This window comes from Curtobacterium sp. Csp2, from assembly GCF_013347165.1.
Window position 1 is genome coordinate 684697 of sequence record NZ_CP054593.1, and the last position, 55774, is coordinate 740470.

General features: G+C 70.0%; 57 protein-coding genes, 1 rRNA gene and 1 other annotated feature (2 of these 59 running past the window's edge). Of the genes, 36 read left to right on the forward strand and 22 right to left on the reverse strand.

Annotation, left to right across the window (positions count from 1 at the left end; all coding sequences use genetic code 11):
• Positions 1 to 141, forward strand: a sequence feature (16S ribosomal RNA rRNA prediction is too short) (it extends 148 nt beyond the left edge of the window).
• Between the two features lie 106 nt (positions 142 to 247).
• From rrf to HUN59_RS03450, 10 genes are all read left to right on the forward strand, one after another.
• Positions 248 to 364, forward strand: a 5S ribosomal RNA gene (rrf, locus tag HUN59_RS03400).
• 229 nt (positions 365 to 593) lie between these two features.
• Positions 594 to 2510, forward strand: a complete 1917-nt coding sequence (locus HUN59_RS19600; protein WP_254629978.1) for a primosomal protein — start codon at positions 594 to 596, stop codon at positions 2508 to 2510.
• A 28-nt stretch (positions 2511 to 2538) separates the two neighbouring features.
• Entirely contained in the window at positions 2539 to 3516 is a 978-nt protein-coding gene (locus HUN59_RS03415) for an HAD-IIA family hydrolase (protein ID WP_174777497.1), read from the forward strand.
• A 10-nt stretch (positions 3517 to 3526) separates the two neighbouring features.
• On the forward strand, positions 3527 to 3847 hold the full coding sequence (locus HUN59_RS03420) for a hypothetical protein (protein ID WP_174777498.1): 321 nt from the start codon (positions 3527 to 3529) through the stop codon (positions 3845 to 3847).
• Positions 3798 to 4670 (forward strand): TlyA family RNA methyltransferase, encoded by an 873-nt coding sequence (locus HUN59_RS03425; protein WP_174777499.1) that lies wholly within the window; start codon positions 3798 to 3800, stop codon positions 4668 to 4670. The genes HUN59_RS03420 and HUN59_RS03425 overlap by 50 nt, the downstream gene beginning before the upstream one ends.
• Positions 4667 to 5584, forward strand: a complete 918-nt coding sequence (locus tag HUN59_RS03430) for an NAD kinase (RefSeq protein WP_174777500.1) — start codon at positions 4667 to 4669, stop codon at positions 5582 to 5584. Before HUN59_RS03425 ends, HUN59_RS03430 begins: the two co-directional genes overlap by 4 nt.
• The gene (gene recN / locus HUN59_RS03435; protein ID WP_174777501.1) at positions 5581 to 7275 is read left to right on the forward strand and encodes a DNA repair protein RecN; all 1695 of its coding nucleotides are present in this window, start codon (positions 5581 to 5583) and stop codon (positions 7273 to 7275) included. Before HUN59_RS03430 ends, recN begins: the two co-directional genes overlap by 4 nt.
• 172 nt (positions 7276 to 7447) lie before the next feature.
• Positions 7448 to 9118, forward strand: a complete 1671-nt coding sequence (locus HUN59_RS03440; protein ID WP_144805099.1) for a CTP synthase — start codon at positions 7448 to 7450, stop codon at positions 9116 to 9118.
• A gap of 152 nt (positions 9119 to 9270) precedes the next feature.
• A complete protein-coding gene (locus HUN59_RS03445; RefSeq protein WP_152999590.1) occupies positions 9271 to 9861 on the forward strand; it encodes an NUDIX domain-containing protein in 591 nt (196 codons plus the stop codon).
• Between the two features lie 18 nt (positions 9862 to 9879).
• Positions 9880 to 10884: a site-specific tyrosine recombinase XerD gene (locus tag HUN59_RS03450; RefSeq protein ID WP_174777502.1), complete on the forward strand. Its 1005-nt coding sequence runs from the start codon at positions 9880 to 9882 to the stop codon at positions 10882 to 10884.
• Between the two features lie 27 nt (positions 10885 to 10911).
• Here the strand turns inward: HUN59_RS03450 and HUN59_RS03455 are convergent, their stop codons facing one another.
• On the reverse strand, positions 10912 to 11352 hold the full coding sequence (locus tag HUN59_RS03455; protein WP_174777503.1) for a DUF2510 domain-containing protein: 441 nt from the start codon (positions 11350 to 11352) through the stop codon (positions 10912 to 10914).
• 126 nt (positions 11353 to 11478) lie between these two features.
• Here HUN59_RS03455 and HUN59_RS03460 point away from each other — a divergent pair, with 126 nt between their 5' ends.
• Entirely contained in the window at positions 11479 to 11955 is a 477-nt protein-coding gene (locus tag HUN59_RS03460) for an ASCH domain-containing protein (RefSeq protein WP_174779352.1), read from the forward strand.
• A gap of 1 nt (position 11956) precedes the next feature.
• On the opposite strand, the gene HUN59_RS03465 is transcribed toward HUN59_RS03460, so the two are convergent.
• The gene (locus HUN59_RS03465) at positions 11957 to 12988 is read right to left on the reverse strand and encodes an LLM class flavin-dependent oxidoreductase (protein ID WP_441307027.1); all 1032 of its coding nucleotides are present in this window, start codon (positions 12986 to 12988) and stop codon (positions 11957 to 11959) included.
• A 56-nt stretch (positions 12989 to 13044) separates the two neighbouring features.
• Between HUN59_RS03465 and HUN59_RS03470 the strand changes: the two genes are divergently transcribed.
• Both HUN59_RS03470 and HUN59_RS03475 read left to right on the forward strand, forming a co-directional pair.
• The gene (locus HUN59_RS03470) at positions 13045 to 13377 is read left to right on the forward strand and encodes a TraR/DksA family transcriptional regulator (RefSeq protein ID WP_174777504.1); all 333 of its coding nucleotides are present in this window, start codon (positions 13045 to 13047) and stop codon (positions 13375 to 13377) included.
• Positions 13378 to 13597: 220 nt separating this feature from the next.
• The gene (locus tag HUN59_RS03475; protein WP_174777505.1) at positions 13598 to 14059 is read left to right on the forward strand and encodes a TIGR02611 family protein; all 462 of its coding nucleotides are present in this window, start codon (positions 13598 to 13600) and stop codon (positions 14057 to 14059) included.
• 19 nt (positions 14060 to 14078) lie between these two features.
• Here the strand turns inward: HUN59_RS03475 and HUN59_RS03480 are convergent, their stop codons facing one another.
• Entirely contained in the window at positions 14079 to 15320 is a 1242-nt protein-coding gene (locus HUN59_RS03480; protein ID WP_144804716.1) for an MFS transporter, read from the reverse strand.
• A 148-nt stretch (positions 15321 to 15468) separates the two neighbouring features.
• Between HUN59_RS03480 and HUN59_RS03485 the strand changes: the two genes are divergently transcribed.
• On the forward strand, positions 15469 to 15834 hold the full coding sequence (locus HUN59_RS03485; protein WP_174777506.1) for an ArsR/SmtB family transcription factor: 366 nt from the start codon (positions 15469 to 15471) through the stop codon (positions 15832 to 15834).
• Positions 15831 to 17414, forward strand: a complete 1584-nt coding sequence (locus HUN59_RS03490) for a DUF7059 domain-containing protein (protein ID WP_254629979.1) — start codon at positions 15831 to 15833, stop codon at positions 17412 to 17414. The genes HUN59_RS03485 and HUN59_RS03490 overlap by 4 nt, the downstream gene beginning before the upstream one ends.
• Positions 17415 to 17545: 131 nt before the next feature.
• Here the strand turns inward: HUN59_RS03490 and HUN59_RS03495 are convergent, their stop codons facing one another.
• Positions 17546 to 18412, reverse strand: a complete 867-nt coding sequence (locus HUN59_RS03495; protein WP_058741121.1) for an NAD-dependent epimerase/dehydratase family protein — start codon at positions 18410 to 18412, stop codon at positions 17546 to 17548.
• A gap of 119 nt (positions 18413 to 18531) precedes the next feature.
• Positions 18532 to 19125, reverse strand: a complete 594-nt coding sequence (locus tag HUN59_RS03500; protein ID WP_174777507.1) for a TetR/AcrR family transcriptional regulator — start codon at positions 19123 to 19125, stop codon at positions 18532 to 18534.
• Positions 19126 to 19208: 83 nt separating this feature from the next.
• Here HUN59_RS03500 and HUN59_RS03505 point away from each other — a divergent pair, with 83 nt between their 5' ends.
• Positions 19209 to 21743: a glycoside hydrolase family 3 protein gene (locus HUN59_RS03505; protein WP_441307028.1), complete on the forward strand. Its 2535-nt coding sequence runs from the start codon at positions 19209 to 19211 to the stop codon at positions 21741 to 21743.
• A gap of 432 nt (positions 21744 to 22175) precedes the next feature.
• On the opposite strand, the gene HUN59_RS03510 is transcribed toward HUN59_RS03505, so the two are convergent.
• Positions 22176 to 23183 (reverse strand): LLM class flavin-dependent oxidoreductase, encoded by a 1008-nt coding sequence (locus HUN59_RS03510; RefSeq protein ID WP_174777509.1) that lies wholly within the window; start codon positions 23181 to 23183, stop codon positions 22176 to 22178.
• Positions 23184 to 23293: 110 nt separating this feature from the next.
• Here HUN59_RS03510 and HUN59_RS03515 point away from each other — a divergent pair, with 110 nt between their 5' ends.
• Genes HUN59_RS03515 through HUN59_RS03525 form a run of 3 tightly spaced genes read left to right on the forward strand, consistent with a single transcriptional unit; the run spans position 23294 to position 26672 of the window.
• The gene (locus HUN59_RS03515; RefSeq protein WP_174777510.1) at positions 23294 to 25849 is read left to right on the forward strand and encodes a DEAD/DEAH box helicase; all 2556 of its coding nucleotides are present in this window, start codon (positions 23294 to 23296) and stop codon (positions 25847 to 25849) included.
• Complete coding sequence (locus tag HUN59_RS03520) at positions 25849 to 26364, forward strand: GNAT family N-acetyltransferase (RefSeq protein ID WP_174777511.1); 516 nt, start codon at positions 25849 to 25851, stop codon at positions 26362 to 26364. Before HUN59_RS03515 ends, HUN59_RS03520 begins: the two co-directional genes overlap by 1 nt.
• A 56-nt stretch (positions 26365 to 26420) precedes the next feature.
• Positions 26421 to 26672 (forward strand): DUF6458 family protein, encoded by a 252-nt coding sequence (locus HUN59_RS03525; protein ID WP_058741116.1) that lies wholly within the window; start codon positions 26421 to 26423, stop codon positions 26670 to 26672.
• Positions 26673 to 26728: 56 nt separating this feature from the next.
• Here the strand turns inward: HUN59_RS03525 and HUN59_RS03530 are convergent, their stop codons facing one another.
• Together HUN59_RS03530 and HUN59_RS03535 are read right to left on the reverse strand one after the other, a co-directional pair.
• Positions 26729 to 27250 (reverse strand): ribonuclease H family protein, encoded by a 522-nt coding sequence (locus HUN59_RS03530; protein ID WP_058741115.1) that lies wholly within the window; start codon positions 27248 to 27250, stop codon positions 26729 to 26731.
• A gap of 65 nt (positions 27251 to 27315) precedes the next feature.
• A complete protein-coding gene (locus tag HUN59_RS03535) occupies positions 27316 to 28215 on the reverse strand; it encodes a hypothetical protein (RefSeq protein WP_174777512.1) in 900 nt (299 codons plus the stop codon).
• 97 nt (positions 28216 to 28312) lie between these two features.
• On the opposite strand from HUN59_RS03535, the gene HUN59_RS03540 reads away from it, so the two are divergent.
• Positions 28313 to 28651 carry a hypothetical protein gene (locus tag HUN59_RS03540; protein WP_174777513.1) on the forward strand — a complete coding sequence of 113 codons (339 nt, stop codon included), beginning with the start codon at positions 28313 to 28315 and terminating at the stop codon, positions 28649 to 28651.
• A gap of 25 nt (positions 28652 to 28676) precedes the next feature.
• On the opposite strand, the gene HUN59_RS03545 is transcribed toward HUN59_RS03540, so the two are convergent.
• The gene (locus HUN59_RS03545; RefSeq protein ID WP_174777514.1) at positions 28677 to 29495 is read right to left on the reverse strand and encodes an aldo/keto reductase; all 819 of its coding nucleotides are present in this window, start codon (positions 29493 to 29495) and stop codon (positions 28677 to 28679) included.
• Positions 29496 to 29620: 125 nt separating this feature from the next.
• On the opposite strand from HUN59_RS03545, the gene HUN59_RS03550 reads away from it, so the two are divergent.
• The gene (locus HUN59_RS03550; RefSeq protein WP_174777515.1) at positions 29621 to 30412 is read left to right on the forward strand and encodes a hypothetical protein; all 792 of its coding nucleotides are present in this window, start codon (positions 29621 to 29623) and stop codon (positions 30410 to 30412) included.
• A 75-nt stretch (positions 30413 to 30487) separates the two neighbouring features.
• Here HUN59_RS03550 and HUN59_RS03555 read toward each other — a convergent pair whose 3' ends face one another.
• Positions 30488 to 31693 (reverse strand): MFS transporter, encoded by a 1206-nt coding sequence (locus HUN59_RS03555; RefSeq protein ID WP_174777516.1) that lies wholly within the window; start codon positions 31691 to 31693, stop codon positions 30488 to 30490.
• A gap of 415 nt (positions 31694 to 32108) precedes the next feature.
• On the opposite strand from HUN59_RS03555, the gene nrdH reads away from it, so the two are divergent.
• The 5 genes from nrdH (at position 32109) to HUN59_RS03580 (ending at position 37382) form a co-directional block, all read left to right on the forward strand.
• Positions 32109 to 32342, forward strand: a complete 234-nt coding sequence (nrdH, locus tag HUN59_RS03560) for a glutaredoxin-like protein NrdH (RefSeq protein WP_058727719.1) — start codon at positions 32109 to 32111, stop codon at positions 32340 to 32342.
• A gap of 111 nt (positions 32343 to 32453) precedes the next feature.
• Positions 32454 to 32870, forward strand: a complete 417-nt coding sequence (nrdI, locus tag HUN59_RS03565) for a class Ib ribonucleoside-diphosphate reductase assembly flavoprotein NrdI (protein WP_058741109.1) — start codon at positions 32454 to 32456, stop codon at positions 32868 to 32870.
• A gap of 17 nt (positions 32871 to 32887) precedes the next feature.
• Positions 32888 to 34993, forward strand: a complete 2106-nt coding sequence (gene nrdE, locus HUN59_RS03570; RefSeq protein ID WP_083519825.1) for a class 1b ribonucleoside-diphosphate reductase subunit alpha — start codon at positions 32888 to 32890, stop codon at positions 34991 to 34993.
• Positions 34994 to 35101: 108 nt separating this feature from the next.
• A complete protein-coding gene (gene nrdF / locus HUN59_RS03575) occupies positions 35102 to 36103 on the forward strand; it encodes a class 1b ribonucleoside-diphosphate reductase subunit beta (RefSeq protein ID WP_058725585.1) in 1002 nt (333 codons plus the stop codon).
• Positions 36104 to 36122: 19 nt separating this feature from the next.
• Positions 36123 to 37382 (forward strand): DNA adenine methylase, encoded by a 1260-nt coding sequence (locus HUN59_RS03580; protein WP_174777517.1) that lies wholly within the window; start codon positions 36123 to 36125, stop codon positions 37380 to 37382.
• Here HUN59_RS03580 and HUN59_RS03585 read toward each other — a convergent pair whose 3' ends face one another.
• Positions 37383 to 38495, reverse strand: coding sequence for a phospholipase D family protein (locus tag HUN59_RS03585; RefSeq protein ID WP_174777518.1), 1113 nt, complete (start codon positions 38493 to 38495; stop codon positions 37383 to 37385).
• 48 nt (positions 38496 to 38543) lie between these two features.
• Here HUN59_RS03585 and HUN59_RS03590 point away from each other — a divergent pair, with 48 nt between their 5' ends.
• Positions 38544 to 39662, forward strand: a complete 1119-nt coding sequence (locus HUN59_RS03590; protein WP_174777519.1) for a site-specific DNA-methyltransferase — start codon at positions 38544 to 38546, stop codon at positions 39660 to 39662.
• A gap of 182 nt (positions 39663 to 39844) precedes the next feature.
• On the opposite strand, the gene HUN59_RS03595 is transcribed toward HUN59_RS03590, so the two are convergent.
• Positions 39845 to 41026, reverse strand: coding sequence for an FAD-binding domain-containing protein (locus tag HUN59_RS03595; protein ID WP_174777520.1), 1182 nt, complete (start codon positions 41024 to 41026; stop codon positions 39845 to 39847).
• Positions 41027 to 41113: 87 nt separating this feature from the next.
• Here HUN59_RS03595 and HUN59_RS03600 point away from each other — a divergent pair, with 87 nt between their 5' ends.
• The 3 genes from HUN59_RS03600 (at position 41114) to HUN59_RS03610 (ending at position 42940) form a co-directional block, all read left to right on the forward strand.
• Positions 41114 to 41467 (forward strand): hypothetical protein, encoded by a 354-nt coding sequence (locus HUN59_RS03600; RefSeq protein ID WP_174777521.1) that lies wholly within the window; start codon positions 41114 to 41116, stop codon positions 41465 to 41467.
• Positions 41468 to 41540: 73 nt separating this feature from the next.
• On the forward strand, positions 41541 to 41990 hold the full coding sequence (locus tag HUN59_RS03605; RefSeq protein WP_174777522.1) for an HTH domain-containing protein: 450 nt from the start codon (positions 41541 to 41543) through the stop codon (positions 41988 to 41990).
• Positions 41991 to 42499: 509 nt separating this feature from the next.
• Positions 42500 to 42940, forward strand: a complete 441-nt coding sequence (locus tag HUN59_RS03610) for a hypothetical protein (RefSeq protein WP_174777523.1) — start codon at positions 42500 to 42502, stop codon at positions 42938 to 42940.
• Positions 42941 to 42953: 13 nt separating this feature from the next.
• Here HUN59_RS03610 and HUN59_RS03615 read toward each other — a convergent pair whose 3' ends face one another.
• Both HUN59_RS03615 and HUN59_RS03620 read right to left on the reverse strand, forming a co-directional pair.
• Positions 42954 to 43379 (reverse strand): hypothetical protein, encoded by a 426-nt coding sequence (locus HUN59_RS03615; protein ID WP_174777524.1) that lies wholly within the window; start codon positions 43377 to 43379, stop codon positions 42954 to 42956.
• Positions 43380 to 43482: 103 nt separating this feature from the next.
• Positions 43483 to 43908 (reverse strand): PRC-barrel domain-containing protein, encoded by a 426-nt coding sequence (locus tag HUN59_RS03620; protein ID WP_174777525.1) that lies wholly within the window; start codon positions 43906 to 43908, stop codon positions 43483 to 43485.
• 68 nt (positions 43909 to 43976) lie between these two features.
• Between HUN59_RS03620 and HUN59_RS03625 the strand changes: the two genes are divergently transcribed.
• Positions 43977 to 45236 carry an MFS transporter gene (locus tag HUN59_RS03625; RefSeq protein WP_174777526.1) on the forward strand — a complete coding sequence of 420 codons (1260 nt, stop codon included), beginning with the start codon at positions 43977 to 43979 and terminating at the stop codon, positions 45234 to 45236.
• A 27-nt stretch (positions 45237 to 45263) separates the two neighbouring features.
• Here the strand turns inward: HUN59_RS03625 and HUN59_RS03630 are convergent, their stop codons facing one another.
• Positions 45264 to 45617, reverse strand: coding sequence for an SdpI family protein (locus tag HUN59_RS03630; protein ID WP_174777527.1), 354 nt, complete (start codon positions 45615 to 45617; stop codon positions 45264 to 45266).
• A gap of 25 nt (positions 45618 to 45642) precedes the next feature.
• Here HUN59_RS03630 and HUN59_RS03635 point away from each other — a divergent pair, with 25 nt between their 5' ends.
• From HUN59_RS03635 to HUN59_RS03645, 3 genes are read left to right on the forward strand one after another with little or no spacing between them, the layout of a single operon-like run.
• A complete protein-coding gene (locus tag HUN59_RS03635) occupies positions 45643 to 46485 on the forward strand; it encodes a serine hydrolase domain-containing protein (RefSeq protein WP_174777528.1) in 843 nt (280 codons plus the stop codon).
• Entirely contained in the window at positions 46482 to 47354 is an 873-nt protein-coding gene (locus HUN59_RS03640) for a hypothetical protein (protein WP_174777529.1), read from the forward strand. The genes HUN59_RS03635 and HUN59_RS03640 overlap by 4 nt, the downstream gene beginning before the upstream one ends.
• A gap of 55 nt (positions 47355 to 47409) precedes the next feature.
• The gene (locus tag HUN59_RS03645) at positions 47410 to 47907 is read left to right on the forward strand and encodes a hypothetical protein (protein WP_174777530.1); all 498 of its coding nucleotides are present in this window, start codon (positions 47410 to 47412) and stop codon (positions 47905 to 47907) included.
• Positions 47908 to 47967: 60 nt separating this feature from the next.
• On the opposite strand, the gene HUN59_RS03650 is transcribed toward HUN59_RS03645, so the two are convergent.
• Positions 47968 to 49017 carry a methionine synthase gene (locus HUN59_RS03650; RefSeq protein WP_174777531.1) on the reverse strand — a complete coding sequence of 350 codons (1050 nt, stop codon included), beginning with the start codon at positions 49015 to 49017 and terminating at the stop codon, positions 47968 to 47970.
• A 20-nt stretch (positions 49018 to 49037) separates the two neighbouring features.
• A complete protein-coding gene (locus HUN59_RS03655; protein WP_174777532.1) occupies positions 49038 to 50042 on the reverse strand; it encodes a putative oxygenase MesX in 1005 nt (334 codons plus the stop codon).
• 72 nt (positions 50043 to 50114) lie between these two features.
• Here HUN59_RS03655 and HUN59_RS03660 point away from each other — a divergent pair, with 72 nt between their 5' ends.
• Complete coding sequence (locus HUN59_RS03660) at positions 50115 to 51056, forward strand: LysR family transcriptional regulator (RefSeq protein WP_058741093.1); 942 nt, start codon at positions 50115 to 50117, stop codon at positions 51054 to 51056.
• 111 nt (positions 51057 to 51167) lie between these two features.
• On the opposite strand, the gene HUN59_RS03665 is transcribed toward HUN59_RS03660, so the two are convergent.
• Positions 51168 to 51908 (reverse strand): SGNH/GDSL hydrolase family protein, encoded by a 741-nt coding sequence (locus HUN59_RS03665; protein ID WP_254629981.1) that lies wholly within the window; start codon positions 51906 to 51908, stop codon positions 51168 to 51170.
• 96 nt (positions 51909 to 52004) lie between these two features.
• On the reverse strand, positions 52005 to 52994 hold the full coding sequence (locus HUN59_RS03670) for a nuclear transport factor 2 family protein (protein ID WP_174777534.1): 990 nt from the start codon (positions 52992 to 52994) through the stop codon (positions 52005 to 52007).
• Positions 52995 to 53057: 63 nt separating this feature from the next.
• Here HUN59_RS03670 and HUN59_RS03675 point away from each other — a divergent pair, with 63 nt between their 5' ends.
• The gene (locus HUN59_RS03675; protein ID WP_174777535.1) at positions 53058 to 53441 is read left to right on the forward strand and encodes a winged helix-turn-helix transcriptional regulator; all 384 of its coding nucleotides are present in this window, start codon (positions 53058 to 53060) and stop codon (positions 53439 to 53441) included.
• 31 nt (positions 53442 to 53472) lie between these two features.
• On the opposite strand, the gene HUN59_RS03680 is transcribed toward HUN59_RS03675, so the two are convergent.
• From HUN59_RS03680 to HUN59_RS03690, 3 genes are all read right to left on the reverse strand, one after another.
• A complete protein-coding gene (locus HUN59_RS03680) occupies positions 53473 to 53970 on the reverse strand; it encodes a hypothetical protein (RefSeq protein WP_174777536.1) in 498 nt (165 codons plus the stop codon).
• Between the two features lie 41 nt (positions 53971 to 54011).
• On the reverse strand, positions 54012 to 54410 hold the full coding sequence (locus HUN59_RS03685; RefSeq protein ID WP_174777537.1) for a hypothetical protein: 399 nt from the start codon (positions 54408 to 54410) through the stop codon (positions 54012 to 54014).
• 104 nt (positions 54411 to 54514) lie between these two features.
• Positions 54515 to 55774 carry the 3' portion of an alpha/beta hydrolase gene (locus HUN59_RS03690; protein WP_174777538.1) on the reverse strand. Its footprint extends 702 nt past the window's final position, so the window shows 1260 of its 1962 coding nt (coding positions 703–1962); the start codon falls outside the window, past its right edge — the gene reads right to left on this strand; the stop codon is at positions 54515 to 54517.

Here is a 55774-nt window from a genome sequence, read left to right on the forward strand (position 1 = left end):
CCTTGAGTGTGAGAGGCTCCCAGCAGACTACTGGGTTGATAGGCCGGATGTGGAAGCGGGGACTAACGACCCGTGGAGCTGACCGGTACTAATAAGCCGAAGACTTGACAACACACTTTTTACCCACACCGTTGGTGTGGGGCTCGCGTCCACTTTGTGGTTCCCGACAGACGATCGGGAACATGAAACTGAACACCGCGCATGCGCGGGACAGCTTTCTTGATCCGATGGGTCAAGTCGAAGGTGTTCCGGTGGTCATAGCGAGAGGGAAACGCCCGGTCACATTCCGAACCCGGAAGCTAAGCCTCTCAGCGCCGATGGTACTGCAAGGGGGACCTTGTGGGAGAGTAGGACGCCGCCGGACTCAACGTAAGTGATGTGGCCATCGGCCCTCCATCGAGAACTCGTAGGGGAGACCCTCGTTCTCGGGGGGCCGGTGGCCACATCTGTTTCTGCTGCAGGTCGCTCGACTCACCGGCCGGTTCGTGATGGACTGGGACGGTGCGGCGGTCCGACCGGCAGCGCCTGTACACACAACGACACAGCGGACGATCGCCAGGGCCTCGGGCCCGGGCACGCAACGAGGAGCAACGGTGGCGAACGACGACGAGCAGCGACGCAACGACGGGGATCGTGCGGGCCGTCCCGACAGCGGTCGTGGCCGTGGTCCTCGTCGGGACAACGGACCCCGTGGCTCCGGAGATCGCTGGGCTTCGGGCCCGCGTGACTTCGAGCGGCGTGAGGGTGACCGTGGGTCTCGCGGCGGCGATCGTCCGGCCGGCGGCTCGGGCGGTCGGTCCTTCCGCGACGGCGACCGTTCGTTCCGTGACGGTGGACGGCGCCCCGCGTGGCGCGGCGACCGTGATGAGGCGCGTCCGCCCCGTGGGGACGGGCCCCGTGGCGCGGACCGCGGCGACCGCACCGATCGACCGCGCCGGGATGGTGACCTTCCGTTCCGTGGCGGGGATGACCGTCGTCCGCAGCGAGACGGTGAGCGTCGGCCGTCCCGCGGTGGTGACGATCGTCGCCCGCAGCGTGATGGCGACCGTCCGTTCCGTGGTGGTGACCGGCTGTTCCGGGGGAACGATGACCGTCGTCCGCAGCGTGATGGTGACCGGCCGTTCCGTGGCGGTGATGAGCGTCGTCCGCAGCGTGACGGCGAGCGCCGTCCGTTCCGCGGTGGTGACGATCGTCGCCCGCAGCGTGATGGCGACCGAGCGTTCCGTGGTGGTGACCGGCCGTTCCGTGGTGGTGACGACCGTCGCCCGCAGCGCGATGGTGACCGGCCGTTCCGTGGTGGTGACGACCGTCGTCCGCAGCGCAATGGCGACCGCTCGTTCCGTGGTGGTGACGATCGTCGTCCGCAGCGCGATGGTGACCGGCCGTTCCGTGGTGGTGACGATCGTCGTCCGCAGCGCGATGGCGACCGCTCGTTCCGTGGTGGTGACGACCGTCGTCCGCAGCGCGATGGCGACCGTCGTCCGTTCCGTGGTGGCGACGACCGCCCCCGTCGCGACGACCGCGGCGGCGACCGCCCGCGCTTCGGGGACGGCAGCCGTCACGCCGGCGCCAGGTTCGGCGAGGCCGCCCGTGACGACTGGGAAGACCGGGACCCGTACGGCACGCGCTCGATCCGCCCACGGCACGACGACCCGGAGATCGACGAGAGCGTCAGTGCACGCGACCTCGACCCCGCGGCGCGTGCCGAGCTCAAGACGCTCAGCAAGGACAACGCCGAGTGGGTCGCGAAGCACCTCGTCATGGCGGCGCTGCTCGTGGACGAGGACCCGGAGACGGCCAACCTCCACGCGTTGAGTGCCGCACGTCGAGCCGGACGTGTCGCGGTCGTCCGCGAGACCGCTGCGATCACGGCCTACCGGACCGGTGACTTCGCGACGGCCCTCCGTGAGCTGCGGACCTACCGTCGCATCTCGGGCCGGAACGACCAGCTGCCGATGATGGTCGACTGCGAGCGGGGACTCGGCCGTCCGGAGCGCGCGCTCGAGCTCGGGCGCTCGGTGGACCGAGCGGCACTGGAGACTCCGGTGCAGGTGGAGCTCGCGATCGCGATGTCGGGTGCACGACTCGACCTCGGGAACCCCACAGCCGCGCTCGGCGAGCTGGAGATTCCACAGCTCGACCCGAGCACGGCCTACAGCTGGTCACCGGCGCTCTACAGTGCTTACGCGGCCACGCTCGAGGAGCTCGGCCGTCAGGACGAGGCCGACGAGTGGTGGGCGCGGGTCGACCGCGCCGCCGCTGCGCTCGAGGAAGCCGCCGACGACAACGCATGGGAGACGGTTGATGTGGTCGAGGAAGAAGTCGAAGGACACGACGAGCACGGCGCCGACGGGATCGACGACACCGAGCAGCTCGGGGACGACACCGACGAGCGCGACGACCCCGACCAGCTCGGCGGCGACACCGACGAGCTCGACGAGCCCGACGACGACCTCGGCGAGATCGACGACGACAACCCCCGCGACGTCGAGGGCTCCGCAGCCGACTGAGGCGCGGCCGACGCCGCCGACGGAGGGTGTGGACGTCGTCCTCACCGACCTCGACGGCGTCGTCTACCGCGGACGCAACGCGATCCCGCACGCGGTGGAGGCCCTGACGCGGGCGTCGCTCTCGGCCCGCGTCGGCTACATCACGAACAACGCGTCACGTCGCCCGGTCGACGTGGCGGAGCACCTCGAGCGCTTCGGGCTCGAGGTCGGTGCCGACGACGTCGTCACCTCGTCGCAGGCTGGCGTCCGACTGCTCGAGACGCTCGTGCCGGCCGGGTCCACGGTCCTCGTGACCGGCGGGCTCGGTCTGACGAGCATCGTCGAGGCCGCCGGCTTCACGGTGACGTCGAGCGCCGAGGACGCGCCGGCCGCGGTCATCCAGGGGTTCTCGCCGGACCTCGGGTGGACGCACCTGGCCGAGGCCGCCTTCGCGCTCGCTGACCCCGACGTGCCGTGGGTCGCGACGAACATGGACTGGTCGATCCCGGTCGAGCGCGGGATCGCGCCCGGCAACGGCACGCTCGTGTCCGCCGTGCACCAGGCAGTCGGTCGGATGCCGGTCGTGGCGGGGAAGCCCGAGCGTCCGATCTTCGACGCTGCCCTGGCCCGCTTCGGCGGGGAGCACCCGCTGTTCATCGGGGACCGGCTCGACACCGACATCAAGGGCGCGAACGACGCCGGCATCCCGAGCGTGCTCGTCCTGACCGGCATCGACCAGGCGAAGCAGGTGCTCGCGGCGGACGTCCGGTCGCGGCCGACGTTCCTGCTCGAGGACCTCCGCGGACTGTCGGAGCCCTACCCGGTGACGCTCCGGCGCGAGGACGCCGACGGCACCCGGTACGTGACGGTCGGCGATGCGACGGTGGCCATGCACGGGCACCGGGTCCGTGTCCTGGACGGTGGGACCTCCATCGACCGACTGCGTGCCGGTGCCGCCCTGATCTGGGAGTCCGGACTGGCCATCTACGGCCTCGACGTGGACCCGAAGCTGTACGGCGGCGAGTAGCCTGACCGACGTGTCGAACCACGAGCCGGGACCCGAGCCGGGCGCCGCCCAGCCGATCCCGGGGCCGGGTGCCGCCCAGGCGATGCCGAAGCCGGGCCCCGCCCGGCACGGCGCGGAACTGGTCACCGCTCAGGAACCGGGCAGTGCTCAGGAACCGGGCAGTGCTCAGGGGCCGGGCACTGTCCCGCAGACTGCCGAGCCGGACGACGTCGCGGCGCGGACCGCCCGGGCAGAGTCGCTGCCGCTCGAGGAACGCGCCGACGCCTTCGCGGCCCTGCACGATGAACTCCGCACCCGTCTCGAGAGCGGGCAGCAGGTGCCGCGTGCCTGAGACCGCTCCGGTCCGACTCGACGCACTCCTGGCAGCCCGCGGTCTGGCGCGCTCCCGGACGGCGGCTGCGAAGCTCATCCAGGCCGGACGGGTGACGGTGGCGGGCGCCGCGGTCGTGAAGCCCTCCACGCCGGCCGACCCGGACGCGGAGATCGTGGTGGACACCGAGGACGAGTGGGTCTCGCGTGCGGCCGTCAAGCTCGTCCGCGCGCTCGACGAGTTCGCGGTCGACCCCGCTGGCCGGGTCGTGCTCGACGTCGGCGCGAGTACGGGCGGCTTCACGCAGGTCCTCCTGCACCGNGGCGCCCGCCGGGTCGTGGCGCTCGACGTCGGACACGGACAGCTGGACCCGGTCCTGGCCCTCGACGAGCGGGTGCGCGTGGTGGAGGGGACGAACGCCCGGGAACTCACCGCCGAGGACTACACGGCGCTCGACCCCGAAGCCGCCGACACGAGCCTGGTCGTGGGGGACCTGTCCTTCATCTCGCTGCGCCTGGTGCTCCCCGTGCTCGCCGAGGCGGTGCCGGCCGACGACTTCGTGCTGCTCGTGAAGCCGCAGTTCGAGGTCGGCCGAGGCGGTGTCCGCGAGGGCATCGTGCGGGACGCCGGGCTGCGGAACGACGCGCTCATGAACGTCCTCTTGTCGGCGTGGGACGCGGGCCTCGGGACCACCGGCCTCGCCGCCTCACCCATCGTCGGGACGCACGGGAACCACGAGTACCTCGCGCGCTTCCAGCGTCGTGTCGGTGGCGATCCGACAGAATGGGGGAACCCGACAGCGTGGATCGGTCGGGCGACCGAACTGACCGAAGGGGCTGCATGAGCGACCGGCACATCCTGCTCGTCTCCCACACGGGTCGCCAGGACTCCATCGACGCCGCCGTCGAGGTCTGCGACCTCCTCCACGCGGCAGGGCTCGTCCCGGTGATGCCCTTCGACGAGTACGCCGACGTCCGGCGCGCCGAGGCGTCCGTCGGGCAGGTCGACATCCTGAACGTCGACGTGCAGGCCGACCAGCTCGAGATCGTCATCGTGCTCGGCGGGGACGGCACGATCCTCCGTGCGGCCGAACTCGTCCGTGGGACGGGGGCGCCGATCGTGGGCGTCAACCTCGGGCACGTCGGGTTCCTGGCCGAGAGCGAGCGCGACGGGCTGCACGCCACGGTCGAGCGGGCGCTGTCGGGCGACTACAAGGTCGAGGAACGCGTCACACTGCAGGTCGACGTCGTCGTCGGACACGAGGTCGTCTACTCGTCCTGGGCCCTCAACGAAGCCACCATCGAGAAGGCCTCGCGTGAGCGCATGCTCGAGGTCGTGACGGAGGTCGACGGCCGCCCGCTGTCCTCGTTCGGCTGCGACGGGGTGGTCGTCTCGACCCCGACCGGTTCGACCGCGTACTCGTTCTCCGGCGGCGGCCCGGTCGTCTGGCCGGACGTCGACGCGCTCCTGTTGGTGCCGCTCAGCGCCCACGCCCTGTTCTCGCGGCCGATCGTCGTCGGCCCCGACCGCGTGCTCGCGGTCGAGGTCCTGCGCCGCACGAGCGGCGTCGGCGTGCTCTGGTGCGACGGCCGCCGCACCCACGACCTGCCGCCCGGCGCCCGGGTCGAGGTCCGTCGCTCGCCCGACCCGGTGCGCGTCGCACGGCTCAAGGACGCCCCGTTCACCGACCGCCTCGTGGCGAAGTTCCAGCTGCCCGTCGCCGGGTGGCGCGGGCCGGCGACCGAGGACGACGCATGATCGAGGAGATCGTCATCTCCGACCTCGGCGTGATCGGCGAGACCACGCTCGAGCTCGGTCCCGGCTTCACGGTCGTCACGGGCGAGACCGGCGCGGGCAAGACGATGATCGTCACCGCGCTCGGACTCCTGCTCGGCGCGCGTGCGGACGCGGGCTCGGTGCGTCGCGGTGCCCCCAGCGCCGTGGTCGAGGGGCGCTGGCACGTGCCGGAGCACGACGCCGTGGCCGAACGCGTCGAGGACGCCGGCGGGACCGTCGAGGACGGCGAGCTCATCCTCACCCGTACGGTGTCCGCGGAGGGCCGCAGCCGTGCCACGGTGGGTGGCCGCAGCGCCCCGGTCGCGGTGCTCGGTGAACTCGCGGACCAGCTCGTCACGGTGCACGGGCAGTCCGACCAGATCCGCCTGACCTCGTCGAGCGCCCAGCGCGCCGCGCTCGACGGCTTCGGCGGTCGGGCGGTGCAGCGGGCCCTCGACGCCTACGTCGCGGCGTACGACACGTGGCAGACCCACACCGGCGAGCTCGAGACCCTCGTGCGCGACCGTGACGACCGCGTCGCCGAAGCCGAGCGGATCCGCGCGGCCTCGGACGAGATCGAGGCCGCCGACCCACAGCCGGGCGAGGACGCCGAGCTCGCCGAGCGTGCCGAGCGCCTCGGGAACCTCGAGGAACTGCGGCTGTCCGCCGGTCTCGCGCACGAGGCGCTGTCGAGCGAGTCCCTCGACGACAGCCCGGACGTCGTCGGCCTGGTCGAGTCGGCCCGCCGCGCGATCGAGCGGGTGGCCGGCTCCGACGCGGCCCTGCAGCCGGTGCTCGAGCAGCTCACCGAGCTCGGCATCCAGGCGGCCGAGGCGTCGGCGTCCCTGTCGAGCTACCTCGGTTCGCTCGAACCGGACGCCGGGCACGACCTCGAGCTCATCAACGAGCGACGGGCGCTCCTGGCGGGACTCACGCGCAAGTACGGCGACACCGTCGACGACGTCATCGCCTACGGGCAGCGGGCGAGCGACCGGCTGCTCGAGCTCGACGGTGACGACGACCGGATCGTCGCGCTGCAGCAGGCCGTCGAACACGACGAGCAGGCGCTGGAGCAGGCGGCGGCGACCCTCACGGCTGCGCGGACGAAGGCGGCGGCGGACCTCGCGAAGCGGGTCACCGCCGAGCTCAAGACCCTCGCGATGGCCGGTGCCACCCTGGTGGTCGAGGTCGCCGACGGCGGCGAGTACCGCCGGCACGGGCGCGACCAGGTCGCGATCCTGCTGCAGCCGCATTCCGGCACGGACCCGCGGCCGATCGGCAAGGGCGCCTCCGGCGGTGAACTCTCGCGCGTGATGCTCGCGATCGAGGTCGTCATGGCCGGCAGCACGACGGTCCCGACGTTCGTCTTCGACGAGGTCGACGCGGGCGTCGGCGGTGCCGCGGCGATCGAGATCGGTCGGCGCCTCGCCAAGCTCGCGGAGCGCACGCAGGTCATCGTCGTCACGCACCTGGCGCAGGTGGCCGCGTTCGCGAACAACCACCTCAACGTCGTGAAGGACGCCAGCGGTGCGGTGACCTCGTCGAGCGTGCGACGGCTCGAGGGCGAGGAGCGGCTGCAGGAGATGGCTCGGCTGCTCTCCGGGCTCGGCGACAGCGCGAGCGGCATGGAGCACGCGCGGGAACTCCTCGACGTCGCCGGCCAGCAGGCCTGACCGAGTCGGACCGGCTCGACCGAGCGGGCCGTGCGCTGCGGACCCGGCGGCCCACCGGGCGCAACGCCCGCGGCGAACGCGGGTCGCGCCTCCCGGCAGTTCTGACGTACGATGGAATCCCGTGGCGGACACTTCAAGCGGCGGAACCAATTCTTCGAACACGACCCCGAAGGTGACGAAGCAGATCTTCGTGACCGGCGGGGTCGTCTCGTCCCTGGGCAAGGGCCTGACGGCGGCCAGCCTCGGCAACCTGCTCACGGCGCGCGGCCTCAAGGTCGTCATGCAGAAGCTCGACCCGTACCTCAACGTGGACCCGGGCACCATGAACCCGTTCCAGCACGGCGAGGTCTTCGTGACCGACGACGGCGCCGAGACGGACCTCGACATCGGGCACTACGAGCGCTTCCTCGACATCAACCTGTCGCAGTCGGCGAACGTCACGACCGGCCAGGTCTACTCGACGGTCATCGCCAAGGAGCGTCGCGGCGAGTACCTCGGCGACACGGTCCAGGTCATCCCGCACATCACCGACGAGATCAAGCGTCGGATGCGCGAGCAGGCCGACAACGACCCGCAGCCCGACGTCATCATCACCGAGGTCGGCGGCACGGTCGGCGACATCGAGTCCCAGCCGTTCATCGAGTCGGCCCGCCAGGTCCGCCACGAGCTCGGCCGCAACAACGTGTTCTTCGTGCACGTCTCGCTGGTGCCGTTCATGAGCGCCTCGGGCGAGCAGAAGACGAAGCCGACGCAGCACAGCGTCGCCGCGCTCCGCTCGATCGGCATCCAGCCGGACGCCCTCGTGCTCCGGAGCGACCGCCCCGTGTCGGACTCGAACAAGCGCAAGATCGCGCTGATGTGCGACGTGGACGAGGACGCCGTGGTGAACGCCGTCGACGTCCCGTCGATCTACGACCTCCCGACGCTGCTCCACGACCAGGGCCTCGACCAGGTGATCATCGACGCGCTGAAGCTCGACGCGCACGACGTCGACTGGTCCGCGTGGAAGCCCGTCCTCGACGCCGTGCACGAGCCGAAGAAGGAGGTCACGATCGCCCTCGTCGGCAAGTACATCGACCTCCCCGACGCCTACCTGTCGGTGACCGAGGCCCTGCGCGCCGGCGGCTTCGCGCACAGCGCCAAGGTCCGGCTCAAGTGGGTCGTCTCGGACGACTGCACAACGCCCGAGGGGGCTGCGAAGCACCTCGGGGACGTCGACGGCATCTGCGTGCCCGGCGGGTTCGGCGTGCGCGGCATCGAGGGCAAGCTCGGCGCGCTCCGCTTCGCGCGTGAGCAGGGCATCCCGACGCTCGGCCTGTGCCTCGGCCTGCAGTGCATGGTCATCGAGTACGCCCGCCACGAGGCCGGCCTGACCGACGCGTCGAGCACCGAGTTCGATCCGGAGACCTCGACGCCGGTCATCGCGACCATGGCGGAGCAGGTGGACATCATCGCCGGTGGCGACCTCGGCGGCACGATGCGTCTGGGCCTGTACCCGGCGCACTTCTCCGACGGCTCGCTCGCCGCGGAGCTGTACGGCGCGTCCGAGGCGTCGGAGCGTCACCGTCACCGCTACGAGGTGAACAACGCCTATCGTCAGCAGATCGCGGACGCCGGCCTGGTGTTCTCGGGCACCTCGCCCGACGGCACGCTCGTCGAGTACGTCGAGCTGCCCCGCGACGTGCACCCGTTCTACATCGCGACGCAGGCGCACCCCGAGCTGCGCTCGCGGCCGACGGACGCCCACCCGCTGTTCGCAGGGCTGGTCGACGCGGCGATCGCGCGCCACGAGGCGTCGAGCCTGTTCGACCCGGCGGACGAGCAGGCGGAGGTCGTCGCGTAACGCGACCACCCTTCGGACTGGCGCGCCCCGCTCAGAGGCAAGGCGAAGCCTTGCGCGGGGCGCGCCGACCGAGCCTGCGAGGGAGGACGGTGCCAGCTGGCACCGCGCCTCCAGTCCGTCCTGGGGCCGGTCCGTCGGACCCGCGTGCTTGGATGGCAGACGTGACTGACGCTGCCGCCCCCATCGCCGACGAACCGACCTCGTTCCCCGTCACCGACTCGACCGTCGTGTACGAGGGGATGGTCTGGGACGTGCGCCGGGACACCGTCGACCACCACGGGCAGGACATGGTGCGGGAGTACATCGACCACACCGGAGCCGTCGCCGTGTTCGCGGAGGACGACGAGGGACGCGTGCTCGTCATCCAGCAGTACCGGCACCCGGTGGGCCTACGCGACTGGGAGCTGCCGGCGGGGTTGCTCGACCACGAGGGGGAGGACCACCTCGAGGCGGCGAAGCGCGAGCTCGGCGAAGAGGCCGACCTGCAGGCGGAGCACTGGGAGCCGCTGATCCGGTACAACACCTCGTCCGGCGGCAGCGACGAGTTCATCGAGATCTTCCACGCGAGCGGCGTCAGCGCCACCGACAGCGCGTTCGAACGCGAGGCCGAGGAAGCCGACATCGTCACCCGGTGGGTCCCGCGCGAGGAACTCGTGGCGGCGATCCTGGCCGGCCGGCTGCAGAACTCGGCGTTGGTCGTCGCGACGCTCGCGGTCGACGCACGGTCGCGGCGCTCCGCCTGACCGGATGCGCCTGACCGGATGACCACGCTCGACCGCGCCGTCGACACGTACCTGCGGCACGTCGCCGTGGAGCGGGGGCTGTCGCGGCACACGGTGTCGGCCTACCGGCGGGACCTGACGGTGTTCGCCGAGTGGCTCGCGACCACGCCCGAGGTCCACTCCGAGGGCGCCGACCGGGCCGGCGGTGCGTCGGCCACGGCGGACGTCGGACGGCTGGCACGCGCCGACGTCGCCGGGTTCGTGGCGCACCTGGCGTCCCGGCCGGAGGGTCCGCTCGCGCCGCGTTCGGTCGCCCGGATGCTCAGCTCGGTCCGGTCGTTCACCGCGTTCGCCGCGGCCGAGGGGTGGGTGCCGCTCGACCCCGCCACCGCGGTCCGTCCACCGAAGGCACCGAGCCGGCTACCGAAGGCGATCTCGGTGCACGACGTCGAGCGGCTGCTCGAAGCTGCGGGCGGCGCGGACGACGACCCCGTGGGGCTGCGGGACCGGGCGCTCCTGGAGCTGCTGTACGCCACGGGGGCGCGGATCTCCGAGGCCGTGGGGCTGTCGGTGGACGACGTCACGACGCTGTCCGACTCCGACTCCGACCCCGACGCCGACTCCGACGGCGTCGCGGTCGTGAAGGTCACGGGCAAGGGGAACAAGCAGCGCATCGTCCCGCTCGGGAGCTACGCCCGTGCCGCGGTCGAGGCCTACCTGGTGCGGGCGCGTCCGGTGTTCGCGGCGCGAGGGCCGTCGACGCCGGCGCTGTTCCTCGGTGCCCGGGGCGCCCGGCTGTCCCGGCAGACCGCCTGGCTCGTCATCCAGGCGGCAGCGGAGCGCGCGGGATTGGCCGAGCACGTGTCACCGCACACGTTCCGGCACTCCTTCGCGACGCACCTGCTCGAGGGCGGGGCAGACGTCCGCGTCGTGCAGGAGCTGCTCGGGCACGCGAGCGTCGCGACGACGCAGATCTACACGCTCGTCACGGCCGACATGCTGCGGGACGTGTACCAGACGGCGCACCCGCGGGCGCGGCGGTAGGGCGAGCGGGCGGGCGCAGGCCGGGCCTCAGGACGCGAGCTGGGCGGCCACGGCCACGGCGGCCGTCGCGACCGCGACCACGAGGGCGCTCGCCGCAGCGCTCCGTGCCACCACGCGGCGTGCGCCGGAGGCCCCCGGTCGCACGACCCCGACGACACCGAGGACTATCGCGACGACGCTGACGGCACCGAACGGGTTCCAGGCCACCGACACGACCGCGAGCACGACGGCCACGAACGCGGTGAGCCCGATCCGCGGCGCGGCGCTGCCCGACGCCCAGGAGCCCGTCCGCAGGGCGCCGCCCTGCACCGAGAACGACGGGCCGACCGGGGCGACGACGACCGGGACGACGGGCCCCGTCCGCGCCGGCGTCGCGTGCGTCGCGGTGCCCCAGGCGTGCCCGTCCCACCAGCGCAGGCGGTTGGCGTCCTGCGGGTCGGGGAACCAGCCGGCGGCCGGCAGTGTCACGGGGTGCTCCTGGATGGTGCGGTGAAGGGTGCGCTTCGACGCTACGCGCTCGGGAGGCACGGCCGCGGCCCCAAGGCGGGTGTCGGCAGGAAGGGGGACCAGCGGGTGCGCTACGGTCAGCGGGTGATCACCGCCGACGAGACGCTGACCGACTTCTGGGCCGCCCGACGGGCCGAGGAACCCTCCCTGCCCGAGACCGTGCCGGAGGCGTGGGCGTTCGGCGCGACGCCCGAGCACGCCGACGGCCTGCTCGAGCTCGTGCTCAGCGGGACGAAGGACGGCACCGCGTCGTCGATGTGGGACTACGAGGCCACGGGCGACCCGCTGCCCGAGGTCGGCGAGCTCAGCGTGATCCTGGACGGCCGCGGAGCGCCGCGCGCCGTCATCGAGACCACGGCGCTCGCCGTCGTGCCCTTCGACCAGGTCGACGCCGAGCACGCCCGGGCCGAGGGCGAGGGCGACCGCACGCTCGAGCACTGGCGCGCGGTGCACGAGCGGTACTGGCGCGAGCACTCCGAGAACCCGCGGGGCTGGGAGCCGGACATGCCGGTGCTGTGCGAGCGCTTCCGCCTGCTGTGGCCGGGAGCGCCCGCCGGGTCGTGACCTAGGCGGGGACGACCGCCGCGTCGACCTCGTCCATCACGGCGCGGGTGGCCGCGAGCAGCCGGGCGTTGAAGTCGATGCCGAGCTGGTTCGGCACCGTCACGAGCACGGTGTCGGCGGCGCGGACGGCGGCGTCGGCCGCGAGCTCCGCCACGAGCTGCTCCGGTTCGCCGATGTACGAGCGGCCGAAGCGGGCCAGTCCGCCGTCGAGGTGTCCGACCTGGTCCTGCCCCTCGACCTGCGCACGGACGCCGAAGTAGTGTCGCGACTCGTCGTCGGTGATCGGGATGATGCTCCGCGACACGGACACCCGCGGTTCGCGCTCCCAGCCCATCTCGGCCCAGGTCGACCGGAAGCGGGCGATCTGCTCCGCCTGGAGCTGGTCGAACGGCACGCCGGTGTCCTCGGTGAGGAGTGTCGACGACATCAGGTTGAGCCCCTGCTCGGCGGTCCACTCGGCGGTGGCACGGGTGCCGGCGCCCCACCAGATGCGCTCCGGCAGGGTCTCGGACAGCGGGGACACCGCGAGCGACCCGGCCGAACCGGTCATCTGCGGGTTCGCGTGCGCCATCGGCTCGCCGGCGATCGCGCGACGGAAGACGTCGGTGTGGGCCCGCGCCATGTCGCCGCCGTTGGTGTCGTTCGCCTCGGGCACGTAGCCGAACTGCTGGTACCCGGCCAGGGCGGTCTCGGGTGACCCCCGCGAGACGCCGAGCTGCAGTCGGCCGCCGGCGATGAGGTCGGTCGCCGCCGCCTCCTCGGCCATGTAGAGCGGGTTCTCGTAGCGCATGTCGATCACGCCGGTGCCGATCTCGATGCGGCTGGTCCGGGCGGCGATCGCGGCGAGGAGCGGGAACGGTGCAGCCTGCTGCGGTGCGAAGTGGTGCACGCGGAAGTACGCGCCGTCCACCCCGGCCTCCTCGGCGGCGACGGCGAGGTCGATCGCCTGCACGAGGGCCTCGCGGCCGCTCCGCACGCGCGAGCCCGGCACGTCGCGCCAGTGCCCGAAGGACAGGAACCCGATCTTCGTCATGCCGATGCGAACGCATGGTGCGCGGGCTCCATTCCGCCCCGACTACCTTGGCCGCCATGGACGATCCCCGCACGGCGCTCACGACGGAACGGCAGCGCAACGAGCGGCTGCTCGCCGACGTGGAGCGGAGCATGCGGGACGTCAGCGACGCCCGGCTCGACGCGAACTCCGACGACGAGCACGACCCCGAGGGCGCGACCCTCGCGTGGGAGCGCGGGTCGCTCGGCGCGGTCCGCGACGCCGCGCGAGAGCGGATCCGCCTGGTCGACGCCGCGCTCGCGCGGCTCGACGCCGGCACCTACGGGCGGTGCGCCGTCGGCGGTGAACCCGTCCCGGCGGCCCGCCTGGCCGCCGTCCCGTGGGCGGCGACGTGCGTCGCCCACGCGTGACGCGCCTCCAGGCCGGGTGGGAGCCGCCACGGGGCGGACGTGGGCCGGGCCGCCGGGTGGGAGCCGCCACGGGGCGGACGTCGGCCGGGCCGCCGGGTGGGAGCCGCCACGGGGCGGACGGGGGCCGGGCCGGGAGGCACGTGGTGCGTCCGTCCCGCCGCTCACGGCACGTGGACCGGTTGCGCCGCCGTTTCCCAGCCGCGCGCCCTACGGTGCCGACATGGACGGCGACACCCACGAGCGACCCGACGCGGTCGTGCGTGCCGAGGCCCAGCAGACCGACGAAGGGTCCCACCGCTTCCGGTGGTTCCGCGACCTGCGAGCGTGGATCCACGCGCGGCCGGGGCTGCACCTGTTCTACAAGGTGCTCGTCGGCATCGTCGGCGGGCTGGTCGTGGTGATCGGGCTCATCCTCGTGCCGCTCCCGGGGCCTGGTTGGCTCGTGGTGTTCATCGGTCTGACGATCCTGGCGAGCGAGTTCCACTTCTTCCACCGCATCATCACGTGGCTCCGCGCCCAGCTGCACCGCTTCTGGGACTGGGCGAAGGCGCACGGACCGCGGTGGCTCCGTCGCGCGGCCGACCGCGGCAAGGCCGACGTCGACGCCGCACACGCCGACGCGCACCGGAGCACCGGGGTCCGCGCGCACCAGCGGCCGAACCAGGCGCGCCCGGGGCACTGACCCCGGGCCGGCCGCGGCGTCAGTCGGCGGTGGGCGTGGGGCAGGTCCGCACGGGACCGGTCACGGCACGTTCCTCGGCGTCGGCGGCACTCCGTGAGACCAGCTGGAGGACGAGGGCGACCGTCGCCGCGAGGACGATGAACGCGCCGTAACCGGCGAGGACGGGCACGAAGCCGAACGTCGGCTCGAGGAGGCCGGCCACGACCGCGGGGACGCCGAACGCCAGGTAGCTCACGACGTAGACCGACGACAGCAGTCCGGCGCGGTGCGTCGGTGCGGCGGTCGCGAGGAGCATCCGCAGCGGCGCCTGGAACCCGGCCCCGAAGCCCACGCCGGCGATCGCGCTGCCGACGACCAGGCCGGGCAGCGAGTGCGCGAACACGAACGACACGGTGACGACCGGTCCGGCGACGAGTGCGATCAGGCCGATGAGCAGGCTGCGGCGGGTGTCGAGCCGCTGGATCGCCAGGCCGGTGAGCCCGCCCACGCCGGTGACGACGGCGATCAGGGCACCGGCGGCGAAGTGGTCCTCGATGCCGAACACGGCGCGGAGCGCGGAGGGCACGAGCGACAGGAACAGCCCACCGAGGGCCCAGCTGGCGACGAGGGCGCCCGCGACGCCGCGGAACAGGGCGCGGGATGCGCGGGGGACCGAGACGGTGGGGCGCAGGGAGTGCAGCGCTCCCGGACGTCGGGTGACGCGCTCGGGGACGACGACGAGCGCCACGACGAGCAGCAGGAGGAGCGCGCCGAACACCACGTAGACGAGCTGTTCGGGCGCGGGACCCCACTCCACCAGGGCACCGCTCGTGAGGGCGCCGGTGGCGAGGGCGAACGGCGGCACAGCACCGTTCAGGACGCCGGCGAGGGACGGGAAGCGCTCGAGCGAGTTGTCGATGAGGGCCGCACCGAGCGCGCCGATGAGCAGCCCGACGGCGACGCCCTGCACGATGCGGTCCACCACGAGGGCGACGGGGCCGTCCGCGCCGGCGAACAGCACGAGGGAGAGCACGAGGAGCAGCCCACCGGCGACGAGCACGGGCTTCCGGCCGACGTGGTCGGACAGCCGCCCGGCGACGAGCATCGTGACGAGGAGCCCCGCGACGTAGATCGCGAACACGGCGGTCAGGGCGAGCGGGGTGAGGTGCCACTCGGCCGCGTAGACGGGGTAGATCGGCGACGGCACCGCGGACGAGGCCATCGCGACGAGGAGCATGGCGGCGAGGATCCAGAATCCCGCGACCGATCGTGCTGACTGCATGCGTTCCTCCGGGGTCGTTGCTGGCTGCTGTCGGCTGCCGGCTGCTGCTGGCTGTCGCTCCTGTGGCTGCTGTACGACTGTATTCGTACAGCACGCTCGCTGTACGACGCAAGTCGTACTGGAACCGAACGGTGCTACCGTCGCGGTCATGCCCGCGAACGTGGATGCCCCGGAACGGCTGCCCCAACCTGCCGTCGCCGAGATGGACCTGCCGACGGTCCTCGACGCGATGAGCGACCCGATCCGCCTCGCGATCCTGCACCGCTACCTGGTCGACGCGGCCGGCGGGGTGCGCAGCTGCGGGTGGGTCGGGCTCGACCGACCGAAGTCCACGCTGACGCACCACTTCCGCGTCCTGCGCGAGGCCGGGCTGCTCGAGCAGCACCAGGAGGGGCTCGTGCGGTCGAGCCGCGTCCGGGTCGAGGACGTGCAGCAGCGCTTCCCCGGGCTGCTCGACCTGGTCGCCGCCTGGCAGGTCCCCGCCGCGCTCCTGCTCGACGAGGTCCCCGCGTGAGCGCCGCCGTGCCGACCGGGCAGCCGCACCACGTCCTGCCGACCGTCACGACCGACCCCGCCGTCGTCGCCGCGATCGCCGCGGACCTCGACGCCGCCGGGTTCACGGTCGAGCGGGTCGACGCGCTCTGGGGAGCCGAGGCAGCGGCGTCGCTGCACCGCGGCACCCGGGTCGCCGCGCTTCGGGCCCTGGCCGCGCGGGACACCTCGCCGCTGACGACCCTCGCGACGCTGTTCGTGCTCGGCCTGCCGGTCGCGCGGTCGGACGTCGAGCGGGCCTTCCCGACCGCGGGTCTCGACGGCGTGCTCGCCGCGGGGCTGCTGCGCACGGGCGACGACGGCCGCGTCTTCCCCACCGTCGACCTGCGCCCGTACGCGTTCGTGGACGACCTCGGTGCCGGCAGCTGGTGGATCGTCTCGGACCTCGGTGAGCTCGCGCTCGGGACGGCCCTCGGCGAGGAGCACGTGCTCGGCATCGGTGGCGCGTCCACGACGCTGTCCGGGCTGCAGGTGCCCGTGCGGGTGCGGCGGGTGCTCGACCTCGGCACCGGGTGCGGCATCCAGGCACTGCACGCCCGCCGCTTCGCCGACCAGGTGGTCGCGACCGACATCTCGCAGCGAGCCCTCGACATCGCACGGTTCAACGCCGCGCTGAACGGTGTCGACGGGATCGAGCTCCGGCTCGGCTCGCTCTTCGAGCCCGTCGCCGGTGAGCGTTTCGACCGCATCGTGTCGAACCCGCCGTTCGTGATCACCCCGCGGCGCGAGGGCGTCCCGTCGTACGAGTACCGTGACGGCGGCATGGTCGGCGACGCGCTCGTCGAGACCGTGCTCCGCGGACTCGTCGACCACCTGGAGCCCGGCGGGACGGCGCAGCTGCTCGGCAACTGGGAGTACCACTGGGGTGTCGACGGCCTCGACCGCGTGCGCTCGTGGTTCGCTGACGCCCCCGCCGCGTCGGAGCTCGACACGTGGGTGGTCGAGCGGGAGCGCGAGGACCCGCCCGCCTACGCCGAGACGTGGATCCGGGACGGCGGCACGAAGCCCGGGACGCCGGAGTACGACGTGCTCGTGGACGCCTGGCTCGACGACTTCGCGGCACGGCGGGTCACCGGGGTCGGTTTCGGGTACGTCGTGGTGCGGCGCGCCCAGCCGGGAGGCACGGGTCGCCTCCGTCGGTTCGAGCGCGTCCCCGAGACGCTCGGCTCCAACCCCGCGGGGCTCGGTGCGACGGTCGCGCGGGTGCTCGACGCCGCGGCGTGGCTCGTGGTGCACGACGACGAGGCGCTCGCCGCCGCGCACCTCCGGGTCGCCGGCGACGTGACCGAGGAGCGGCACTACTGGCCCGGGAACGACGACCCGACCGTGATCACGCTCGTGCAGGGCGGCGGCTTCGGCCGACGGGTGGACGCGGACACGGCGCTCGCCGCGTTCGTCGGGGCCTGCGACGGCGAGCTGTCCGTCGCCGCCATCGTCGGGGCGATCGCGCAGATCACCGGCGTGGACGAGGACGCCCTGCGCGCGGACCTGCTGCCCCGGGCGCGGGACCTGGTGCTCGACGGCCTGCTGCTGCCCGCCTGACCCCGAGCGCTGCCCGGCCCCGGCCCGTCGCGTCTCGCAAAACGCAANGNGAGCGGTTNCTCGCAGCGACATTCCGCTGCGAGAAACCGCTCCCGTTGCGTTTTGCGGAAGGGGGAGGGCGGGAGAGGGGGTCAGCTCGTGCGGTGGTTGCGCCAGGTGTGCTCGGGGGCGTAGCCGAGCAGCTCGCGGGCCTTGTCGGACGACAGGAGCGAGCTCGTGCCGTCGATGTCCGCCCGGCGCTCGATGTCCGGCACGAAGCGCTCGACGAGCTCGATGGTCGGGGTGTCCATCACGGTGTCGGGGCTCGCGATGACGAACGCCTCGAACCCGGTGAGGTCGGCCTCGAGCGACTTCCGCACCGCCTGGGCGCCGTCGCGGGAGTCGATGTACGACCACAGGTTGAACGTCTTCGCCTCGGGGGAGGCGTCCCACGGGAACGCCGGGTAGTCGGTCTCGTCCATCACGTTCGAGAACCGCAGACCGATCATCTTCAGCTCCGGGTCCCAGCGGGTGAAGTGGCGGGCCATCTCCTCCTCCACCGCCTTGCCGAGCGAGTACGAGGACTGCGGGCGGACCGCGAACTCCTCGTCGACGGGCAGGTACGGCGGGTGGTGCTCGCCCATCGGGATCCCGAGCAGGGTCTCGCTCGACGCCCACACCAGGTTCTTGACCTTCGCGACCCGGGCGGCGTGGAAGACGTTGATCGAGGCGGTCACGTTGTTCGTGATGAGGGCCACGTCGGGCACCTGGCCGGGGGCGGGCACGGCCGCCAGGTGCACCACGGCGTCGACCGAGTCGTAGCGGTCGTCGATGCCGGTGAGGGCGCCGAGCACCTGGCCGTAGTCGCTCAGGTCGATGCGGACGAACGGCACCCGCTCGGGCTTGTCGGGGGAGGGGACCCGGTCGAGCAGGACCACGTCGTACCCGTGCTCGTCGAGGTCGCGGACGACCGCCCGTCCGAGCTTGCCGCTGCCTCCGGTCACCACAACACGCGTCATCGCGTCACTCCACATCGTCGTCGGACGGCCTGGTCGGCCGGGTCCCATCCTGCCGTGCGGGTGCTGGGCGGGACCAGGCACTGGCGGTACCTGTCCCGGCGGCGCAGCCCTCCAGCGGATCAGCGCGTCGGGGCGGCTGCCTGGGTGATGGCGAGCTGTGCGACGAGCTCCACGTGCTCGGCCATGTCGCGCGACGGGTCGTACAGCCACTGGATCTGCATGCCGTCCGACACCGCGAGCATCACGCTGGTGAGCCGCTCGGCGTCGACGTCGGCGCGCAGCCGCCCGTCCTGCTGCATGTCGCGGAACTGCCGGGTCATGTCCGCCCGGGTGAAGTCGTAGCGCTGCCGGAAGTACTCGTGCGCCGGGTGCTCCGGGTCCGTGGCGGCCGCGGCGGACAGGTTCACGAACATCTGCACCAGCCCCGGGACCTCGGCGTTGTGCCGGACCACGGCGGCGAGCAGCTCGGCCGGATTCGAGGCGTTCCAGTCCTGGGCGTTGTCGTGCTCGTCGCGGCGGCGGAGGATCTCGACCCAGAGCTCGTCCTTCGAGTCGAAGTAGTGCAGCAGCCCGGCCTGCGTGAGCCCCACCGCGTCGGCGATGTCCTTGATGCTCGTGCGGCGGAACCCCTGCTGGGCGACGAGTTCGAGCGCGACGGTGAGGATCTCCTCGCGCTTGGCGATGCCCTTCGCGTACGAACCCCGTCGTGCCATGGCGCGAGCGTACCGCCCTCGGACGGACAGCAAAACCGAGTACAGAAAGGTTTTGGGTGCTACGCTGACGCCAGCCGCCGACGATGGCGCGCGGAGGTCGTGCCCCCGTCGCCCGTCGCACAACGAAGGGACCGACCATCGTGACCACCGTGGAAGAAACGCCCCGCGCCTCCAGTGCGTCGCCGCTGACCGAGCGCATCGACGCGCTCGTCGGACAGCTGACCACCGAGGAGAAGGTCCAGCTGCTGACCGGACGCGACTTCTGGACCACCTGGCCGATCGAGAAGATCGGTCTGCGCCGGATCCTGATCTCCGACGGTCCCTCCGGCGTCCGAGGCGAGGTGTGGGACGAGCGCGACCCGTCGCTCAACCTGCCGTCCGCGACCGCCCTGTCGGCGAGCTGGGACCGCGCGATCGCGAAGCGCTACGGCGCCGCCGCCGCGGTGGAGGCCCGGCGCAAGGGCGTCGACGTCGTCCTCGGCCCGACCATCAACCTGCACCGCTCCCCGCTCGGCGGACGGCACTTCGAGGCGTTCAGCGAGGACCCCGTGCTGACCGGCGACCTCGCCGCGAGCTACGTCGCCGGCGTCCAGGAGAACGGCGTCGCCGCGACCCCGAAGCACTACATCGCGAACGACTACGAGACCGACCGCTTCACCGCGTCGACCGAGGTGTCGGACCGGGCGCTGCGTGAGCTGTACCTGCTCGCGTTCGAGAAGGCCGTGACCGAGGCGCACGCGTGGGCGGTCATGTCGTCGTACAACGCGATCAACGGCGTCACCGCCTCGGAGAACGACCTGCTCGAGACGCCGCTCAACTCGGAGTGGGGCTTCGACGGCATCGTCGTGTCGGACTGGACGGGTGTCCGCTCGGTCGAGTCCGCGAAGGCCGCGCAGGACGTCGCGATGCCCGGACCGAACCCGTGGTGGAGCGAGGGGCCCCTGCTGCAGGCGGTCGAGTCGGGCGAGGTGCCGATGGCCGCGATCGACCGGAAGGTCCACCGCATCCTGACGCTCGCCGCCCGGGTCGGTGCGCTCGAGGGCTTCGAGCCCGTCGCCGAGCGCCCCGTGCACGTCGAGGACGGGGTCGCCTTCGTCCGCGCCGCCGAGGCCGAGGGCACCGTGCTCGTCCGCAACGAGGGCGTGCTGCCGCTCGACGCCGCCGCGGTGTCGCGCATCGCGCTCGTCGGGCACAACGCCGACCAGGCCCGCACCCAGGGCGGCGGCTCCGCGACGGTCGTCCCGGAGCGGGTCGTCACGCCGATCGAGGGCTTCCGCGCCGCGTTCCCCGGCGCGACGGTGGACTACGCCATCGGTGCCGTGGTCCAGGAGGGCATCGCCGAGTTCCCGCTCGCGAGCATCACGAACCCGGGCACCGGCGAGCCCGGCGCCCGCGTCGCCTTCGTCAAGGACGGCGAGGAGCTGTACGTCGAGGACCGCCGCGCCACCGCGCTGTTCTGGTTCGGCGGGGACGCCCCGACGCGCGAGGCCGACCGGCTCGACATCACCACGACCTACACCGCCGAGTCGACCGGCACCGTCCGGATCGGCATCGGCGCCGCCGGCCACTCGCGCCTGTGGATCGACGGGGAGCTCCTGCTCGACGAGACCGTGCCGTACGAGGGCGACCAGCTCGGCGCCGCGTTCCTCAACCCGCCGGCGCGCTCGGTGCCCGTGCAGGTGCAGGAGGGGCAGCAGGTCGCGATCCGCATCGAGTACGACATCGTGCAGGACGAGGCACTCGGTGGCGTGCTCGCCTACCAGTTCGGCACCGAGCCGAGCGACGCCGACCCCGCCGCGCTGATCGACGCCGCCGTCGCGACCGCCACCGGCGCGGACGTCGCGATCGTCGTCGTCGGCACGAACAGCAAGGTGGAGTCCGAGGGCTACGACCGCTCGTCGCTCGCGCTCCCCGGCCACCAGGACGACCTGGTCCGGGCCGTCGCAGCCGCCAACCCCAACACCGTCGTGGTGGTCAACTCCGGGTCCCCGGTCGAGATGCCCTGGCGGGACGACGTCGCCGCGGTGCTCCTGACCTGGTTCGGCGGCCAGGAGTACGGCAACGCCCTGGCCGACGTCCTGACCGGCGCGGCCGAGCCCGGTGGACGCCTGCCCACCACCTGGCCGGCGACGCTCGAGGACGTCCCGGTCGCGAACGTCACGCCCGTCGACGGCAAGGTCGCGTACGACGAGGGGGTGCACGTCGGCTACCGTGCCTGGCTCCGCGCCGGGACCGAGCCCGCGTACCCGTTCGGCCACGGCCTCGGCTACACGACGTGGTCGATCGACGGCATCAGCGCGACGCCCACGGTGTCCGAGGGGGACGCGGTCATCGTCACCGCGACCGTCGCGAACACCGGTGACCGTGCGGGCAAGCACGTCGTGCAGGTCTACGCCTCGCGCGAGGAGTCGACCGTCGACCGTCCGGTGCGGTGGCTCGTCGGCTTCGCACCCGTGCGGATCGGAGCGGGCGAGTCGACCGAGGTCTCGATCGAGGTGCCGGCCCGGGCGTTCGCGCACTGGGACGGCGCCTGGCGGTACGAGACCGGCACGTTCACGCTGCACGTCGCGGAGTCCGTGGCCGCCGAGGTCGGGACGACGACCCTCGAACTGGAGTGATCCGGTTTGCGTGCGTTCAGTTGTTGCATTGAGTAGCATCGGTGCGCGCCTGACGGCTGGTTACCGTCGGTGCACGTACCGATACGGGGTCGCTGTGTGAGCGACGCGGTCTCCTGATCCGGCCGTCGGAGCCCCTGCGATCCCGGTGCGTCAGAATGCGCCTCCGCGTCCGCGCGGGGGCGCATTCGTCGTCCCGGGGGAATGGTCTCAAAGGGGATCATTGACCGCTGAGCGCAACGCATGACGAACCGTCACTTTGTCCGCGTCGCGATGATGACAAATCCTTCGAGAAGTGAAAGACTCGGCGCACCATCCCCTCCGGATCAGGGATGAGATGGTCATCCGGCCAGGGCTCCGGGGCTTCACCAACCCTGTCGCAGCCCGGCCGGATGCGTCTCCCGCAGCGCGATCTGCGGCAGCGCGGGTCGGGGATCACCGCAGCTGCGGCAGGACCTCCTCGGCGACGACGCGCAGGATCCGCTCGTGCGCGGCCGCGTCGCCGTTCGCCGGCAGGGTGACGACGAGCTCGTCCGTCGCGGTCACGGCGGGATCCGCGGCGAGGGCGTCGACGATCTCCGCGACCCCGCCCGCGACCACCTTGCTGAAGCGGAACGGCGGCCCGGAGCGCGGTCGGCCCTCGTCGTCCATGCCGCTCGCGTACCCGGTCAGGAACTCCTCGTGCACCGCGCGGTCGTGGTCGTCGAGGAGCGGGACCACGATGCGGCCGACGGCGACCTTCGCGGTCCGGTCCGGGTGCTGCGCCGCGAAGCGCTCCCGGTACGCCGCGATCTGCGCCGCCTGGGCGACGGCGAACGGCTCGCCCGTGTCCTCGGTGTTCAGGGTCGAGCAGTGCAGCAGCAGGCCCTTGTCCGCCGTGCGCTCGGCCGTCCCCAGGCTGCCCCCGCCCCACCAGACGCGGTCGAGCATGCCGTGGCTCTGCGGCTGCAGCGTCAGCTCGGTGTCGGCAGGGATGCTCTCGTAGCCCTTGCCCGAGGTCCCGAGCGGCTCGCCGCGCAGCACCTCGAGCAGCCGGGCGGCCCGGGCCTCGGCCTCGTCGCGGAAGCTCCGTTCGGTACTGCCGAACACCGGGTCCAGGATCGGCCCGTACCCGGCGATGCCCGTGCTGATGCCGAGCTGCACGCGGCCGCCGCTCAGCAGGTCGACCGTGCTGGCGTCCTCGGCCAGGCGCACCGGGTCCTCGTAGCGCATGCCGAGCACGGCCGTGCCGAAGCCGATCGTGCTCGTCCGCTGGGCCGCGGCGGCGAAGAACGTCATGGGGCTGGTGAGGAACGGCTCGAAGTGCCGGCCGCGCACCCAGCCGGTGCCGTAGCCGAGGGACTCGGCGGTCTCGAAGAGCCGCAGGCCGTCCTCGAGGGCGCCGGCAGCGCCGGCCGGTCCGCCGTGGTTCGGGACGAAGGAGAGGAATCCGAGTTCGCGCACGTCTCGAGTGTATGCATGCGCATCCACACGCCGGCCGGGAGGATCGTGGCGGGCCCGCCCCGATCCTCCCGGCCGCCTCTGGGTCACCACCCACCTGGGAGGATGGACGCATGACCGACGTCACCACCGTCCCGCCGCTCGTCGCCGCCCTGCCGGCGGCGGTCGACGGCGCCGTCGACCCGGACGCGGTGTACGAGGCCTTCGCCGACTGGGCCGCCTCGGGCGGCCGCCCGCTCTACCCGGCGCAGGACGAGGCGGTCATCGAGCTCGTCTCCGGCGCGAACGTCGTGCTCAGCACGCCGACCGGCACCGGGAAGTCGCTCGTCGCGGCCGGCGCGCACTTCGCCGCGCTCGCCGAGGGGAAGCGGAGCTACTACACCGCCCCGATCAAGGCGCTCGTGTCCGAGAAGTTCTTCCAGCTCGTCGACCTGTTCGGCGCGCAGAACGTCGGGATGGTCACCGGCGACTCGAGCGTCAACGCCGACGCCCCGATCGTGTGCTGCACGGCCGAGATCCTCGCGAACCTCGCTCTGCGACAGGGTCCGGACGCCGAGGTCGACGTCGTCGTGATGGACGAGTTCCACTTCTACGGGGACCCCGACCGCGGGTGGGCGTGGCAGGTGCCGCTGCTCGTGCTCGAGCGGGCGCAGTTCCTGCTCATGTCGGCGACCCTCGGCGACGTGACGACCATCGCCGACGACCTGTCCCGGCGGACCGGACGCCCGACCGCACGGGTGACCGGTGTCTCGCGGCCGGTGCCGCTGTCCTACGAGTACGTCATGACGCCCGTGCAGGAGACCGTCGAACGGCTGCTCGAGGAGGGCAAGGCGCCGGTCTACATCGTGCACTTCTCGCAGGCGGCGGCGCTCGAGCGGGCACAGGCGCTGATGTCCGTGCGCGTCGCCGATCGTGCTCGTCGGGACGAGATCGCCGACGCGATCGCGCAGTTCCGGTTCAGCGCCGGGTTCGGGCAGACGCTGTCCCGGCTCATCCGCGCCGGCATCGGTGTGCACCACGCGGGCATGCTGCCGAAGTACCGGCGGCTCGTCGAGCAGCTCGCCCAGCGCGGACTCCTGCCGGTGATCTGCGGCACCGACACCCTGGGGGTCGGGATCAACGTGCCGATCCGGTCGGTGCTGCTGACCGGGCTGACGAAGTTCGACGGCACCAAGATGCGACAGTTGTCCGCGCGCGAGTTCCACCAGGTCGCCGGACGCGCCGGTCGCGCGGGCTACGACACCGAGGGCGACGTCGTCGCCGAGGCCCCCGAGCACGAGATCGAGAACGCCCGCGTCGTCGCCAAGGCCGGGGACGACCCGAAGAAGAAGAACAAGGTCAAGAAGAAGAAGGCGCCGGAGGGGTTCGTCTCGTGGGGACAGGCGTCCTTCGAGCGGCTCATCGCGGCGGAGCCCGAGCCGATGGTGTCGCGGATGCGGATCACGCACGCGATGGTGCTCGCCGTCGTCGCGCGCGGGGGCTCGCCGTTCGAGTCGGTCCGCCAACTCGTGTTCGAGAACCATGAACCGCGGGCCCGGCAGCTCGCGATGGCCCGGCGGGCGCTCACCATCGCGCGGACGCTGGTCAACGCCCGGGTGATCGAGCGGGTGGACGGTGTGTACCGGCTGGCGGTCGACCTGCAGCAGAACTTCGCGCTCAACCAGCCGCTGTCGCCGTTCGCGCTGGCCGCGTTCGAGTTGCTCGACCCCTCGTCGCCCACGTACGCGCTGGACATGGTCTCGGTCGTCGAGGCGACCCTCGACGACCCGCGGGCGATCCTGTCGCAGCAGCAGTTCAAGGAGCGAGGCGAGGCCGTCGCCCGGATGAAGCAGGAGGGGATCGAGTACGAGGAGCGGATGGAGCTGCTCGAGGAGGTCACCTGGCCGAAGCCGCTCGCTTCGCTGTTGGAAGCTGCATACGAGGCCTACGCCGCCGAGCAGCCGTGGGTGCTCGACTTCGCGCTGTCGCCGAAGGCCGTCGTCCGTGACCTGTACGAGCGGGCGATGACGTTCGGGGACTTCGTACGGTTCTACGACCTCACCCGCTCCGAGGGGCTCGTGCTCCGGTACCTGTCCGATGCGTACCGGACCATGCGGCAGACCATCGCCGAGGAGCAGCGGACGCCCGAGCTCGAGGCCCTGATCGAGTGGCTCGGCGAGGTCGTGCGGCAGACGGACTCCTCGCTCGTCGACGAGTGGGAGGCGCTCGTCAACGGTTCCGTGTCGGCGGCGGCTGCCGAACACGACGAGATCGCCCCGCCGCAGCCCGCGCGCCTGACCGGGAACCCGCGGGCGTTCCGGGTGCTCGTGCGGAACGCGCTGTTCCAGCGGGTGCTGCTCGCGGCGGCGGACGACCCGGCGGGACTCGGGGCGCTCGACGGTGCCGCCGGGTTCGGGCGGGACGAGTGGGACGCGGTGCTCGAGGAGTACTACGACGTGCACGACGCGATCGGCACGGACGCGGACGCGCGGTCGATGCAGTACCTGGTGCTGTCCGAGGAGGGACGGACGTGGCGCGCGCGGCAGATCTTCGCCGACCCGGCGGGGGACAAGGACTTCGGGTTCTCGGCGACGATCGACCTCGACGCGTCGGACGCCGCGGGCGAGGCCGTCGTCCGGGTCACCGAGATCGGCCGGTTCGACGGCTGGACGGACGTGGACGTCGACTGATGTGCGCGGTCACCGATCCGGTCTTCCGGTCGCTCGACGGCGACGCTGACGTCGCCGCGCTGCAGGACCTGCTCGAGTCCGCGCCGGACTACACCGAGCGGATCACCGGGTACCCGCCCGGGCCGTCGGACGCCCTGAGCGCGCTGATCAGCGTGCCCGAGGGCTTCGACCCGGTGGGCAAGCACGGTTGGGGGCTGTTCGACGGGGACCGGCTCGTGGCGTTCGCGGACGTGCTGTTCGGCTACCCGGACCCGGGCGCGGCCTTCGTCGGACTGCTGCTCGTCCGCGGGGACCGGCAGGGACAGGGGCTCGGCCGCGCGCTGCACGAGGCCGTCGTCGACCGGGTGCGCTCGGTGCCGGGGGTCGGTCGGCTGCGCCTCGGGATCGTCGCGACGAACGCTGCCGTCGCGGAGCCGTTCTGGCGGGCGCTCGGCTACACGCCCACCGGGGAGACGAAGCCGTACCGGTACGACCGCCTGGAGAGCACCGTCGCCCTGTGGGAACGTCCACTCTGACGGACGGGTACGTTCGACGGCAGCCCGGACAGCCGGGTCCGTCGAGAGGAACTCCCATGCGCATCGGATCGAGCATCGCCCTGATCGTCATCGGCGCCATCGTGGCGTTCGCCCTGGACATCCAGCTCGCCGGGGTCGACCTGCGCCTGATCGGGTACATCCTGATGGCCGCGGGCGTCGTGCTGCTCATCATCAGCCTGGCCGTCGGGTTCGGCGGTCGCCGGACGACCACCACGACGCGGTCGGGGATCGACCCGGCGTCGGGGGAGCAGATCACCCGCCAGGACCGGCGCGACGGGACGTACTGACCGCGCTGCGACCGGTTCGCCGGTCGCGTCGGTCCGGTGGTCGCTTCGGTCCGGTTCTAGAACAGGGTCGCGGGCGGTTCGACCTGCACCGGCTCGGGTACCGGGTCGACCTGCTTGCCCGGCCATCCCGGGCCCGTCGGGACCTCGGTGTGGTTCTGGTACGCGGTCGCGGCACCGCGGGCACGGACGTCCGCGGCCTCGTTCATCTCGTGGCCGACGTGCCCGCGGACCCACTCGAACGTGACCTTGCGGCCCTGCAGCTCGGCGTCGAGCTCCTTGATGATCTCGACGTTCAGCACGGGCTTGCCGTCGGCCTTCCGCCAGCCCTTCCGCTTCCACCCGGCGAGCCACTCGGTGCACGCCTTGATCGCGTACTGGCTGTCGCACAGGATGTGGAGCGGTTCGCCGGTGTCCTTCGTCGCGCGGAGCAGCTGCAGGACGGCGGTGAGCTCGCCGATGTTGTTCGTGGCTCGCGGCCAGCCGCCGGCGGCCCAGCGGTCGTCGTCGACGTACCAGGCCCAGCCGGCCGGGCCGGGGTTGCCGAGGGCGGATCCGTCTGCGGCGGCGACGATCGTCACGGGGTGACCTCCAGGGTGGTGCGGGTGCGGGGTCGAGCGTAACGGACCGGGCGGTGCCGCCGTGGTCAGCGTCCGGCGGGGTCGAGGTTCAGGTCGGTGTCCTCGTACAACCAGCCGTTGCCGTGCACCCGCATCGTGGGGTTCAACCACCGGAGCTGCGCCAGGGTCAGGCCGAAGCGCTTCGCGACCGTGGTCTGGTCGTCGCCGTGGGACACCCGGTACGACGTCGGTACACCGTTGCCGGGCGTGGTGAGCTTGTCGCCCGCCGCGTCGAAGACCCACCCGTAGGCGCCGGCACGGGCGGCGCCGACCTGGACGTGCAGGTCCGGGTACGGACTCGGGATGTGCCACTGCAGGGTCGCCGCCGCCAGGACGCTCCCGACCCATGGACGGTCCGCGTCGATCGGAGTGTCCGATTCGTCGGTGTCGGCTGCCTGCGTGGTCGCCGCGGGCACGAGGACGACGCTGTGCAGCCAGTCGGGGAAGGACCCCGCGTCGGAGAGGCTGATCGACGTGGGCGCCGGGGCGTCCGCCTGCCAGGTCGTCGAGGCGACCGATTCCCAGTCGAACCCGTCGCCGGGCGAGGCAGCCGACCGGCGGAACTCGACCGTCATCGGCTGGGGGTTCGTCGTGCGGTAGCCGGAGAGTTCCGCGTCGAAGGTGCCGGCGTCGTCCGCCACGACGCGCACGTGCACGGCGGTGTCGCCGGACTTCGAGACGAGGTCCGTCTCGGCGACGACGGTGCCCGCGGGGACCGCCTGCTTCGTCACGACCTGCTGAGCGGTGCCGTCAGTTCCGGTGCCGCTGCCGTCCGTGCCGCTGTCCGGGTGCGCCGATGCGCTCGGTGCCGCGTGCCCGGTGGGCTTCGGCAGCGGGTCGTCCCCGCCGAACACCGAGCAACCGGTGAGCACCAGCGCCGTCACCCCCGCGATCGCGATCGATGCCGTGACCGTCCTGCGTCCCATGTCGGACCCCCTCGCGACGACCGTAGTGGAGCGGGAAGCGGATCACGAGCGCCGTGACCGAACCGGTACCGGAGGTCACCGGCCTACTGTGCAGCCCATGAGCGACAGCATCCCGGACGCACCGGGCCCCGAAGCCTCCGACGACCGCGCACGGAGCGACGCCCTCGGCGACGCGGCGCACCACGAGGGCACCGACGGCGTGAGCGCGTCCGAGCAGGAGGCCGCGGACACGTCCTACAGCCCGTCGAGCGAGCGGGAGACCGTGGCGGCGCAGACGGACCAGCGCAGCCGCGAGGACCTGGAGGCGGACGGCATCGATCCGTCCCGCGTCGTGGCCGCGCCCGGCACCGGTGGGGCCGACGACGCCGGCGACGTCGAGCCCGAGCCGGGCGACCTGCACCTGCCCTGGCAGTCCGAGGAGGACCGCGAGGGCTGAGCGAGGCCGGGCCCGGCCGGGCGCGCTAGGAGACGGTGTCCGGGTGGGAGCCGGTGCGCTGCCCGGACTCGAGCGTGGCGATCGCGGCGAGGTCGTCCTCGGTCAGCGCGAACCCGTCGACGTCGAGGTTCGACCGGATCCGCGCGGGCGTGACCGACTTCGGCAGCACCACCACGCCCTGCTGCACGTTCCACCGGACGAGCACCTGCGCGACGCTGACCCCGTGCGCGTCCGCGATGCCCGTGAGCACCGGTTCGTCGACGAGCCGACCGCGGCCGAGCGGTGACCACGCCCCCGTGGCGATGTCGTGCTGCTCGTGGAACGCGATGAGCTCGCGCTGGGGCAGCCACGGGTGCCGTTCGACCTGGTTGAGCGCGGGGACCTCGCCCGTCTCGTCGATCAGCCGCTGCAGGTGCGGCACCTGGAAGTTCGAGACGCCGACACTCCGCGCACGGCCCTGCTCGCGCAGTTCGACCAGCGTCCGCCAGGTCTCGACGTAGCGGTCGTTCGCAGCGGCCGGCCAGTGGATGAGGTACAGGTCGACCGTGTCGGTCCCCAGCCGCTCGAGACTCGCGTCGAACGCCCGCAGCGTCGCGTCGCGCCCCTGGTGGTCGTTCCACACCTTGGTGGTCACGAAGACGTCGTCACGGTCGAGCCCGGAGGCGCGGATCGCCTTGCCGACACCGGCTTCGTTGCCGTACATCTCGGCGGTGTCGACGTGCCGGTAGCCGGCGTCGAGCGCGAGACCGACCGCCGTCTCGGCCTGGGCGTCGTCGACCTTGTAGACGCCGAAGCCGATCGCGGGGATGCTGCGGCCGTCGCGGAGGGGGATCGAGGTGACCATGCACCCATCCTGCCGGGCGCGGTCGGTGTGCCGCCGCCCGCTGGCCTTGGATGTTCACATCGCACTCGGGAGTGGATCAGCGTCCGGTATGCAGTATTTCCTGGTCCCCGATGAAAGGAACTCCCATGAAGATGTCCCGCGCGCTCTGCGCCACCACCGGCCTCGCCCTCACGCTCGGCGCCGCCGTCCTCGGTGCCGTCCCGGCCGGTGCCGCGACGATCACCCCGACCGCCGTCAGCTCGGCGACCGCCGCCGACGCGGGTGCCCACACCTTCGGTGCGGTGGAGGTGACCTCGAGTATCGCTCGTGACGGGGTCGTCACGGTCTCGGGCACCGTCCACGACGCGTCGTACGCGAACAAGACCGTCCAGATCGCAGCGGGTGTCGGCTGGCAGGGCTCTGCGATCGTCGGCGCGGACGGTTCCTTCACCGTGTCCACCCCCTCCGCACAGGCGGAGTACGTCCTGCGGTTCGGCAAGCAGCTCACGCCGACGCTGTTCGTGCCGACCGGCTCGCAGATCCAGTGGTACGCAGTGCAGGCGCCCGCCGACACCGTCACGACGGCCTCTGCCCGGTCCAGCGTCGCCGAGCCGTCGCGTCCGACGGTGTTCACGGTCGACGGCCAGTACGCGGACCAGACCGAGGACGAGCAGGGGGACCCGGAGGACATCTGGGTGTTCTCCGGTCACGCCACGCGCACGGCGGACGTCTTCTCGCGCGCTGCCGGCACCCTGCACGTCTCCGCGTTCGACGGCTCCGAGACCCGCGAGGTCAGCTCGCAGGAAGTGGCCGCCGGCAGCCGGACGGCCCTGCAGCTGACCCTGCCCGACGGAGCCTCGTTCGCCGAGTACACGCTCGTGGTCGAGGACGGCGGGCAGCAGTCAGCGGCCTACCGGTTCATCCTCCAGGAGGTCTGACCGAGACCCTGTCCCGACGACGGAAGGGGTGGAGCCGCACGGCTCCGCCCCTTCCGCCGTCTGCCGTCGCTCTCGTCAGGACGGCAGTGTCACCGGCTCGGTGTCGGGAATCGGGCTCGCGTCACGGCCGCGCAGGTCGGGCAGCCACCGCTTCGTGACGAGCGGCAGCACCACGCCGGCCGCCGCCATCACCGCGCCCACGGTCATGCCGCCCGAGGGCCCGTTCGCGTCGATGAGGAACCCGGCCACCGCAGAGCCGCCCGCGGCGCCGATGAGCTGCCCGGTGCCCATCCAGCCGTAGGCCTCTGCCGTGTCGGAGAACTTCACGGTCGCGGACACCGAGCCGAACATCACCGCGAGGGCCGGGGCGATGCCGGCGCCGGCGATCACGAGCGCCAGGCAGAGCCACCAGAAGTCCGTGCCGCCCACGGCCAGCGCGAGTCCGACGAACACGATGCACATGCGCGCCCAGAGGGTGTTCGGGGAGATCGGACGGTGCCCGAGCGCGAGCCCGCCCGCGAGCGACCCGACGGCGAACACCGCGAGGACGATGCCGGCGTTCGGGCTGCCCTCGCCGAAGACGCTCGTGACACTGGCCTCGACCGCGGCGCACGCCCCGATGAGCAGCAGGCCGGTCAGGGTCGCCACGACGACCGAGGGGCGGCGCAGCACGACGCCGAACGCACGCTTCGAGCGGGGGATGCGGACGCGGCCGAGCTCGGGGGAGGCGATGAACCACACGCCGCCGACGACCAGGAACACCATCGCCACGACGATCGCCTGCACCGTGCCGACCTGCGTCGCGACGAACGTCGTGATGACCGGACCGGCGACCCAGATGAGCTCCTGCGCGCTGGCGTCCAGGGAGAACAGGGGCGTGAGCTGCGACGAGGTCACCATCTTGGGGTAGATGGTGCGCACCGCCGGCTGCACGGGCGGGACCGCGAGGCCGCCGAGGAACCCGACGACCACGTACGCCCAGAGCGGCATGGTGGCGAACGCGACGACGCCCATGCTGAGCAGCGCGACGATGCTCGTCAGCACCAGGACCGGGCGCATGCCCCAGCTGCCCATCCACCGACTGGTGAGCGGACCGGCGATGGCCTGGCCGATGCTCGTCGTCGCGAGCACGAGCCCGGCAGCGCCGTAGGAGTGGAAGACGTGCTCGACGTGCAGCAGGTACGCGAGCGAGAGCATGCCGAACGGGAACCGCGCGGTGAGCTGCGCTGCGATGACGCGACCGACTCCGGGGGTCTTCAGCAGGGGTCCGTAGGCACTCACGAGACGAGTGTACGGACCGGACGGACGGGGCCGTCACCCGTCCGGGGGTGCTGTGGACGAGCGGCCTCCGGAGGCCCGTGTGGAGGACCGTCCGCGACACGCCGACGCGCTGATTCCACACATGTGGATCGAGGCTGTCCACCGGTGTGGGGAAGTGTCGGTGGTGGGCCGCAGACTGGCGTGATTCCGGGCCTCCCGGGAATCCACAGACTGTGGAGGGCGTTGTGGAGAACTACACGGCTGTAACACTTCCTCTTGTGGTCGGTGCCTCGGCCAGCCACTAGATGTAGTGTGGAGCCACCGCAGCGGCCCCTTCCCGGACACGTCTGCGCAGGTGCCAGCGGGCAGGTGCAAGCGGCACCCGACACCAGCACCACTCCACAGCACGAACAACCAGCAAGAACCAGGGGAGATCATGGCCGTCACCGTCTACACCAAGCCGTCCTGCGTCCAGTGCACCGCGACGTACCGCGCGCTCGACAACAAGGGCATCCAGTACGAGGTGCTCGACGTCTCCGCCGACGAAGCCGCGCTCGAGCACGTCAAGAGCCTCGGCTACATGCAGGCCCCCGTCGTCGTCACCGACGACGACCACTGGTCGGGCTTCCGTCCCGACAAGATCGCGACGCTCAGCGCCGAACTCGCGTGAGCCGTGCGGGTCCCGTCCCGGGACCCGCACCTCCGCCGGCCTGGAGGCACGCAGCGCCTCCGACAGGCCACTCCTGATCTGCTGTCCGCACCTCTCACAAGGAGCGCGCACATGAGTCGCCTCGTCTACTTCTCGAGCGTATCCGGGTACACCGCACGCTTCGTCGAGAAGCTCGGCCGTGACGCGGACCGCATCCCGCTCTACCCGAACGAACCGTTCCTGCGCGTGGACGAGCCGTACGTGCTCGTCCTGCCGACGTACGGCGGCGGCAACGGGCAGGGCGCGGTGCCCAAGCAGGTCATCAAGTTCCTCAACGACGAACAGAACCGCTCGCTCATCCGCGGAGTGGTCGTCGGGGGCAACACGAACTTCGGCGAGGCCTACGGCCTGGCCGGGGACGTCATCGCACAGAAGTGCGGCGTCCCTCTCCTCTACAGGTTCGAACTCTTCGGAACGCCGGACGACGTCCGCGCGGTCAACTCAGGATTGGATGCATTTTGGACGCAGCAGTTGCAGACGTCGATCTGACGTCGCCGCAGACGGGGATGGACTACCACTCCCTCAACGCGATGCTCAACCTCTACGACGCGGACGGGAACATCCAGTTCGACAAGGACCGTGAGGCCGCGAAGCAGTTCTTCCTGCAGCACGTCAACCAGAACACCGTCTTCTTCCACAACCTGAAGGAGCGGCTGGACTACCTGGTCGAGAACGAGTACTACGAAGCGGCGACGATCGAGCAGTACTCGCTCGAGTTCATCCAGAAGCTCAACGACCTGGCGTACTCCAAGAAGTTCCGGTTCCAGACGTTCCTCGGTGCGTTCAAGTACTACACGAGCTACACGCTCAAGACGTTCGACGGCAAGCGCTACCTCGAGCGCTTCGAGGACCGCGTCGTGATGACCGCCCTCGGCCTGGCGCAGGGCAACGAGCAGCTCGCGATCGACCTCGTCGAGGAGATCATCGCCGGCCGCTTCCAGCCCGCGACCCCGACGTTCCTCAACACCGCGAAGGCGCAGCGCGGCGAGCTCGTCTCCTGCTTCCTCCTCCGCATCGAGGACAACATGGAGTCGATCTCGCGCGGCATCAACTCCTCGCTGCAGCTCTCGAAGCGCGGCGGCGGCGTGGCCCTGCTGCTCTCCAACATCCGCGAGGCCGGCGCCCCGATCAAGCAGATCGAGAACCAGTCCTCGGGCATCATCCCCGTGATGAAGCTGCTGGAGGACTCCTTCTCGTACGCGAACCAGCTCGGTGCACGTCAGGGTGCCGGTGCCGTCTACCTGTCGGCCCACCACCCCGACATCATGAAGTTCCTCGACACCAAGCGCGAGAACGCCGACGAGAAGATCCGCATCAAGACGCTGTCGCTCGGCGTCGTCGTGCCGGACATCACGTTCGAGCTCGCGAAGAACAACGAGGACATGTACCTGTTCTCGCCGTACGACGTCGAGAAGGTCTACGGGATGCCCTTCGGCGACGTCCCGATCTCCGAGAACTACCGCGCGATGGTCGACGACTCGCGCATCAAGAAGACGAAGATCAAGGCGCGTGACTTCTTCACGACCATCGCCGAGATCCAGTTCGAGTCGGGCTACCCGTACATCGTGTTCGAGGACACGGTGAACAAGGCCAACCCGATCAAGGGTCGGATCAACATGTCCAACCTGTGCTCGGAGATCCTGCAGGTCAACACGCCGACCACCTTCAACGAGGACCTGTCCTACAAGGAGATCGGCAAGGACATCTCCTGCAACCTCGGCTCGCTGAACATCGCGCTGACGATGGACTCGCCGGACTTCGGCAAGACCATCGAGACCGCCATCCGCGGCCTGACCTCGGTCTCGCAGATGTCGCACATCTCGTCGGTCCGCTCGGTCGAGGACGGCAACGACAAGTCGCACGCCATTGGCCTCGGTCAGATGAACCTGCACGGCTACCTGGCTCGTGAGCGCGTCTTCTACGGCTCCGAAGAGGGCATCGACTTCACGAACATCTACTTCTACACGGTGCTGTTCCACGCCCTGCGCGCCTCGAACAACATCGCGATCGAGACGGGGGAGACGTTCGACGGCTTCCGTGACTCGAAGTACGCGTCGGGCGAGTTCTTCGACAAGTACACCGACCAGGAGTGGACGCCGGCGACCGAGCGTGTCCGCGAGCTCTTCGCGAACGCGAACGTGACGATCCCGACGCAGGACGACTGGAAGGCGCTGAAGGCGTCCGTCCAGGAGCACGGCATCTACAACCAGAACCTGCAGGCCGTCCCGCCGACCGGTTCGATCTCGTACATCAACCACTCGACGTCGTCGATCCACCCGATCGCGTCGAAGATCGAGATCCGCAAGGAAGGCAAGCTCGGCCGCGTCTACTACCCGGCGCCGTTCATGACGAACGACAACCTGGACTACTACCAGGACGCGTACGAGATCGGTGCCGAGAAGATCATCGACACCTACGCCGCGGCGACGCAGCACGTCGACCAGGGTCTGTCGCTGACGCTGTTCTTCAAGGACACCGCCACCACCCGCGACATCAACAAGGCCCAGATCTACGCATGGCGCAAGGGCATCAAGACGATCTACTACATCCGTCTGCGCCAGCTCGCCCTCGAGGGCACCGAGGTCGAAGGTTGCGTCAGCTGCATGCTGTAGCGGTCGGTCGCTGACGCGACTGCCCACATCCTGGAGGCACGGGGCGGGNCCCGCCCCGTGCCTCCAGTCCGACACCAGATCACCATCTCGAATCCGGAAGACGATCCCATGACCCTCACCGACCCGGTCCACGCAACGGGCAAGTCCATCCCGCTGATCAGCGCGGTCAGTGCAATCAACTGGAACCGCATCCAGGACGACAAGGACGTCGAGGTCTGGAACCGGCTGGTCAACAACTTCTGGCTGCCCGAGAAGGTGCCGCTGTCGAACGACGTGCAGTCGTGGAACACCCTCACGCCCGAGGAGCAGCAGCTGACCATGCGGGTCTTCACCGGCCTGACGCTGCTCGACACCATCCAAGGCACCGTCGGCGCGATCAGCCTGATTCCCGACGCGATCACCCCGCACGAAGAAGCCGTCTACACGAACATCGCGTTCATGGAGTCGGTGCACGCGAAGAGCTACTCGTCGATCTTCTCGACGCTCGCCTCGACGCCCGAGATCGACGACGCATTCCGCTGGTCCACGGAGAACCCGAACCTGCAGAAGAAGGCGCAGATCGTCCTCGACTACTACACCGGTGACGACCCCCTGAAGCGCAAGGTCGCGTCGACGCTGCTCGAGTCATTCCTGTTCTACTCCGGCTTCTACCTGCCGATGTACTGGTCCTCGCGGGCGAAGCTCACGAACACGGCCGACCTGATCCGCCTGATCATCCGCGACGAAGCCGTCCACGGGTACTACATCGGCTACAAGTTCCAGAAGGGACTCGAGGGCGCTTCCGAGGAGCGCAAGCAGGAGATCAAGGACTACACGTTCAACCTGCTGTTCGAGCTCTACGAGAACGAGGTGCAGTACACGCAGGACCTCTATGACGGCGTCGGGCTGACCGAGGACGTCAAGAAGTTCCTGCACTACAACGCCAACAAGGCGCTGATGAACCTGGGCTACGAGCCGATGTTCCCGAAGGAGACGACGGACGTGAACCCGGCGATCCTGTCGGCCCTGTCGCCGAACGCGGACGAGAACCACGACTTCTTCTCGGGGTCCGGGTCGTCGTACGTCATCGGCAAGGCCGTCGTGACGGAGGACGAGGACTGGGACTTCTGATTCGACATATATTTAGCTGTTGAGAACTATTCCGTACCTAGGTGGGAAAAGCCGGTACATCGACACCATAAGGTCAGGCATAAATGCACTTGACCCATCTGGCGACAAGCGGTTACTTGATCTTTTCGCCGGTAGCGGCAGTGTTGCGCTCAGTGTGGCGAAAGAGCGCGAGGTTGTAGCAAACGATATCCAGAGTTACTCACGGGTTCTCGTAAACGGGTATTCGCGTCGCATGGAAAATTCGCCCGAGGATTACTGGCAGGACGTCGCGGCAGAAGCCAGTAGCTATCTTGACGATGAGCGTATCTCCCACCTGGTTGCTTGGGAGCGCTCCGTCTTTGACCGTTCTGACGTCAACGGAATTGTCGCCATGTTGTCCAGGGGGTCAGGAATGGCCCATGGGGCGACAAGTGTTTGGGCGCAATTAGGCCTCCGGAATCAGGATGGCCTAAATAAGCTCGTAATGACTCGCTACTACGGGGGCGTCTATTTCTCGTACGAGCAATCGGTATGGCTGGACGCCGCAATAGCCGTAGCGAGGCGAATGCCGGAGCCGCAGGTGGACGTTGGCCTGACTCTGGCTATGAGATTTGCTTCGAATCTCGTCACCTCGGTGGGCGGACATTATGCGCAACCGGTGCAAGTCCTGAGTAGATCCGGAGTGCCGAAGGATAAAGTCGCCCTCAAGGTTGCAAAGCGGAGGGTGGCGTTTGATCCAGGCGGCCTGTTATCGGTTGCAATGAACCATCTGGCGAGCGTGCCGATAGAACTGCCTGTGCGGGGGGAGACCGCAGATTTTCGAGAAGCGATCGAGCAGCATGGCGCAAACTCCGTTATCTATGCCGATCCTCCGTACACTAGGGAGCATTACTCTCGTTTCTACCATATCCTTGAAACCATCGCCATCGGCGACGAGCCGGGGTTGACCTATTCAAACCTCGGCGGCGGACTGGTGCCCAGTAAAGGGTTGTATCGTGTCGAGCGGCATCAATCAGCATTTTCGATTGTGAGCCAGGCGCAAGCAGCCTTTAACGACTTGTTTGGTATGGCGCGCCAGTGTAACGCGAGCATGCTCTTGTCGTACTCGCCTATAGCCGGCGGAGAAACCGCAAGACCTAGAAGTGTGGCCTTGCCAACCCTGATGGAGCTCGCAAGTCGCCACTACGAGTCTGTCGAGATCGTCGTGATCGACGGGGCGAGGCATGCGCGGCTCAATCGACGTGACGTCAGTCAGGCTGCGCCGGAAGGCGCAGAGGTGCTCGTCTACTGCGCTCCGTGATCAGATCTGATCGAGTGACATGATCGGATTGTCCGGCCAATGTGTTGCGATCTCGGTGTCGGAGAAGTAGGCGCGGCGCATCTGGTTCGCGCGGTTGCCATCCACTCCAGGCTTCGAATAGCAGAGGTCGAATAGGTCGTCGAAGCCATCTTCCCCGGGGAGCAGGACTGCGTACAGGAAACGATCTGCGGCTATACGACGGAACGCGGCAATTGGTCGGCCGGCGGCGGGGTAATCCATGCCGGCATACGCATTAAGTTCGAAGTAGTAATTGGTGCTTGCAGGCTTGAAGCGGATGGGCGTGATCTGCTCTCCGGTGATCATGCCCTGGTCATTCACGGGGTAGATTGAGATGACTGTTTGCGGGTTCTCCTGGAAGCCAAAATAATTAGTCGCGACATTACCGGAGAAGGAAGCCTGGCTGAACATCGGTGCGAGAGTGACGTGATTCTTCCGGTTCTTCGTCAACTCGGTAAGAAGCCACGGCTCGTTGGGAGTTCCGGTCGCCTGTAGATCTGAGTCCGGCTTGAGTTCCGTGGGGCGCAATTGAGAGAAAGCTGCGCGTTCCACGGGTCGATTTTTGATCGCGCGCTCTAGCACCGCAGGGTCGTTCGCGGTGTGGAGTTGTGAGGCGTGCCTTGCCGCCCACAAATCGAACTTCGAGATCAGGTTCGCTGCTTCAATTTGGGAAAGCTCGGTTCGCACCGCGGCTTCCCAATTCTCGGTCAAGCCCCACCTTGTCAGATTGCCCGAGCCGGTAACGATAGTGACTGCTCCTGAGGGCGCTGTGAACCAGGCAGTCTTGGGGTGGAAAAACCACTTCTCATCATGCAGGAAGAACCGGATCGAAAGTGAAGGGTATAGGCCGACGAGCGTTCGGGCGTAACGCACGGTGGCCTCGTTCGTCACTGCGTCGGTGCCGATGATCATGTCGAGCGAGCCGGCTAGAAGGAGATCCTGAATCTCCTGAGTGTCGATGAGTGCTTTAAGGCCCGGAACAGTCGCCCAAGCGAACAGAGCTTGTCCCTGATCGGCTCCGGCACATGCTGAGCGGAGCTCAGTGAGCGTGGTGTCGCTGGATGTGCTGTCCTGGAGCGTGAAGTTGAAGACCACGCGTATCCCCCTGGCGATGTTGTCGGTCCGTGCGCTTAGGCTAGCGCTGTGACTGCGATCTTCGAGGCTACGGCAGATGAGTTGGTTGGTGCTGTCCCTCAGTCGGGGGCCGTGCGGACCCTCGGTGATGTTGGGTCTGATAGTCCTTCGGTTAGGCGGTCGCCGAGCCATGGTCGCCTGCTGGTAGGTGACAACCTCGCTCTTCTATCTGCACAGGGGTTCGAGCCAGCTTCGGTGAGGCTCGCTTATCTAGATCCGCCCTTTAATACTGGTGAGCGGTTCCATCACTACGATGACCGTCGTTCTTCCGACGAGTGGGCTCAGGTGCTCCGCGACCGCTTGCGCGCGATCAAGCCGTTGCTGCGCCTGGACGGCAGCATTTGGTTGCATCTGGACGATCGTGAACAACATTATGGCCGCGTGATCCTCGACGAAGTATTCGGCCGAGACGCGTTCGTGTCGACGGTCATCTGGCAGAAGCGAACCTCTCGAGACAATCGGCGCGCTTTTAGCTCCTCCCATGATTACATTCATGTCTACTCGCCGATCGGCGAGAATTGGAAACGTGCACGCAATGGGCTGCCTAATGAAGGTGGGCTTTCGAATCCTGATGACGATCCAAGGGGTGGATGGCGATCTGTGCCGGTGAGTGTCCAGGCTGGCCACGGTGTCCCCTCCCAGTTTTACGAGCTGCGGAGTCCAACCGGTCGGCTTGTGGCGCCTCCGAGGGGCCGGTGTTGGGCTTACTCTCGGCAGAAGATGGCACAGCTCGAGAAGGAGGGTCGAATTTATTGGACGCGGGGAGGTGACGGCACTCCTCGACTGAAGCGTTTTGTCGACGAGCTGAAACCGCTGGCGCCGTCCACCATCTGGTTGAGCGGTGAAGTCGGCGATAACGCGACAGCTAAGCGGGAACTCATGAAGGATGTTGCTGCTGGTGAAATCTTCGCCACTCCGAAGCCGCTCAATCTGATGCGACGTATCATCGAGATTGCTACTAACCCTGATGAGCTTGTACTCGATCCTTATCTGGGTTCTGGATCCACTGCTATAGCGGCAGACGAGCTTGGTCGCCGGTGGTGCGGCATTGAAGCCTCCGCCGTGACCGTCACCGAGGTCACTGTGCCGCGCCTGATGGCTAATGGTGTTTCTTTCGCTTCAATTTGACGGCGTGAACCGGCGCCCGTAGATGCGGGCCGCATGTGTGGGTATGCGGTCGTCGACCGAGAAGAGGGGAGCAGCGCCGGCTTTTTTCAGTTGCCTCGAATACGACGGCAAAGCTCATTGCTCAAGCGTTGACGCGCGCTCTCTAAGGTTCGCGGCGGGTCGACCAGCCCATCGGGCAGTCGCTAATGAGCCCCGACCGATCCCGGCATCCGCTCCCGGAACGGGAAGAACCCGCGCGACGCGTACGGCCATGCGCGTCCGTCCCACCGCCGGCGGACGGTCACGAGCGCGACGCCCTCTGCACCGAGCCGTGTGCGCAGCAGGTCGAGGCGCTCCCGGACGGGACCGACCGGCGCGTACGGGACGACCACCGTGTCCAGGTCTGCAGCGTCCGCCCAGTCGAGGACGGCGGAGGGCTCGACCGAGTCGAGCACCGTCGCATCGGTCGTCCGCGACGCAGCGTCCGCGACCGCACCGGCGGTGAAGGCCGTGACCGCGGTCGACACCTCGGCGGGGGAGCGCTGCCCGGGGTCCGCGGCCACGGCGACTGCGCGGATCGACGAAGCAAGGGACGGGTGCTCCGCGAGCAGGCTCTCGGGCTCCAGGTCCTCCTCGTGCAACAGCAGCCCGACGCGCTCGCCGATGCGGCCGTCGACGTCGTCGGACGGCACCGGGACCGCGGCCGGGAAGGGCTCCTCGTCGAGCGCTCGGGCCTCGGTCGCGAGGCCGGTCGGCGCGAAACGGCCGTCGGTGTACCGCGCGATGTTCTCCGTCGTCGCCAGGTACGTCTTCCCCCTGGTCTGCAGACCGGCGACCCAGCGCCACGACAGGGTGTTGGAGGCGGCGTCACCGTCGAGCAGGTGTCGGGAGAAGAAGTCGGCACCGAGCTGCCAGGGCAGCTCGAGGGTGAAGACCCAGATGCTCGCGAACCACATCCGCGTGTGGTTGTGCAGGTACCCGGTCTCGACGAGCTCACGCACCCACGCGTCCATCGCCTCGATCCCGGACCGCCCGGCGACCACGTCCTCGTAGTGCGCGGGCAGGTCGCCGGCGAGCAGGTCACGGACCTCTTCGCGGTAGCGGCGCCAGACCTCGGGACGCTGCTCGAGCCACCCCTTCCAGTAGGCGCGCCAGAAGACCTCCTGCACGAACTTCTCCGCGGTGTGCAGGCTGTGTCGCTCGAGCACGGCGTCGACGACCTCCTGCTCGGTGACGAGCCGGTGCCGGATGTACGGCGACAGACCGGACACGTTCGTCCGCGCCGGACCGGTGTCGTGGTTGCGATCGCGTCGGTAGTCGGCCCCGGCGTGCGGGACGAACGCGCGCAGGGCGTCGAGGCCGGCGGCGCGGGTGGGTGTGATCACCTCGTCATCCTGCGCCTGGCGGCGCCGGGGGAGCCGTGTGCCGGGGTGACACGGCTCGGACGTGAAGGGCGGCGCAGACGGCTGTCCGTGTTCCCGATGCTGCCGGTGAAGACGGCAGGCGCGTCGGGTGGTGTCCACACCGACGTCGTGTACCCGGGAGACGGATCGGGGACGGTCACCGTAACGGCGTCGGGAGGCGTTTACCACTACTCGATCGCCATGCACGTTCCGGCGACGAACTTCGTGGGCGCGTTCCAGATCACCGACCTCACCAGTGGTCTGAGCGGCTGCCGTACGCTTGAACTCGTCTTCGCCGGCGACGTGCCCACCAGCAAGCTTCGCGGACACCGCTACTCAGGCACACTGAGTGGCGAGGCGGACTTCGCGGGCCTCCCTGTCGCCACAGTCGGCCCCAACGCGACGCTGTACACCTACAAGTAACCACTGCGCACTCGAGTTCGCTTTCCTGGTGGCTCGGGTTCGGCTGAAGACGACCGATTGAGAGGTGTTCAAGATGAGCACGGAAGCCTATGACGTCGACCAGGGGCTCCGGCACCTGATCGACACTGGAAGGATCTCACCCGAATCAATCAGCGCGATGACGGGTATTGCTCCTGAACACCTGCGGGAGTACCTGGCATCGGAACACCGAACGGGTATGACGGCAGCACCGTCCGGGCTGTCGGGTGCTCAGACCACGCAACTCTCGATGCTCTCCGTGCTCCTCACAGAAGGGCTGGCCGAGGATGACGACATTCGGCTTCGAGCACTGGTCGAGACGCTCACGCAGCAGTACCACCTGACGCACGAGAACGTTGCCCTGCTGGTCGACACCGATGTGGCCGACGTCGAGGCGGTTGTTCTGGACGCTCGAAGGGTTGATGCCTCCAAGAAGTACCGGCTCGCCCTGCGGCTCTCCTACGTACTGACAGCACTCAGCAACGTGGAACGCGTGACGAGCTGACATCTCGCAACGAACACCGGGACCGGGCCAACTGCTGGCTCGGTCCCGTTTGCGTCAAAAGCCGCGCTACCGCTTCATGCGCTTGTCCGCGAACTGCTCGGACGTCCCGCTCAGTTCGTCGCCTGGCGCACCGCGGCGACGACGGCGCTGTGGACCAGGCGCCGGAGTGTCGTCGGAGTTTCCAGCACGTGCACGTCTTCTGACGGGGCATCACAAGCGGGGTCTCGATCGCGCCGGAACCTCTTCCTTGTCGTAGATCCGCGACCACCGTTCTCGCGCCGTGAGCATCACCAGAGGATGTCACGGGCGCGGAGGTGTCGACGCTCTGACGTGAGCGGCGGGGTGGACGGCTGCCGCGCCTCCAGTCCGGCCTGGAGGCACGCATCCCGCGGACGAGACGGCGCACGTCCGTCGCGTGGTCGGGTTCCGTGCCGCTCGGCTGGTCAGTTGTACGGTCGTGTGGGGGACGAGGACGGAGCACCATGGGGCGGACGGGCAGAGAGCGTGCGGTGCTGACCAGGCGCTGGACGCGCGTCGCGACGGCGGTCGGCGTGCTGACGCTCCTGGTGACCGGGTGCGCGGCCGGAGCCCAGCCCGAGCAGCAGGACCACGCCGGCACCTGGGTGCTCGACGGGGCGAGTGGCGACGGAGCGCCGGCGTTCGTCGTGTCGGCGGACCGGACGTACAGGGCGCGCGACATCCCGACCGACCTCCCGTGCCGGACCGGGAACACTGCGACGAGCCCTCCGGGCTGTGCGGCCGACGGGGATCCGCCGAGTTTCTCGGGCCGATGGGAGGCGGCCGACGGAGATTCGCCCGGCATCCGGTTCTCCTTCGACGGACACTTCGTGCGCCAGGGCTACGAGTCCAACGGAGGGCTCGACTTCTTCGTCGGATCACTCGATGTGCCGCGTCCCGACTACCGCTTCGTCCGGTTGCCCTCGGACTGATCGGAGGTCCCGCTCACTTCGTTGCCTGGTACACCCCGGCGACGACGGATCCGTACAGTGCGAACGCGGCGATGCCGCCGGGGACCATCGCGACGACGGCGACGGGCACCGCCCAGAGCTGGTGCACCCACGGGGGATCGCCCGGCTTCGTGGACGCCATCGCGGCGAACGAGGTCGCCAACACGAGGACGGCCCACGCCGCCGTCATGCAGATGACCGGCCCCATGTGCCACCCGCGTCCGAGCAGCGGGTAGACGAGCGGCAGGAGGAACATCACCGGCGCGAGGATGAACCCGGTCCGCGCGACGACCCGGAAGGCCCTGCGGCGGCTGTTCATCTCGGCGATGGTGCGCTGGTCGTGCGCCTCGGGCGCAGGATCGGAGCTGTACGTGAGACCGATGCGAGCTGGTCGGTGTTCGCCCGGCGCGTGCTCGTTCACGCGAGCCGCCTCGGCTGCCGTGCCGTCGGTCGTCCTCGGACGTCGCCTGTCAACGGTTCCCCCTCATGTTCCCCTGCGGTCAGGGTACCGACGTCGGCCCGACTCAGGCCGGCGGCGTCGTGCCTGCGCCCTCGGTGTCGTCGGCGCCGGCCGGGCCGGTACCTGCCTGGTCGAGGTTCTCGTGCGGGTCGCCCATGTCGCCTGTCGCCTTGCCGGCAGGGGACAGCCCGAAGTGCTTGCGCGCGGCGTTCTCGTCGGCGAGGGACAGGGTGTTCCCGGCGCCGGCGGACGGTGCGTCCTTGATCGCGCGTTTGGTGTACCCGACGTGCAGGTCCGAGCCGTCGAACGTGGCGTCCTCGACCGGGACGAGCACGGCGTGACTGCCGAGGAGCCCGGTCGCGACGCTGATGAACGCGGCGCTGCCGTCCTCGTCGGACGGGAACACCTGCGCGACCTTGCCGACCGATGCGCCGTCGCGGTCTCGGACGGTCGCGTTCTCCACTTCGTGGATCTGGGCCTTGGTGATCATGCGTGTAGTCAACGCCCTCGGCCTGACGCACCCTGTACGGAGGGACCTCGATCTGCCAACGTTGGCCCATGGGTGAGGACGCGACGACGCTGCGTCGTGTCGCCGGCTTTCGGTCGTACTGGTCGGCGGCGACCGTCTCGTCGTTCGGGTCCGCCGTGAGCGCCGTGGCAGTGCCGGTCCTCGTGGTGACCGTGCTGCACGCGACGCCCTTCGAGGTCGGGCTGGTCAACGCTGCCCAGTTCCTGCCGTACGCGATCTTCGGGCTGGTCGTCGGGGCGTACGTCGACCGCTTCCGTCGGAAGCCTCTCCTGATCTGGTCCAGCGTGGGGCGTGGCCTGAGCCTGGCCGTGATCCCAGTCTCCTGGGCGTTCGGAGTGCTCGATCTCTGGGTCACGGCCGGCGCGTTGTTCGTGTTCGGCGTCCTGTCCGTCGTCGGCTTCGCCGCGACCCAGTCACTCCTGCCGCGGATCGTGCCCCGACCGCTGCTCCTGGCGGCGAACGCCCGGATCGACCAGAGCGACGCCGCCGCGCAGACCGTGGGGCCGGCGCTGGGCGGCGCGCTCGTGAGTCTCGTGACGGCGCCGTTCGCGATCGCGCTCGACGCCGCAAGCTTCTTCATCGACGCTGTCCTCGTCGCCCGCGTCCGGGTCGACGAGCGCGTGCCGACAGGACGCGCACGTCCGCGGTTGCGTCGCGACATCGCCGACGGCCTGCGGTGGACGTACGGACACGCGATGCTCGCCCCGCTCGCGTTCTCCACGCACCTCTGGTTCCTCGCCAACGCCGCCGGGTTGACGGTGTTCGCGACCCTCGCACTGCGGACGCTCGCGTTGCCGGCAGTCGTCTACGGGGCAGTCCTCGCGGTCAGCGGTGTCGCGATGCTCCTCGGTGCCACCGCGGCACCGCGACTCGGCAGCCGCTTCGGGGCTGGGCGCACGATCATCGCCGCTCGCGGTGTGTACCCGGTCGCCTGGGCCGCCATCGCGGTCGCGACCACCGTGCTCGGGCAGTCGATGCCGACGGCGAGCACCATCGTCCTCTTCGCTGCGTTCGCGGTGCACGGTGTCGCTGCCGGGTGCGAGAACGCGAACGAGATGAGCCTGCGCCAGACAGTGACGCCGGACGAGCTCCTCGGACGCATGAACAGCACGATGCGCAGTGCGAACCGGACGCTCGCGGCGGTCGGAGCGATCGGTGGCGGAGCCCTCATGACCGTCGCGGGCGGAGGGGTGGCGCTCCTCGTCGTGACGGTCGTCTTCGTGGCCGCTGTGGTCGTCGCCGTTCGTTCTCCGTTGCGGATCGCACAGCTCCGACAGCACGGCGAGTGATGGAGGTGGGTCAGGTCCGTCGCCGCATCAGTCCTCGGATTCCGCTCGGCGTACCGCGCGGTGGGCAACAGGGATGGAGAGGAGTGCGCCGCCCAGGAGGACGACCGACACGACGATCACCGACGCGGGTGTGCGGAGCGCGGGCACGACGATGCACACTGCGCAGCAGAGGATCGTGATCACGCCCGAGATCAGCGTCGGTGGCAGTGCCGCTCGGTGCCCGGTCCGCCAGGCTTCGTCGCTGGACATCGTGACCCGCGTCCGGATGCCGGCGAGGTCGTTCCGGCCCAGCTGCCCGTTCGCAGCCCGCCACGTCAACCACATCACGAGGACCGCTCCACCGATCTCGACGACGAGTGCGGACACCATTGCTCCAGGCATGGTGACGACGCTAGCGTGCTGGTACATGAACGGCAATGTTCCACGTGGTCAATGGCGGGCGAGCCTTCGGACGACCGACGGCTGGCAGTCCGTCCGCGAGCCCGCCGGACGGTACGCCGAGGCATCCTTGCTCGAGTGGGGGAGCATCACGAAGGGGCTCGTCGGGACGACGGCCGCGGTCACGCTCGAGCTCGGACGGCCGGTCGCGTCGTACCTGCCCGGCGTGCCCGACGGCGAGATGACGGTCGGTGATCTCGTCCGCCATACCTCCGGGCTGGCCCGGGTACCACCGACGATCCGTGACAGCCTCTTCCGTGACCCGTACCGACCGGCCGTCGGGGTGCCGCTGGACCTGACGACCGCGACGCCCGTGACGCCCAGGGGGCAGTACGTGTACTCGAACCTCGGGTACGCGCTCCTCGGGGCGGTCCTCGACGCGGTGCACGGGAGCTGGTTCGACGTCGTGCAGGAGCAGGTCCTGCGGCCGGCGGGCATCGGTTCCGCGACACTGGTGCCGGCTGCATCGGAGCGCATCATGCCGAGGTTCCTCGGTCGCGCCATCCGACCGTGGGCGCTCGGTGAATCCTCGTTCGCATCGGCCGGCGGGGTCTGGTCGACCTTCGACGACCTCTGCCGCTACGGCGAGTGGGCGCTGGAACCGGGTGCACCGCCCACCCGCACGGTCAGCTGGCAGCGCGACGAGGGCTCTCGCTGGATCAACGGCGAAGTCCGGGCCGCGGGTGCGGTGATCGCCCGGGCAGCGGGAGTGACCGCCGTGGTGCACACGCTCGCGAAGGCGCCCTACGCAGCCGATGCGATCGCGGCGGCGCTCGTCGAACGGGAAGCGCTGCGCGCGAGAGACGCTTGATCCCGATCAACGCGACCGACCCGTCGAGGTCGAGGCAGCTGGACGGACGGGACGGCCGGTCGTTGGGTAGTGTCGGGAACCAACTTGCGAGCCACGCGGGGGTGTGCGTGACGATGGCGTTCGATGACGGGGCAGCCGATGCCCCGATCGCTGCTGCAGACGGGGCGTCCGGGGACCTGCGAATGCATCGCTCCCGTCTGCGACCGCGCGGCGGGATCGTGACCGTGCTCGCGGCCGTGGTGCTCGTGACGACCGGGTGTGCCTCGGACAGCGGAGACGGACAGGGCGCGCGAGACGCGGCAGGCCGGACGCAGGCGCAGGGAGCCGATCTCTCGTTGCAGGACGAGTTCGAGCTGGCTGGCGAGCGGTACGAGCACGGGCAGGCCGTGCTCGCAGCCGCACAACGACAGATCTCGGACGGCACGTGGTACTGGAACGGCGGAGACGTCCGTCCTCTGCCCGCAGGCGATGACGCGTTCGGCGAGGCGCCGGAGGGTGCGACCAAGGAGAACTCCTACGCGTTCCGAGCCGTGCGGATCATCGAACCGGAGGGTGCTACCGGCGCGGTGCAGGACCTCGAGCCGATGCAGCGCTACTTCGACGAAGAAGGGTGGCGCTGGAGCAGCGCGAAGGTCGGTACGGATCACGAGGTCCGGGCCGACACCGGCGACGGATGGTGGGTGACCTGGAACGTGCGACCGAACGGGCAGTGCTCGCTCGGCGTGTACAGCGAGGCGTTCTGGGCACACGATGCTCCGGAGCTCATCAAGGCGATCGCACTGCGGGACCCCGCCGACTTCCCCGATGCATCCGAACCGGGTGTCTCGGAGCCGTTCCCGAAGTGGAGCGACCGTGTCCGGCAGCGCTGATCGCCGGACGAGGGTGCGCCTCGCAGACGCCGACCGGTCTGCGAGCGACTCCCGCGTGGAACCCACTCGGTGGAGGGCCGTCACCGGACTCCGAGCCACCGCAGTGGCGCTGCTCGCCGCGGTCGTCCTCACCGGCTGCAGTGCCGGCATCGGGAAGACCCCTGAGCAGGCGAAGCAGTCCGTCGTCACGTTCGTCGAGGAGTCCACCGACGTCGTCGGCGACGGCTGGGAACCGAGCGAGGGTCCGGGACTCGGGAAGTGCGGCCTCGCACCCGGGGTCGGTGGCGTCCGGTACGTCTACGCCGTGGTCCGGTCCGCGAGCGCCGACCCGAAGGCCGACGTCGAGGCGGTGGAGCAGCACTGGAAGGACCTCGGGGTCACCACCGAGCGCTACCAGACGGGTGGCGAGGACCCGATCCTGGGCGTCCGGGGCCGGGGTGGCCCGGTGAGCTCGTCGGACTTCCGCGCCGACCCCCGGGGCTACACGATCGATGCCAGCTCGCAGTGCTTCGTGGGCGACTTCGACCGGATGAGCCTGGACGGCCAGGAATGACGGACGTGACCCGCCTGTCGGGGCCGAGCCGTGCCTCCAGGCCAATTTGGAGCCGCGCCGCTACCGCCCAGCCGGCACCGCGACGTTCGCCAGTTCCGCGCGCACGATGTCCGCACCAGCGGACAGCGCACCGAGCTTCCCGAGCGCCGCACCCCGCGCCAGCGGCGCCATCCCGCAGTTCGAGCTCGGGATGAGCTTGTCCGCGTCGACGTAATCGAGCGCCCGGCGGAGCACCTCGGCGACCTCGTCCGGGGTCTCGACGGTCTCGGTGGCGACGTCGACCGCGCCGAGCATGACCTTCTTGCCGCGGATCAGCTCGACGAGTTCGAGCGGGACGTGGGAGTGGATGCACTCGAGCGAGACGATGTCGATCGACGACTGCTGCAGGAGCGGGAAGGACTGCTCGTACTGCCGCCACTCGGCGCCGAGGGTCTCCTTCCACCGGTTGTTCGCCTCGATGCCGTAGCCGTAGCAGATGTGCACGGCGGTCTCGACGCGCAGCCCCTCGGCAGCGCGCTCGAGTGCGGCGACGCCCCAGTCCTGCACCTCGTCGTGGAAGACGGTGAAGGCGGGCTCGTCGAACTGGATGACGTCGACGCCGGCGTCCTGGAGCTCGCGGGCCTCCTGGTTGAGGATCGTGGCGAACTCCCACGCGAGCTTCTCGCGGCTCTTGTAGTGCTGGTCCGACAGGGTGTCGATCATCGTCATCGGGCCGGGGAGCGCCCACTTGATCGGCCGGTCGGTCTGCGCGCGGAGGAACTTCGCGTCCTCGACGAAGACCGACTGGGGACGACTGACGGCGCCGACGACGGTCGGCACGGCGGCGTCGTACCGGTCGCGGATGCGGACGGTCTCCTTGCGCTCCTGGTCGATGCCGTCCAGGTGCTCGATGAACGTGGTGACGAAGTGCTGGCGGGTCTGCTCACCGTCGCTGACGATGTCGATGCCCCGGCGCTCCTGCTCGTGGACGGCGGAGCGGAGGGCATCCTGCTTGCCCTCGGTCAGCGCGTCGCCCTCGAGCTGCCAGGGGGACCAGAGTCGCTCGGGCTCGGCGAGCCAGGACGGCTTCGGCAGGCTGCCGACGATGGCGGTGGGGAGGAGGGTGCTCATGCGGGCGGGGTTCCAGTCGTTCAACGGGTCGGGACGGCGGTGTCGGCGGCGAGACGTGCCAGGAGTTCGCGGTGTGGCTTGACCAGGTGCTCCTCGGTCCAGCGGCCCTGGGTGACGCCGAGGCGGCTCCGCTCCTCGCGGTCGTAGGTGACGGGCGGCACCGTGAAGTCGGTGTGCTCCAGGGTCGGGCGGTAGGTGGCCGGGGCGACGACGTCCGCGTTGTAGATCTCCGGGCGGTAGATCTTCTGGAACGTCTCCATCGTCGCGATCGTGCCGATGAGCTGCAGGTCCGAGTAGTCGTGCAGCAGGTCGCCGCGCGTGTAGAACGCGAGCGGGGCCTTGCCACCCGGGGGCATGAAGTAGCGGACCTGCATGCCCATCCGGCCGAAGTAGTCGTCGGTCAGCGAGGAGTGCTCGTGCGCGTACTCGGCGCCGAGCACGGGGTGGACCGTCGCGGTCTGGCGGTAGGTCTGGCTCGTGGAGACGCTGATGCAGACGACGGGCTCCTGGTCGAACTCGGACCGGAAGGCGTCGGACTCCAGGAAGCGCTGGAACAGTCGGCCGTGCAGCAGCCCGAAGTCGGCGGGGATCCCGGCGGACTTGTCCAGCGTCGGCAGCAGCACGGAGAAGTCGTAGTCGCGCAGGTACGACGAGAAGTTGTTGCCGAGGATGCCGTGGTGGCGCTCGCCGGTGTGCTGGTCGACGATCGTGACGTCGAGCATCTCGAGCAGCGGGAACGCGACGTCCGTCGCTCCGTCGTCGAACTCGGCGGTGACCGAGACGATGTCGAGCTCGACCGCGTAGCGACGCGAGTCGCCAGCAGACGCAGCAGCAGCCGCCGCCGACGGCGCGGCCAGGTCGTTCGCCCGCTCGTCGATCATGCCGAGCGCGTTCCGGAGGTTCTGCTGGCGGTGCTCACCGCGCGCCAGGTTGGCGAAGTTCGTGGTCAGCCGGGAGCTGTCGGCGGGGGAGTAGTCCTCGTCGAAGCGGGTCCGGGTGATCCGGAAGGTCAGGTCGTTCGCCATCCCCCGATCATGACCGCGGGCGCGGGTCATCAGGTAATCCGCAGTTGCTATGCGGCGGTATAGCCTCCTCCTATGGCCCGCGTGTCGAACGACATCACCCTGCAGCAGCTCCGGTACTTCATCGAGGTCGCGACGGAGGGGTCGATCACCGCGGCCGCCGACCTGCTCTACGTCTCGCAGCCGACGATGTCCGCGGCGATGAAGGACCTGGAGACCCGGATCGGCCGCCCGCTCTTCACCCGGTCGGCCCGAGGGGTCGTGCTCACCGTCGACGGGGTCGAGTTCCTCGGGTACGCCCGGCAGGTCGTCGAGCAGGTCTCCTTGCTCGAGCAGCGCTACGTCGGGCGGCAGGCCTCGCGGCGGCTGCTCGGTGTCTCCGCGCAGCACTACTCCTTCGCGGTGGAGGCCTTCGTCCGCATGGTCGAGGCGGCGGCCGCGGACGAGTACGAGTTCTCGCTCCGGGAGACCCGCACGTGGGACATCATCGAGGACGTCCGCACCCTGCGCAGCGAGGTCGGCATCCTGTACCGCAACGACTTCAACCGGCAGGTGCTCGGGAAGCTCATGCGCGACGCCGGGGTGGTCTTCACGCCGCTGTTCGTCGCGCAGCCGCACATCTTCGTGGCCCGACGGAACCCGCTGGCGTCGCGGGAACGGGCGACGCTCGAGGACCTGGCTGACCTGCCCCGGCTGACGTTCGACCAGGGTGCGAACAACTCCTTCTACCTGGCCGAGGAGATCCTGTCGACGATGTCGAGCAAGCGGGAGATCCGGGTGTCGGACCGGGCGACGATCTTCAACCTGATGATCGGTCTCGGCGGGTACACGATCTCGACGGGGCTGATCAGCGACGACCTGGACCCGGAGATCGTCGCCATCCCGCTCGACGTCGACGAGCGCATCGAGATCGGGTGGATCGCGCACGCGTCGGTGCCGCTCACGGTGCAGGCGCAGGCGTACCTGGACGAGCTGCGTGCGGTGGTCGTCAGCTACGGGGTCGAGCCGCTGGGCTGAGCCCGGCGGGCGGCGGCCCGGCAGGCGGGCTCGCGTCGCCCGTGTGGGTGGTGGCCGGCCTGGAGGCGCGACCTGCGTCCGTCACCTGGGTCGCGCCTCCAGGCCGATTCCCTACTCGCGGACCGGACCCAGCGTCGCGCTCTTGGGGGTCCGCCCGTCCCCGGACGACCGTCCGGTGAGGCGTCTGCCGACCCACGGCAGGACGTGGACGCGGAGGTGCTCGATCGTGGACGCGCGCTCCGCGAGCCGGACGGCCCCGTCCCAGGTCGGCAGGGGGACGCCCAGGGCGGTCAGGACGTTCGCCGCGACCCGCCGGTGGCCGAGGGTGTTGAGGTGGAGCCGGTCCGGCGCCCAGAGTGCGAGGTCCTGGAACCCCGCGTCCGTCCAGTTGTCGACCACGGTGACGTTCGGCCGGTCCGCCCATGACCGGATGTGGTCCGCGTACTCGTCCCCGCGTCGGCGGATGAGCCGGCCGAGCGGCAGGTGCCGGGTCATGTCCGCGACGGTGACGAAGAGCACGTCGGTGCCGGTGCGCACGGCGGCGTCGAGCCCGGCCATGATGCGTCGGGCGTTGGCGGCGATCGACACCCGCGGGCGCAGGATGTCGTTGTTGCCGCCGCTGATGCTCAGCAGGTCCGGCCCGAGGCGCAGGGCGGCGGGGAGCTGGTCGTCGAGGATCGGCGCGAGCAGCTTGCCGCGGATCGCGAGGTTGGCGTAGGTGAACGTGCGGTCGGAGGCAGCGGCGAGGCCACCGGCCACGAGGTCGGCCCACCCCCGGGGCGAGCCGTCGGGCCACTCGTCGCCGACCCCCTCGGCGAAGCTGTCGCCGATCACCGCGAACTTGGTGTGCATCGTCGCCATCCTCCCACCGTCACCCGAGCGTGGTCCCGGGCGCGGTGCGCGCACCCGGGACCACGCTCGTCGCGACCGCCCGCCCGTTCCCGGCGCTCAGCTCGTCGGCACGACGTCCCAGTGCTCGCGGATCAGCCCGCCGTCGACGCGGAACAGGTCGGCCGCGAGCAGCGGCGCGTCCGGTGCCGCCCCGACCGGCTGCGAGAACGTCCACACCAGGTCGCCGTCCGCGAGCGAGATGACCGACTGCTGGGCGGGGAACTGCGCGCCGCTGCCGAACAGCTGCTTGAGGGCGGCCGTCCCGTTCGGCGCGACGGGGTTGTGCTGCAGGTACGCGGGGTCGAAGTCGCGGTCGAGGACGGACACGTCGTGGTCCCGGAACAGGGAGTCGTAGGCGGACACCGCGAAGGTCCGGTTGCGCTCCTCCTGGCGTTCGCTCGGGGGCGGCGTCGGTCGCGCCGGGCGGTACAGGTCGCTGAACATCGTGTTCGTGTTGCCGCTGGCGGGCTTCCCCGTCGCGATGGCCTGGTCGAGGGACCAGTGCTCCACGACCCGGCCGTCCCGCAGCCGGAACAGGTCCACTGCCGCGTCCCCACGGCGCTCGTCGTGGATGTCGGGTGCGACCTGCCAGTGCACGGCCACCAGGTCACCGTCCGCCGCGACGTGCTTCACGACCGCGTGGGCGCCGGGGACGCGGGCGCGGTCGGCGGCGAACTCGGCCAGGACCCCGGCGGGGCCGGCGCTCGCCCCGTTCGTGTGCGTCACGGCCTCCGGGGCGACGAGCGTCTGCGCCAGGCGGCGGGCCGCCGGGCTGGTCGGGTCCACGAACGTCCGGGTCAGGAGCGTGACGACCGCGCAGCGGTTCCGGCGTTCGGTCGCGGTGTCGAGACGGGAGGCGGTGGTCCCGCCGTCGGCGATCGTGGCCGACCGGGAGGCGCGGGTCACGTCCGGTGCGGCGCTGGCGGTCGCGGGGACGCCGAGTCCGGCGAGCAGGGCGGCGCCGGTGACCAGGGCGGCGCCGCCCACGAGGGCGGCGCGGTGGCGGGTGCGGTGCTTCGTCAGCGGGTGCTTCGTCGTGGGCTGCATGGCGACGACGGTAGGTCGGGCGTGCACTGGCCGGAAGGAGGCACTTCTCCGTACGGTACTGACATGGACGTCGGAATCGCGGTCCCGGACGGAACTCAGGACACCCCTGCGGACGGACCGGTCCGGTTCCCCACGGCGTGTCCGACGCGAGTGGTGCTCAGCCACGTCACGAGCCGGTGGGGCGTCCTCGTCCTGCTCGCACTGCGGGACGGGCCGGTGCGGTGGGGTGCGCTGCGCCGGACGATCGAGGGCGTGAGCGAGAAGATGCTCGCCTCGACGCTCCGGACGTTGGAGCACGACGGCATCGTGCACCGGGACGTGCAGCCGACGGTGCCGCCGCGGGTCGACTACTCGCTGACGGGTGCCGGGCAGGAGCTGGCCGAGCGGCTCGTGCCCCTGATGGACTGGATCGTCGAGCACGCGGACGCGATCGTGGACGGTCGGTGACCGCTCCTGCCCCGCACCGCGGCGGCCGCTGTCAGTTCTCGAGTCGCTGCTGGTCGGGCATCCCGTCGGAGCACTTCGACGTCGCCGACATCTGGTAGTTCCCCGGGTAGGCGTCGAAGCTCGCCGACACGACCGGCCCACCGCGCCCGCGGACTCCCGGTACCGGGTCGGGGCCACCGCTCTGGTACTCGTCGACGTCGACTCCGGCGTCCCGCCAGTGCTTGCTCACCGCTTGCACGTCGACTCGGGCATCAGCGCCAGAGGTGTCAGTCCGCTTCATGACGTAGACGAACATCGTGCCGGGTACACCGGAGTCTTGCTCGCACTCTCGGACGCCGGGACCGCTGAGGTGCTCCCAGGTGCCGCCGCCGGCGGTCGTCGACTGCTCGACGAATTCGATCACGGACTGCTTCGCTTCGGAGGGCTGTACCGAGGGCTCCGTCGTGTCGTCGCTGCAGGCGGACAGCACGAGCAGCGTGCCGACGAGCAGGGCCGACTGGACGAGGGCTCGTGGCCATCTGGACATCATGCGAACCGACGCTCCGGTGCGTGTACGACGACGGCGTGCCGTCAGCCCTCTCGTGAGAGCTCGTCCGGCGAGCCGTCGGAGCACTGTGACGTCGCGGAGAGTCGGTAGTTGCCGGGCTTCGCGTTGAAGCTCGCCGAGATCACCGGACCACCTCGCCCTCGGACTCCGGGTACGGGATCCGCCCCGCCGCTCTCGTACCACTCGACGTCGACGCCGAGGTCCTTCCAGCGTTCACCGACCGCCCGCACGTCGGCGCGCGCGTCGGCATCGGTCGAATCGGCACGCTTGACGATGTACACGAACATCGTTCCCGGAGCCCCATTCTCCTGCGCGCACTCCCGGACGCCCGGTCCGCTGACGTGCTCCCACTCGCCGCCCGCTGCTGCGGATGACTGCTCGACGAACTCGACGACGGACTGCTCCGCTTGGGAGGGCTTCACTGTGGGTTCTCCTGGATCGTTGCTGCATGCCGTCAGGGCGAAGATGGTGGCGCAGAGCAACGCCGCGGTCGTGATCGACCGTGCGTCGTGGGCACGCCTGGCGCTCACGGGACTTGCTGCATCTGCTCGAGGACGGTTTTCTCGTACCACGTCAGTCCTTTGGGCTCGTGCTTGGTCATCGCTTCAGGATGGCCTGTCGTGGCCTGCCCGATGTTGTAGAGCGACTCGGTGTCGTTGTCGAGGTATCCCCGGTGGTCATCGGTGAGGACGTTGTGGTCGTCCACGGAGAGCTTCTCGTCGTCACCGGGGACGCCGTCCGTCCCGAAGGCGGTCGCGTCGAAGTCGGGGTCGGTGGGATCTTGGCCGTGTGACCAGCTCAGCCTTCCGGTTTGTGCCCATCGGTCGCCTCGTCCTGGCTCGAAGACCCAGATGTTCTGGGCCTGTCCTGCGTACACGTGGTCCGCGTGCAGGTCCGATGCGTTGTCGACCGTGTCGGGGAGGCCTGCCGAGCCGATCGTGGTGAAGGTGTCGACGTGGATGTCCGGCTTCGTCAGTGTGTAGGCCGCGGTGGTCGAACCGTACGAGTGGGCGACGATGTTGTTCGAGAACGAGTCGTCCCCGCGCGCGGCGTTCAGACCGCGGAGCGCGGTCGCGAGCTTCTCGCTGCCGTCCTTCGCGTACTTCGTGCCGAGGACGCCGAAGTCGAGTTGCCCCTGGATGACCGGTTGCGGCGGGGTGGAGTAGCCGACCCAGGACACGACGGCGCGTTCCTCGGGCCCACTCGAACCCTGTTCGGAGTACAGGTTCTGTGCTGCCATGGTCCAGCCGGTCATGCCCTTCGTGTCCGTGGCCATGCCCGGAACGGTCCAGGTCACGTTCTTCGCGGTGTCGAGGTCACCGATCGAGATCGCGGCCAAGGGAGGGACGACGTCGTCATCCAGCGAGATCAGGAAGCGCGCCCCCTCGTTCGTCGTGTCGTCAGTGGCGATGCGGATGTTCTTGAGGGCCGTCAGGTTCTCGTAGGCCGTGGCGTAGGAGGCGCCGCCGGGGTCGTAGGTGGTCGATCGCTCCAGGTCACGAAGGCGCTGCTCAGCCGTGCTGATCAAGTCGTCCAGCACGACCCGGTTCGCAGCGTCCCGAGCCCAGTAAGCGACTCCCTCGAGGTTGCCGAGCTGGCGGAGCACCGGGAGCGGGAGTGCCTGGACGTCGCGCCGGTCGGCCGGGGTCAACCCGAGCTCGGCCCACAGCGCCGCGACCTGGGTGGCGGTGAGGTCGGGGGCGAGGAGCGCGGTCATGCCTGCGGGGAGTTCGGCCGCCGCGGAGATGTCGAGGACGCCGTTCGACAACGTTCCCTGACCTCCGGC

Coding starts and splice junctions, on each gene's coding strand:
- HUN59_RS03430 (WP_174777500.1), top strand. CDS start 4,667: ATGAGCGACCGGCACATCCTGCTCGTCTCCCACACGGGTCGCCAGGAC.
- recN (WP_174777501.1), top strand. CDS start 5,581: ATGATCGAGGAGATCGTCATCTCCGACCTCGGCGTGATCGGCGAGACC.
- HUN59_RS03445 (WP_152999590.1), top strand. CDS start 9,271: ATGGCAGACGTGACTGACGCTGCCGCCCCCATCGCCGACGAACCGACC.
- HUN59_RS03450 (WP_174777502.1), top strand. CDS start 9,880: ATGACCACGCTCGACCGCGCCGTCGACACGTACCTGCGGCACGTCGCC.
- HUN59_RS03465 (WP_441307027.1), bottom strand. CDS start 12,988: ATGACGAAGATCGGGTTCCTGTCCTTCGGGCACTGGCGCGACGTGCCG.
- HUN59_RS03470 (WP_174777504.1), top strand. CDS start 13,045: ATGGACGATCCCCGCACGGCGCTCACGACGGAACGGCAGCGCAACGAG.
- HUN59_RS03475 (WP_174777505.1), top strand. CDS start 13,598: ATGGACGGCGACACCCACGAGCGACCCGACGCGGTCGTGCGTGCCGAG.
- HUN59_RS03480 (WP_144804716.1), bottom strand. CDS start 15,320: ATGCAGTCAGCACGATCGGTCGCGGGATTCTGGATCCTCGCCGCCATG.
- HUN59_RS03485 (WP_174777506.1), top strand. CDS start 15,469: ATGCCCGCGAACGTGGATGCCCCGGAACGGCTGCCCCAACCTGCCGTC.
- HUN59_RS03495 (WP_058741121.1), bottom strand. CDS start 18,412: ATGACGCGTGTTGTGGTGACCGGAGGCAGCGGCAAGCTCGGACGGGCG.
- HUN59_RS03500 (WP_174777507.1), bottom strand. CDS start 19,125: ATGGCACGACGGGGTTCGTACGCGAAGGGCATCGCCAAGCGCGAGGAG.
- HUN59_RS03505 (WP_441307028.1), top strand. CDS start 19,209: ATGGCGCGCGGAGGTCGTGCCCCCGTCGCCCGTCGCACAACGAAGGGA.
- HUN59_RS03515 (WP_174777510.1), top strand. CDS start 23,294: ATGACCGACGTCACCACCGTCCCGCCGCTCGTCGCCGCCCTGCCGGCG.
- HUN59_RS03520 (WP_174777511.1), top strand. CDS start 25,849: ATGTGCGCGGTCACCGATCCGGTCTTCCGGTCGCTCGACGGCGACGCT.
- HUN59_RS03525 (WP_058741116.1), top strand. CDS start 26,421: ATGCGCATCGGATCGAGCATCGCCCTGATCGTCATCGGCGCCATCGTG.
- HUN59_RS03535 (WP_174777512.1), bottom strand. CDS start 28,215: ATGGGACGCAGGACGGTCACGGCATCGATCGCGATCGCGGGGGTGACG.
- HUN59_RS03540 (WP_174777513.1), top strand. CDS start 28,313: ATGAGCGACAGCATCCCGGACGCACCGGGCCCCGAAGCCTCCGACGAC.
- HUN59_RS03545 (WP_174777514.1), bottom strand. CDS start 29,495: ATGGTCACCTCGATCCCCCTCCGCGACGGCCGCAGCATCCCCGCGATC.
- HUN59_RS03550 (WP_174777515.1), top strand. CDS start 29,621: ATGAAGATGTCCCGCGCGCTCTGCGCCACCACCGGCCTCGCCCTCACG.
- nrdH (WP_058727719.1), top strand. CDS start 32,109: ATGGCCGTCACCGTCTACACCAAGCCGTCCTGCGTCCAGTGCACCGCG.
- nrdI (WP_058741109.1), top strand. CDS start 32,454: ATGAGTCGCCTCGTCTACTTCTCGAGCGTATCCGGGTACACCGCACGC.
- nrdE (WP_083519825.1), top strand. CDS start 32,888: ATGGACTACCACTCCCTCAACGCGATGCTCAACCTCTACGACGCGGAC.
- nrdF (WP_058725585.1), top strand. CDS start 35,102: ATGACCCTCACCGACCCGGTCCACGCAACGGGCAAGTCCATCCCGCTG.
- HUN59_RS03605 (WP_174777522.1), top strand. CDS start 41,541: ATGAGCACGGAAGCCTATGACGTCGACCAGGGGCTCCGGCACCTGATC.
- HUN59_RS03620 (WP_174777525.1), bottom strand. CDS start 43,908: ATGATCACCAAGGCCCAGATCCACGAAGTGGAGAACGCGACCGTCCGA.
- HUN59_RS03625 (WP_174777526.1), top strand. CDS start 43,977: ATGGGTGAGGACGCGACGACGCTGCGTCGTGTCGCCGGCTTTCGGTCG.
- HUN59_RS03630 (WP_174777527.1), bottom strand. CDS start 45,617: ATGCCTGGAGCAATGGTGTCCGCACTCGTCGTCGAGATCGGTGGAGCG.
- HUN59_RS03635 (WP_174777528.1), top strand. CDS start 45,643: ATGAACGGCAATGTTCCACGTGGTCAATGGCGGGCGAGCCTTCGGACG.
- HUN59_RS03650 (WP_174777531.1), bottom strand. CDS start 49,017: ATGAGCACCCTCCTCCCCACCGCCATCGTCGGCAGCCTGCCGAAGCCG.
- HUN59_RS03655 (WP_174777532.1), bottom strand. CDS start 50,042: ATGGCGAACGACCTGACCTTCCGGATCACCCGGACCCGCTTCGACGAG.
- HUN59_RS03660 (WP_058741093.1), top strand. CDS start 50,115: ATGGCCCGCGTGTCGAACGACATCACCCTGCAGCAGCTCCGGTACTTC.
- HUN59_RS03665 (WP_254629981.1), bottom strand. CDS start 51,908: ATGCACACCAAGTTCGCGGTGATCGGCGACAGCTTCGCCGAGGGGGTC.
- HUN59_RS03670 (WP_174777534.1), bottom strand. CDS start 52,994: ATGCAGCCCACGACGAAGCACCCGCTGACGAAGCACCGCACCCGCCAC.
- HUN59_RS03675 (WP_174777535.1), top strand. CDS start 53,058: ATGGACGTCGGAATCGCGGTCCCGGACGGAACTCAGGACACCCCTGCG.
- HUN59_RS03680 (WP_174777536.1), bottom strand. CDS start 53,970: ATGATGTCCAGATGGCCACGAGCCCTCGTCCAGTCGGCCCTGCTCGTC.